The organism is Luteimonas sp. A478 (genome assembly GCF_054052025.1).
The window spans coordinates 740,651-796,431 of record NZ_JBSVRF010000001.1 but is presented as its reverse complement, the minus strand read 5'-3'; the positions used below and the strand labels follow the sequence as shown (position 1 = coordinate 796,431).

Sequence of the window (55,781 nt, the reverse complement as noted above, 5' to 3'; positions counted from 1 at the left end):
AACAAATAAACTGGTCTGGTGAGCTATAAGGCTCTCCATCCATCGAAGTGCGAGATATCGGTAATTAATTCTGTCGGCCTAGCAGGGCATTAATGTCGGCGAGGTGTCTGCTGGCAGTCTCGGGGCTCGCAGGAGTGATTCTCTTGCGGCTGGATGCTTTCTCAGCTTCTCGGCGACGAGCTGCAGCAACTTCAACTCCCAAGTCCGGATGGAACTCTCCATTGATTGAGCGTTGGATCAAAGCGCGAAACCAGGAGAGCCAAGAATTTCGGATGGCGCCCTTGGTTATCGACGCTGATAACTCGTCCAGCAACTTTTGATGGCACGCTGGGGGAGCCGCGCTCAGCATTTGTATAGCGCACAGACGGTCTTCGTTAGACAGCTGCGGCGGGAAATGCATCTCCTCGTCTGGAGAGCCGGCACTCAAGTCTGCGGAAGCTGCTGTTGTCTTTTTTTCCTCTGTGTCTACAACTACTACTATTTCCTCTGACGATGAATCAACGGATGAAGCTTCAGTAGTAGTAGTTCTTTGCTTTTTTATAGTTTTTGTATTTGTATCTGGCTTTCCGGCGGCCGATTTATCCAGATGCGGAGGGTCCAATTGCGGAGGGTCCACATGCGGAGGGTCCACATGCGGAAATCCAGCTTCTGGCTCAGCCTCCCCGTTTGGCTTTGGCACACTTCTGACGATCCATCGCGCACCTGTGAACATCCCCGCCTCGCTGCGGGGTCGCAAAATGCTGAGGTAACCAAGCTCCTTGAGCTTGTTGATTGCGCTTCGGGTCGAAGTTTTCCCATCAGGGCGGCGCCGGCTCAACCATTCCAAGCTAATTCTTTTGCCGTTCGGAAGGTGCAATAGATCACAGAGCAAGCCAAGGGCCTTCCAGTCAAGTTCGCGATCACCAAATACGCTATTCGGAATGATCGTGAAATTTCGATCGCATTTCGCTTTGATAACAGTGAGAGTCCCCGTTGCAGGGTTGGGATTAGACATTTTCCGCCCTCCCATTACGCTCTCGGCGTGTGCGTTGTTCGGCCCTGGTAGGTCTGCCGCGACCCCTTGTCTTTGACCTTGCGGGTGTAGCCGTCGCTTGAGGAGTTGACGGAATAGGTGCAGGGGTTGCGGTAGTTACATGGCTCGCGAGCCACTGCTCGACGTCTTCAGCACGCCATAGAAGGCGCTTAGTGCCGGGCAGCCGACAAATCGGGGGAAGGGATGTGAGATTCCGGCTGGCCGCCGCGCGAATTGTGGAAGCCGACTTACGAAGACGCCCAGCGAGGTCTTCCACTGTAAGCAATACAGTCATGCGAATACTCCGTCCGCGTCGCACCGACAGACGATGTCGGTGCAAACGTCGGATGAGTCCGCGGCAGCCGCTGCATATTGCTCCCTCTGGCCTGGTGGCAAAGAGGGGCTACAGACCGGCCGGGTTGTGCCCACCGTTTCCAGCTCTCCAAGTGGCGTCGCGCTTTTCCGGCCTCATCCTGGACGGGCGCTAGCCTCTGTGGCGATTGCCGGCGAGTACGATCCGGCATCCTTTCTCACCTGCAACTACGTCCGCTTTTCATCGCAGGCTGCTGAACTCGTCGCCGCTTGACCGGGGAACATCTTGGCTAGCCTTCAGCCTGTTGGTCGTACGTGTCTTATCAGCGCTTGCACACAAGATAGCTGTGTTGTTCGAAAAAGTCACACAGAAGGCCGCTTTGTGCGGCCCTTCAGGGGCGTTGAATGGCACGAATATGTCACAACTTGTGTGCCAAACAACGACCCGAAAAGCAACGCAGCGCATCACGTCGTTAGGCGTAACGCGCTGTTTATATTGCATAAAATGGTGGAGCGGAGGAGGATCGAACTCCCGACCTTCGCGTTGCGAACGCGACGCTCTCCCAGCTGAGCTACCGCCCCACGGATACCACATCGACGGCCGGCATTATACGGCCGGGTCGGCGGACGGCAACTGCTCCGCCATCAGCGGTGCCAGCACGGGTTCAAGCTGTTCGCGGCGCCAGCCGGACAGGGCGTCGGGCCAGCGGCCGGTCTCCAGCAGCTGCTCCAGGCGCTTGCGCGATGCCAGCACGCCATCGGGGATGCCCAGGCTTGCGCCGAGGGCCGAGACGGCCTCCTGCATCTGGCGCACGGTCTTGCGGTCCGCCTCCACCGCAGGTGGCTCGGGAGCCTCGGCTTCATCGGCCAGCGGCGTTTCCAGCGCGCTCCAGATCTGCGCGGCCAGCTTGCGCGGCGCCTTGGGGTGGGCGTCGAGGCGGCGTTGCAGCTGGTCCTGGTTCTCCGGCGGCCTGCGGGCGAGTTCGAACGCAAGCTCGTTGTCCAGAACCCAGTTGCGCGGACGGTCGTGGCTGCGGGCGCGGGCCTCGCGCCAACGCAGCAGGCGCAGCAGGCGGATGCGGGAAGGGCCATCCACATGCTGGGCGCCGCGGGCCGAAAGGTGTGGCCAGGGCTCCGGCTCGCTGCCGGCAGCGCTGACCTGGCGCGCGCAGTCGTCTTCGAACCAGTCGCGCCGGCCGAGCGCGTCCAGTCGCGCGGACAGCTGGTCGTACAGCCCGCCGAGGTAACGCACGTCGTCGGCGGCGTATTCCAGCTGGGCGTCACTGAGTGGGCGCTTGAGCCAGTCGGAACGGGTCTGGCCCTTGGCCAGCTCCACGCCCAGCAGGTCGGCCACCAGGCGCTGGTAGCCGATGCCAGCCGCTATCCCGGTCAGCGCTGCCGCCACCTGGGTGTCGAACAGCGGCGTGGGCGCGGCGTTACATGAGTGGCTGAAGGCGACCAGGTCTTCGCCGGCGCTGTGCATGATCTTGACGATGGACTGATCCAGCAGCAGCGGGCGCAGCGCGTCCAGGATGCCCGGGGCGAGGGGGTCAAGCAGCAGGATGTCGTCGTCAATGGCAAGCTGTACCAGCGCCAGTTGCGGCCAGAACGTGCGCTCGCGGATGAATTCGGTATCCAGTCCGACGTGTTGCGGACGGCTGGCCAGACGGTTGCTGAGAACGGTGGGGTCGGTGACCCAGATCGGGTTGGATGCAGACATGGGGCGAGCCTAGCAGGTCAGCCCGGACCTGAACCGGCGCGCGGATGGATTGACGCTCTCCGCAGCGCGCCCTACCGTCGCGGTTTGACCGTTCCGATCCTGGAGGATCCGTTTGCGTATCCAGTCCCTTCTCATTGCCATTCTGATCGCGGTGCTGTGCGCCAGCTGCGGCAGGAAGTCGGACGCCGACGCACCCGTGGCGGAGGAAGCGGCGGAGGCCGTCTCGGGCAGCGTGACCATCAGCGGCGATGACAGCCAGGCAGGCAGCCTGACCTGGAAGCGTCCGCAGGTGACGCTGGACGAGGAGGGCACCGAACAGGCCCGGGAACAGGCGGGCGCGGCGTTGGAAGAGGACCGGCTGTACGACGACGGCGATGCCGCGATCCCGTTGTACCTGGCCCTGCTGGACCGCGACGCGGACAACGAGGATGCCAGGGCCGGTCTGGAGCGGGCCAGGCAGCGGCTGCTCGAGCTGGGGTCGCAGGCGCTGGGCGAGGCAGGCGACGACGCGGTGGCCCTGCGCGATGCGCGGCGCGTGGCAGCGGTGGCGCGGGGGGTGTGGCCGGACGACGGAGAGGTCGAATCCTACCTCCAGCAGGTGGACCTGGCCGAACGGCTTTGGCAGCTCAACAGCGAGGCGGAAGACCGGATTGCCGCCGGCAATTACGGGGAGTCCGGCAGCGGCGGAGCACTGGCCGTGCTGCGCGAGGTGCTGGAACTCAGTCCGGGGCAGCCGCGGGCCATGCAGAACGTGGCCGCGGTGGAGAGTGCCCTGATCCGGGATGCCGAAACGGCAGCAGACGAAGATGATTTCGACACCGCCGGAACGTGGCTGGATCGCGCCGCCACAATCCGGCCGGAAGCCAGCACGGTGCCGGATGCGCGGCAGCGGATCGAGCGCCAGCGTACGGTGCGCATCGCCCAGCTGCGTGACCAGGGCGTGTCCGTGCTGGCTGAGTTCGACGGCATTGCGAAGGCGCGCACGTTGCTGGCGGAGCTGCTGCGCATTGCCGAGCCCGGCGATCCGGCGGCGGCGGAGCTGCGCGAGCGCATTGACCTGGCGGTGCACTACGGCCTGTTCCGGCCGGGCCAGGTATTCACCGACGCCCTGGAAACCGGGGGGCGCGGGCCACGCATGGTGGTGGTGCCCCACGGTGCTTTCACCATGGGAGCTCCGGAAAGCGAGCGCGGGTCCACGGATCATGAGCGGCCGCAGCGCAATATCCGCTTCGACCGCGGTTTCGCGATGGCGGTCACCGAGGTCAGCGTGGGCGAGTTCCGACGCTTCATCAATGCCACCGGATTCCAGCCGCGGGCGGTACGGCGGGGATTTTCCATGGCATGGGACGAGCGCAGCGGCAACTTCGTGCGCAGCAGCGGGGTGGACTGGCGGTCCGGGTTCGCAGGTGGCCGGGCCGGCAGTGACATGCCGGTGATCCATGTGAGCGCGGAGGACGCCCAGGCCTATGCCGACTGGCTGTCGCAGCAGACCGGGCGCCGCTACCGGCTGCCGAGTGAGGCCGAGTTCGAATATGCGCTGCGTGTGGGCACGGGCACTGCGTTCCCCTGGGGCGATGGCGCGCCGCCTGAAGGCAGCGGCAATTTTACCGGTGACCGGGACCGCTCATCGGGTCAGCGCAGCTGGAGCAACGCCTTCAGGGGATACGATGACGGCTACTGGGGGCCCGCGCCCGTGGGCAGCTTCTCCGCCAATCCCTGGGGCCTGCACGATCTTGCCGGCAACGTCAGCGAGTGGGTGGCCGACTGCTGGCACGACAGCTATCGGCGGGCGCCGCGCGACGCCGCCCCCTGGGTCAATCCGGGCTGCCGCATGCAGGTGATCCGGGGTGGTGCTTGGGCCAGCTCGCCGGAGCAGACCCGGTCCGCCTGGCGCGCGCCAGCGGAGCGCGACACCACCAATGCGCGGATCGGCTTCAGGGTAGTGCGGGACCTTTGATTTGCCCGGCGCCCATGGGGCGTCATTGCCAGCGGAGGAGAGCTCATGGGACAGCGACGGGATGCAGGCCAGCGGCCCGCACGGCGGCGGGGCGGCGGGCTGAGGATATGGGTGCTGGTGGCCTTCATCGGCTACGGCGCCTGGTACTGGTTTTCCAACCAGAGCGTGGATCCAGTGACCGGAGAGAGCGTGCTCATCGACCGCTCGCTTTCCGCGGAGGATGAAAAATCCCTGGGTCTGCAGGCGTACGAGCAGATCTTGGCCCAGGAGCAGCCGGTTGATCCTGATGCGCCGATCTCGCGCCAGGTACGCAATATTGCCGAGCGCCTGCTGTCCAAAGTGGATGTCGTGGAAGCTGCGCTTGCCGCCGAGCACGGCCTGGAGCCCTCGCGGTTTTCCGAGTCCTTCGAGTGGGAGGTCAACGTGATCGAGTCCGAGCAGGCCAACGCGTTCTGCCTGCCGGGTGGGAAGATGGCGGTCTACACCGGCCTGGTACCGGTTGCGCAGAATGAAGACGCGTTGGCGGTGGTGATGGGCCATGAGATCGCCCACGCGCTGCTGCGCCATGGGGCGCAGCGGATGGCCCAGCAGCGCCTGAGCCAGATCGGCCAGGCAGCGGGCGCCTTCAGCGGCATGGATCCCCAGCAGCAACAGATGGTGATGGCGGCCATGGGCTACGGCTATCTGCTGCCTTATGCGCGCAAGCATGAAACCGAAGCGGACGAGGTGGGGCTGATGCTGGCGGCTGCGGCCTGTTTCGACCCGCACGAATCGGTACCGTTGTGGGAGCGCATGGGTCAGGCCAGCGGGGGCGAGGCGCCGCCCGAGTTCGCTTCCACCCATCCCAATCCCGGTACGCGCATCCAGAACCTGGAAGCGCTGTTGCCGAAGGCGCTGGAATACCGAGCCCGCTTCTGCGAAGAGGACGCGCTCCCCATGTAGGAGCGCGCCGTGCGCGCGAAGCCGCGTGACGCCAGGCCCACAACGGACGGCTAGAAGCTGATGAACAGTCCGCCGTTGACCGGCAGATTGGCGCCGGTGATGAAGCCGGCTTCATCGGCGGTGAGGAATTCCACCGCCCGCGCGATCTCTTCCGGCTGGCCAAGGCGGCCGGCCGGTACCTTGGAGACGATGTCGTCCCGCACCTGCTGCGGCATCGCCATCACCAGCGCGGTTTCGCAGTACCCCGGAGAAACGGAGTTCACCGTAACGCCCTTGCGTGCGCCTTCCCGGGCCATGGCCATGGTGAACCCGTGCATGCCGGCCTTGGCCGCCGAATAGTTGGCCTGGCCGAACTGTCCGGTCTGGCCATTGACCGAGCTGATATTCACCACCCGCCCGAAGCCGCGCGCGGACATGCCTTCGATCGCGGGCTGGCACATGTTGAATACGCCGCCCAGGTTCACGTCGATCACCTGCTGCCACTGGTGGCGGTCCATCTTGCGCAGGGTCACGTCGCGGGTGATGCCGGCGCCATTGACCAGGATGTCCAGCGAGCCGTGCTCCTGTTCAACGGTAGCCACGAAGGCTGCGCAGGTCTTGTGGTCAGTCACGTCCAGTTCGGCGAAGCTGATGTCGAGGCCTTCCACCCGCAGGTTGAAGGCGGCAATGCGTTCCCCATCGTCCGCCAGGTCCGTTGCAATCACGGTACGGCCCGCCTGGGCCAGGGCCACGCAGATTGCGCTCCCAAGGCCGCCAATGCCGCCGGTCACGACGGCAATTCTCTTGCTCATGCAGCGGATCCTTCAGCGTTCGCGCTTGTCGCCGGGGCGCTCGCGTCCGCCGGAAGGTTTCTGGCCAAGGCTGCCGGTCAGGTTCTTCTGGAATTCCTGCCACATCTCCATGTTGCGCTCGGTGAGCTTGTTCATCATGGCCCACGGCGTCTGGTCAACCAGCCCGTCCATCTGCTTGCGCAGCTGGTGCTGCTGTTCCAGGAACGAGTGCATCGAGCGTTCCAGGTAGGTGCCCATGAATCCCTGCAGCGAGTCGCCGTAGAAACGGATGATCTGGCTGAGCAGTTCGGTGGACAGGATCGGCGTGCCGTCCTGTTCGTGCTCGGAGATGATCTGCAGCAGCACCTGGCGGGTCAGGTCGGCGCCGCTGCGGGCGTCGACCACTTCGAAATCCTCGCCATCCACGATCAGCTGGCGGACATCCTCGATGGTGATGTAACTGGAAATCTCGGTGTCATAGAGACGCCGATTGGGGTACTTCTTGATGACACGGGTGGAGCTCATTGAACAAGCACTCACAGATCCCTGTTGCCTTGCAGCATGGCGCAGCAGGACAGGCCTTGCAAGCTGCACCAAAGGGCAACCGGCGCGCCCGCCGCAGCGCGGAAAGGCGCCTGCGGCCGGCTACCAGCCCATGTACTGGCCGCCATTGGCGGCAAGGTTTGCGCCGGTGATCCAGGATGCTTCTTCGGGCATGAAGAAGGACACCGCGTAGGCAATTTCCTCGGGCGTTCCAAGCCGTCCGGTAGGGATCTGGGCAATGATTTTCTCGCGCACTTCCTCCGGCACGGCCATCACCATGTCGGTGCCGATGTAGCCCGGGCAGACCGTGTTGACGGTAATGCCGTAACGGGCGTTTTCCTGCGCCAGCGAGATCGTGAAGCCGTGCATGCCGGCCTTGGCGGCGGCGTAGTTGGCCTGGCCGTACTGTCCCTTTTGGCCATTGATCGAGCTGATCTGCACGATCCGGCCCCATTTGCGATCGCGCATGCCATTGATCACGGGGCGGGTGACGTTGAACACCGAGCCCAGGTTGGTGTTGATCACCTCCTGCCACTGCTCGGGCACCATCTTGTGGAAGGTGCCGTCGCGGGTGATCCCGGCGTTGTTGATCAGGATGTCCACCGGCCCGAGCCTGTCCTCCACTTCTTTCACCATGGAAGCGGACTGCTCGGGGCAGGTGACATCGCCGGACACGGCGGTGATGTCGTAGCCGCCCTGCTTCATCTGTGCCAGCCAGGCCTGGGTGCGTTCCTCGTTGCGGTAATTGGTCGCCACCTTGTGGCCCGCGTCGGACAGGCGCTTGCAGATCGCGGTGCCGATACCGCCGGTACCCCCGGTTACCAATGCCACGCGCGTTGTCATGATGCTTGTCTCCGATAGGGCTGCTGGCAGGCGCGCGGGATCGCGCGTGCTCTGTCTGATTCTATGCATGGCCGATGACTTGCGTGTTGTGCGCTGCGGCGAAGCGCTCCGGATCGAATGCGAAAAGAGCATGCGGACCACTTGATTTCCACCGCGTGCGCTCATACTTCACGACCATGTGTTGGTGGCCGAAGCTGCCAGCAGTCATTCAATCCCTGGAGCCTTCAGTCCGATGTTCAAGCGCGTCTTCCTGTTTCTTGCCACCAACCTTGCCGTGCTGGCCCTGGTCAGCGTGGTCATGGCGATTTTCGGCATCGATCCGGCGACCAATGCCGGCCTGTTGATGTTCGCCGCGATCTTCGGCTTTGGTGGGTCCTTCATCTCCCTGGCCCTGTCGAAATGGACTGCCAAGCGGTCCACCGGCGCGCAGGTGATCACCCAGCCGCGGGGCGAGATGGAGCAGTGGCTGCTGTCCACGGTGCAGCGGCAGGCCCGCGATGCCGGTATCGGTATGCCCGAGGTTGCCATCTACGACGCGCCGGAGATCAACGCCTTCGCCACCGGCGCGCGGCGCAACAGCGCGCTGGTGGCGGTGTCCACCGGCCTGCTGCGCTCGATGACCCGTGATGAAGCCGAAGCGGTGCTGGCCCACGAGGTCGCCCACGTGGCCAACGGCGACATGGTCACCATGGCGCTGCTGCAGGGGGTGCTCAATACGTTCGTGATTTTCCTGGCGCGCATCGTCGGCCGGGCGATCGACAGCTACCTGAGCGGCAACCGCGACTCGGGTGGCGGCGGGATCGGCTATTTCGCGATTGTGTTCGTGCTGGACATGGTGTTCGGCCTGTTCGCCAGCATGATTGCCATGTGGTTTTCGCGGCGTCGCGAGTTCCGCGCCGATGCTGGTGGCGCGGAGCTGGCCGGTCGGGAAAAGATGATCGCCGCACTGGAGCGGCTGAACCAGACCTACGGCCAGAACACCCTGCCCAAGCAGGTGGCCGCGTTCGGCATCAGCGGCAGTGTCGGCGGCGGTCTGAAGAAGCTGCTGATGAGCCATCCGCCGCTGGAAGAGCGCATTGCCACGCTGCGCAACGCTTCGGTCAAGTCGGGCATGACGATCCGCGTCTGAATCCTGCACCGTGGCCCGGAGCCGGTCCGGGCCACGGCAGTGCCGCTTCGCGGCTCTGGCGCGCTTTGCCTAATCGAATTCGTAGCTCATGCCGGGCCCGGCCTGGGCCAGGAAACTGCCCTGGGCGTAATCGATGCCGGCGGCGAACAGGATCGACATGCTCGCCGCATCCTGGATGTATTCGGCCACGGTGCGGATTCCCAGTTCGCGGGCCTTTCCGGCGATCTCGGACACCCGCTGCTGGCTCTCCTGGTTCTGTGGCAGGTCTTCGCTGAAGCTCCGGTCGAGCTTGAGCAGCTGCGGCTGCAGGTGGCTCAGCAGCTGGAATGAATCCAGCCCCGAGCCGAACTGGGTCAGTGCCAGGCGACAGTCGAACTTGCCAATGGCCGCGGCGAAGTCCTGCGCCGCCTTGAGGTGGGTGAACACCTTGGCCTCAGGCAGTTCCAGCACCAGGTATTCACCCGGCACGCCGTGCCTGGCCAGCTGTTCGCCGATATAGCGCACCAGGCTGTCGTCATGCAGGGCGGCCTGGCTGATTTTGACCAGCAGGGTGGTGGGCTTGTTGGCCTGCATGCGCTCGCCGATGCAGGCAATGGCGCGTCCCACCACGTGGTGGTCGATCTCCCACAGCAGCCCCTGCTCTTCGGCGATCTGCAGGAACTCCAGCGGTTTGACCAGCTCGCCTTCGCCGTCGTCCAGCCGCAGCAGGCTCTCGTAGACGGCCCCGGTATCCCCATGCAGGCTGATCACCGGCTGGTAGTGCAGCACGAAGCCGTTGTTGTCCAGGGCATCGCGAAGCCGCGCCACCCAGGCCTGCACGTGCTCTTCCTCGGCCCGGTCGACCGCGCCGGGATCGAAGATCTCGAAGCGGTTGCCGCCCACGTCAAGGGCGGTGCGGATACCTTCGTCCGCCTTGGCCAGCACCTGGCTGACACTGGCGATCTTTTCGCCAATCTGCACGCCGCCGATGCTGATTGTCACCACGCTTGAATGGGTGCCGATCTGGAACACGTCCGCCGCGAACCCCTCGGCAAGGCGTCGGGCCATCGCCTTGGTGGCGTCGTAATCGGCGTCGGGGATCAGGACGGCCAGGCGATGCTCGGCGTAGCGTGCCGGGATGGCGTCATCGCCCACGCAGGCCTGCAGGCGCTGTGCGAGTGCGGCCAGCATGTCGTCGGCTGCATCCAGGCCGATCTCCTGCAGCAGCCGCTGGTAGTGGTCCGGCTCGATCATCAACAGGCCGTGGCGGCCTCCGCCCTGGGCGGCGTTGGCAACCGCGTCTTCCAGTCGGCGCAGGAACGTGGGGCGGTTGAGCAGTCCGGTCACCTGGTCGCGCTTGCGCAGCTCTTCCAGCTGGCGGGCAAGCTCGGGGTCCACCTCCTCGCGGCGGAAGATCACCTGCAGGCAGGCCTCGCCTTCGTACTGGGCCGGGGTGAATTCCATCGAGGCGGGGAAGCCGTTTCCTTCGATGTCGCGCGCTTCCAGGTCATAGCGATCGGGCGGTGATTCGCCTCGGGCCAGGCGCTTGAGCAGGTCCTTGAACTCCTCCACGTGCTGGGGCGCCACCATGTCCAGCAGCGACATTCCTTCCACGTCTTCGAACGAGTCGTAGCCGAACATTTCCAGGTAGGCCGAATTGGCGCGGATGTGCATGCCTTCATGGATGTAGGCGATCGGATCGCGCGAGGAATCGATCAGCGCGTCGCAGCGGCGTTCGGTCTCCCGCACCCGGCCTTCAAGCAGCCGCAGCATGCGGCGGGCGTTGAGGTCGTTGCGCTCATCGCGCACGGCGTTCAGCAGCAGCTGGTCGTTGTCGCGCAGGACGATGCGGCGCACGCCATGGGCGTGGGCGCTGATGAAGCAATCGCGGTCGATGCTGTCGGCCACGGCCAGCAGGGGCACGTCCTTGCCGCTGGCCTGGACCAGCCGGGCGACGTCTTCCAGGGTGATGGCACTGGAGGCCAGCGCTGCCAGGATCAGGTCGATCCCCTGGCCCGAAAACATGCCTTCCAGCTCTTCCAGCGAAGCGGGGCGCAGCGGACGCACGGCGATGCCGGCGTTGCGCAGCGCGCTCACGATCGCCTCGGCCTCTTCCATGCTGTCGTCGATGACCATCAGCCGAAGCGCGTTGTCTTGATGTGCCGCCATTCAACCTCCCCTAAAGTGCTCACGGGTTATGCCACGCACCCCCGGCCGAGTCCATTCAAGATGCCTCAAAGTGGGCGCTTGGACGCGTCTCCGGCGACCTCGCGCACGAGCTTTGGAACCAGATAGCCCGGCAGGCGGTGGAGCAGGGCGCGGTGCAGGGCCATGGCCGTTGCGTCAGGCACCTCGAAATGCGCCGCGCCGGCTACCCGGTCCAGCTGGTGCAGGTAGTAGGGCAGCACGCCCGCCTCAAAGCCGCGCTCGCACAGATCGGCGAGCGCCTGCTCGCTGTCGTTCACCCCGCGCAGCAGCACGGCCTGGTTGAGCAGGGTGGCGCCGGCATCGCGCAGTCGCGTCATGGCGGCATCCACGTGGGTATCGAATTCGTTGCCGTGATTGGCGTGCACCACCACGGTGGTTGGCCAGGGCAGGGCGGCCAGCCAGCCGATGAGTTCATCATCCACCCGTTCCGGCAGCACGATTGGCAGCCGGCTGTGGATGCGCAGCCGTCGCAGGTGCGGGACCGCGACCAGGGCGTCGGTCAGCTCCGCCAGCTTGGATGTGGCCAGCGACAGCGGGTCGCCGCCGGACAGGATCACCTCATCGATGCCCGGATCCGCCGCGATGGCGGCTGCCGCCTCGCGCCAGCCCCCGGCGGCGGCGGTTTCCTCGGCGTAGGGAAAGTGGCGGCGGAAGCAATAGCGGCAGTGGACCGCGCAGCTGCCGGTGGACACCAGCAGGGCGCGGCCGTTGTACTTGCGGATCAGGCCGCGACCGGCGCGGGCGGCGCCGTCGCCGACGGCGTCGATGTCAAACCCCGGGACCGGGCGCATTTCATCATCCAGGGGCAACACCTGGCGCAGCAGCGGGTCGTTCAGGTCGCCGTGGCGCATCCGGGCCACGAAGCTGCGCGGCACGCGAAGCGGGAATTGCGCCGCGGCGCCAGCGGATACCGCGCCGGCCGCCTGCTCGAGCCCGAGCAGCGCGAGCAGCTCGCGCGGGTCGCGTACTGCTTCGCGCCAGGCCTGTTGCCAGCGCCGGTGCTGCATGGATAGGGGGGCTGCAGGTATCATGAATGGTCAGTTTCCGTCCGGCCCGGAAGGTTGGGCCGGACCCCCCACATTCTAATCCGCCCGCGCGGCGGACACCGCAGGAGCAACCGATGGCCAACCACGGCATGAACGACGTCAAGAATGGGATGAAGATCCTGGTCAACGGCGAACCGGCGGTCATTACCGACACCGACTTCGTCAAGCCCGGCAAGGGCCAGGCCTTCACCCGGGTCAAGTACCGCCAGATCCGCACCGGCCGGGTGCAGGAAGTGACCATGAAGTCGACCGACACGGTGGAAGCGGCCGACGTGCTGGATACCGATATGCAGTACCTGTACAGCGACGGCGAGTACTGGCACTTCATGAATCCGGAATCCTTCGAGCAGGTGCAGGCCGATGCGACCGGCATGGGCGGCGCCGAAAAGTGGCTGAAGGGTGAGGAGGAGTGCGTGGTGACCCTGTGGAACGGCACCCCGATCCAGGTCACCCCGCCCAATTTTGTCGAGCTGCAGATCTCCCAGACCGACCCGGGCGTGCGCGGTGATACCTCGGGCGGCGGCGGCAAGCCGGCCACCCTGGAGACCGGCGCCGTGGTCCGCGTGCCGCTGTTCGTGGGCCAGGATGAAATCATCAAGGTCGATACCCGTTCCGGCGAGTACGTTTCCCGGGTGAAGTGACGTGGCGGACGCTCCTTTGACCGAAACCGCTCCAGAAGCCGTTGACCTGCTGATTGAAGCCGGTTACGTGGTCCCGATCGAGCCGCACGGCGTCGTGCTGGAAGACCATGCCGTTGCCGTGCGCGACGGCGCCATCGTGGCCGTGCTCCCCGCCGCCCAGGCGCGTGCCCGGTTCACGGCCAGGGAAACGGTGTCGCGCCCCCACGGCGCGCTGATTCCGGGGCTGGTCAACGCCCATACCCACAACCCGATGACCCTGCTGCGCGGCATTGCCGACGACCTGCCGCTGATGGTGTGGCTGCAGGAGCACATCTGGCCGGTGGAAGCGGCGGTGATCGGGCCGGAGTTCGTGGCCGACGGCGTGGAGCTGGCGATCGCGGAGATGCTCCGCGGCGGCACCACCTGCGTCAACGAGAACTACTTCTTCCCCGATGTGCAGGCCGCCACCTATCGGCGCCACGGCTTCCGCGCCCGGGTCGGCCTGCCGGTGATCGACTTCCCCACCGCCTGGGCGAAGAGTGACGACGAATACTTCGACAAGGCCGGCGAGGTCCACGACCAGTGGCGCGGCGATGCGCTGATCGACACCGCCTTCGTCCCGCATGCGCCGTACACGGTCAAGGACGCCAGCTTCGAGCGCATCCGCATGCTGGCCGACCAACTGGACGTGCCCGTGCATCTGCACCTGCACGAGACCGCGCAGGAGGTGGAGGAGTCGCAGAAGCAGTACGGCCAGCGGCCGATCGCCCGCCTGGACCGGCTGGGGCTGATCAACGACCGCCTGATCGCCGTGCACATGACCCAGCTGACCCAGGCCGAGATCGAGCTGTGCGCCGAGCGCGGGGTGTCGGTGGTGCACTGTCCGGAATCCAACCTCAAGCTCGCCTCCGGTTTCTGCCCGGTGTGCGCACTCGAGCGTGCCGGCGTGAACCTGGCGATCGGCACCGACGGCTGCGCCAGCAACAACGACCTGGACATGTTCGGGGAGACTCGCACCGCTGCCCAGCTGGCCAAGGCGGTGGCCAATGACGCCGCAGGCTTCGACGCCGCGACGGCCCTGCGCGCGGCGACCCTTGGCGGCGCGAAGGCGATCGGGTTCGATCACCTGGTCGGCTCGATAGAACCCGGCAAGCAGGCCGACCTGGCCTGCGTGGACCTGTCCGCGCTGGAGTCCCAGCCGCTGCACAACGTGCTCTCGCAGCTGGTCTATGCCACCGGCCGCCACCAGGTGAGCGACGTATGGATCGCCGGGCAGGCAAAACTGGCCTCGCGCAAGCTGGTGGGCATGGACGAGGACGCCGTGATTGCAAATGCCAGGCAATGGCGTGGACGCATTGCCGGCCTCCATGGACGTACTCCGTGAGCACTGACAACTTCCGCCAGGCGGAACTCGACAAATTTGCCGCCCTTGCCAGCCGCTGGTGGGACCCGGACGGTCCGCAAAAGCCCCTGCACGCCCTCAACCCCGTGCGCTTGGACTACGTGGCCCGACGCGCCCCGCTGCGCGGTGCGCGGGTGCTGGACGTGGGCTGTGGCGGCGGCCTGCTGAGCGAGGCGATGGCGCGCGATGGCGCAGAGGTGACCGGCATCGACCTGGCCGAAGAGCTTGTCAGGGTTGCCCGGCTGCATGCCCTGGAGTCCGCCGTGCAGGTGGAGTATCAGGTGACCCCGGTGGAAGCACTGGCGGTGGCGCAGCCGGGCAGCTTCGACGTGGTCACCTGCATGGAAATGCTGGAGCACGTGCCGGATCCGGCGGCGATCCTGCAGGCCTGCGCCACGCTGCTGAAGCCGGGCGGCATGCTGTTCGTTTCCACGCTCAACCGCACGCCGCAGGCGTTTGCGCTGGCGATCGTTGGAGCCGAATACGTGGCCCGGCTGCTGCCCAGGGGCACGCACAGGTACGAGGACTTCATCAAGCCTTCGGAGCTGGCTGCGTGGCTGCGTGGCGCCGGCATGCAGCTGGATGACGTCAGCGGCATGATCTACGAGCCGTGGCGGAATTCCGCACGCCTGTCGCGACGTACCGGGGTCAACTACCTGACCGCAGCGCGCAAGCCGGGTGGCGGCAATGACTGAGGCCGTGGCGGGCCGCTTCCCGCCCGCCGTACTGTTTGACCTGGATGGCACGCTGCTCGACAGCGCGCCGGACATGCTGGCCACCGTGAACCGCATGCGCGATACCCGCGGAATGCCGCCGCTCGGCCTGACGGCGCTGCGCCCCACCGTATCCAAGGGCGCGCGGGCGATGTCCGCGGTGGCGTTTCCGGACCTGTCGGCGGAAGAAATCGCCGCACTGGTGCCGGAGTTCCTCGATATCTACCGCCAGGAGCTGGGTCGCCACAGCCATGCCTTCGAAGGCGTGGAAGAGATGCTGGCCGCGCTGGAGCAGGCCGGCACCGTCTGGGGCATCGTGACCAACAAACCTGAATATCTCGCCCGCGAAGTGGTTCCGCAGCTGGGCTGGCAGTCGCGCTGCGCCGTGCTGGTGGGCGGCGATACCCTGGCCGAGCGCAAGCCGCATCCCTTGCCGCTGCTGCATGCGGCCGAGGCGCTGGGGATGCCCGCCGGCCAGTGCGTCTACGTGGGAGACGACGAGCGTGACATCGTGGCCGCCCAGGCCGCGAGGATGCCCTCCGTGGTGGCCCTGTGGGGCTACCGCCTGGACGGTGATGATCCGATCGCCTGGCGCGGCGACGTGATGGTCGACGCGCCGCATGACCTGCTTGACCCGGCCGCCTGGCCGGCGGTGGGTTGACCGTGGCCCAGCAAGACCCGGCAGCGGAAGACTTCACTGCCAAATGGCGACGACGCTGGCCGGAATGGGGCATTGCCGAAGCTTTCGTGCCTGCATCCCAGCGCGAAATAGCGCTGGCCTGGCTGTCGTTGCAGAACGAGCTGGCGGAAGCTGCGTGGGGCGGCGAAGACCCGACCCCGGGTCTCGCCAAGCTGGCCTGGTGGCATGAAGAGCTGGAAGGCTGGGCCAAGGGCGGCCGTCGCCATCCATTGGGCGCATCGCTGCAGCGCCTGCCGGCGCCCTGGACCGGACTGGCGAGGGCCCTGTCGGTTCTTCCATCCACGCGCGGGCAGGACGCGGCCACCGCGCAACCCGTCCTGGCCAACCTGGCAGACGCGCTGGACGTATGCGAGGCGGGCCTGTTCGGAGAGGCTGAAGACAGGGGTGAGCCGGCTGCGGATGCAACTACGTCGGCATTACTGGCCGCGCGCGCCCTCCTTACCGGTTCGCGTGAGGATGCCGGCTGGCTGCTGGAGCGCTGGCCACGGGGCGCGAGTGGATCGCGGCCGGGACGCCTCCATCGCGCCCTGCTGCGTGCCAGGTTGCTGGCGCTGCAGGCAGGCAGGCGCGAGCAGCAGCTGTCCGGCTGGCGGGTCCTGGGGGCGTCCTGGAGCGCAGTACGCGGCAGCTGAGGCCAGTCTCCAGCCCCGAACCAGCCCCAAGTGGCCGGACGCAGCGTTTCAGGGGCGTTGCGCAGCCTCCCGTTACACTATCCAGCCTTGATTCCCGTTGCCGTAAAGGCCCCCCACGCAATGAGCCAATCTCCCGCCCAGACCCTGCCCGACGTCGCCGACGACGCCGCCTTTGCCGCCCGCGCCCTGGACTGGGTCGGTATGGAGAGGATCGCGCTGCCGTTGCGCGTGGCTGATGGTGACGGAGGTGCGCTCCAGGTCCCGGCTTCCGTGGACGTGTTCGTGGACCTGCGCAAGCCCGACACCCGTGGCATCCACATGTCGCGCCTGTACCTGCGGCTGCAGGATGCGTTCGCCAGCGAGACCATGACCGTGGCCGGCCTGCGCAGGATCCTGCAGGACCTGGTCGAGTCCCAGCGCGGGCTGTCGTCTTCCGCGCGCCTGGTGCTGCGTTACGAGCACATGCTCAAGCGTGCCGCGCTGGCCAGCGACAACGCCGGCTGGAAGAACTATCCGGTGGAGCTGGAGGCCACGATCGTCGATGGCCATTTCCGCCTGGCGCTGGCGTTTTCAGTCGAGTACTCCAGCACCTGCCCGGCCTCGGCGGCACTGTCACGCCAGGCCAACTCGGAGCGTTTTGCCGCCGATTTCGCCGCGGCCCGCCCGCTGTCGGCGGCGGTGGTCGAGGAATGGCTGGCTTCGGAGCGCGGCCTGGCCGCCACTCCGCATGCCCAGCGCAGCAGCGCCCAGGTGAAGGTGGAACTGCGGCCCGCGTTTGATGAGATCCCGTTGGCGGCGATGGTGGATGCCATCGAGGCGGCCCTGGGCACGCCGGTGCAGACCGCGGTCAAGCGCGAGGACGAGCAGGCATTCGCCCGGCTCAACGCCGAGAACCTGATGTTCTGTGAAGATGCCGCCCGCCGCGTGGCCGCGGTGCTGGCCGCGGATGAGCGCGTGGAAAAGTTCGACGCCCGCGTGGCCCATTACGAGAGCCTGCACGCCCACGACGCCGTGGCCCGCGTCACCGGCTGATCGGGCCGGCCACCGGCCGGGCTTGCCGCGCGGCGATACTCAGAGAGCCCGTTCCAGCACCAGCTGCGGGTCAATCCGCACGTTGAGCCAGTTCATGCCCCAGTGCAGGTGCGGGCCGGTGGCGCGCCCGGTGGCGCCCACTGCGCCGATCACCTGGCCCTGTTCAACCGTGTCTCCCTCCTGCACGTCCAGCCGGGACAGGTGCAGGAAGTTGGAGCTGATGCCGTGGCCATGGTCGATCAGCACGGTGCCCCCGGTGAGATACAGGTCGGCATCGGCAAAGGTCACCAGGCCCGCGGCGGGGGCCTTGATCAGGGTGCCCTGCGGTGCGGCGATGTCCATGCCCGAATGCGGGGAGCCGGGCTTGCCGTTGTAGACCCGGGCGCGCCCGAAGCGGCCGCTGATGCGTCCTTCGACCGGCCAGATGAAGTGCTGGGCAAAGCCCGTGCGCGCGTCATCGCGGGTACGCGCGGCTCCCACCCGGGCCTGTTCGCGGCGGATACGTTCGGCGATGGCCGGTGGTGGATCCACGGTAGCCGCAGGTACTCCATCGACCCGCTGCAGCGGCCAGTCGCGGGTGCCGACGGCGATGCGGATGGTTTCCACCGCGCCATCCGGACCGGTCACGCGCACCTCGGCCGGGCCGCTGTGGTCACGGCCGATGCCGAATACCACGCTGCCATAGCCGGTCACGCGCAGGTTGCGACCGGCATGCTCGACCCGGCTGTCGGGTGGCACCTTGCCGATCACCATCGCACCCTGCTGGACTTCGGTGGGAAATACGATACGCTGGTCGCCGGCCATGGCGGCGGACGCGACGCAGCCCAGCACGGCTGCAAGCAGCAGATGGAGCAGGGCGCGCATCAGCGGGCGAACTCCAGGCGTCGGCCCTGCGGGTTACCCACCAGCTTGTCTCCGTCCCACGCCAGCTCGCCGTTGACCCAGGTCGAGGCGATGCGGCTGCGGAAAGTGGTGCCTTCGAAGGGAGACCAGCCGCAGCGTGACAACACCTGTTCGCGGGACACGGTGAACGGAGTGTCCTCGACCAGCACCAGGTCGGCCCAGTAGCCTTCGCGCAGGAAGCCGCGCCCCGCCACGTCGAACAGCTGCGCCGGCGCGTGGGCGAACTTCTGCACCACTTTGGCGGTATCGAAGTGGCCCTCGTGCACGCATTCCAGCGCGGCGTTGAGTGCGAACTGCACCAGTGGCAGCCCGCTTGGCGCGCGCACGTAGGGCGCCTGCTTTTCCTGCAGCGTATGTGGTGCATGGTCGGTGGCCAGCACGTCGATCACGTCTTCGGCGAGGGCGCGCAGCAGGGCGTCGCGGTCCGACGCTTCCTTGATCGCCGGATTGCACTTGATCTGGTGGCCCAGGCGGTCGTAGTCCTCGCGGGAAAAGCGCAGGAAGTGGATGCAGGTTTCGGCGGTGATGCGCTTGCGCACCTTGCCGTCGGCATCCACAAGCGGGCCGGCCTCGAACAGGGCCAGCTCGTCGGCGGTCGAGATGTGCAGCACATGCAGGCGGGTGTCGTGGCGCCGCGCGAGTTCCAGCGCCAGGCGCGTGGATTTGATGCAGGCTTCGCGCGAGCGGATGTCGGGGTGGCAGCGGGCGGGGATATCGTCGCCGTACTTCTCCCGGTAGCGGGCCAGTTCGGCATCGATCATCGGGGTGTCTTCGCAGTGGGTGATGATCGGAACCGGGGTGTCGCGGAAGATGCCGTCGAGGATCTCGGGATTGTCCACCAGCATGTTGCCGGTGGAGGCCCCCATGAACACCTTCACCCCGGGAGCGGTCCTGGGGTCCAGCCCGCGCACCGCCTCCAGGTTGTCGTTGCTGGCGCCGAAGTAGAACCCGAAATTGGCATGCGCGCGGCCTGCGGAGCGGGCGTATTTGTCCTCCAGCGCCTCCCGGTCGAGCGTGGGCGGGCTGGTATTGGGCATGTCCATGAAGCTGGTCAGGCCGCCGGCCACCGCCGCGGCCGACTCGGTGGCGATGTCGGCCTTGTACTCCATGCCCGGCTCGCGGAAGTGCACCTGGTCGTCAATCATCCCCGGCAGCAGGCGGCGGCCGGCGGCGTCCACCACGCGCTCGTTGCCGCGCGCGGCCAGGCCGGTTCCGATTTGGGCGATGCGTCCGTCCTGGATGCGCAGGTCGCCGTCGAACTCGCGGCCTTCATTCACGAGGCGGGCGTTGACAATCAGGGTGTCGGTCATTGCTTGGGTTCCGTACTATGTGGGGGTGGCTCTGGCACAGGGTCATGACCGCCGGGATGCAGCGGGTGGCAGCGGCCCAGCCGGCGCAGGGCCATCCAGCCGCCCCTGAAGGCGCCGTAGCGCCCGATCGCCGTCATCGCGTATTCCGAACAGCTGGGCACAAACCGGCAGCGGGGTCCGAGAAGAGGGCTGATCAGCCGTTTGTACAGGCGCAGCAGGGCGATGAGGAAACGGTCGATCACGGTCCGGAAACTGCTGTAAATCCGGCGGCTGAACTTGCCGCTGGGGCCGTGGCAGGGTATAACAGCGCGCCTTCCCACACCAAGGGAATCCGCAGTCGGGGATATCGCAGTGGCTACCAAGAAAACCGTCAAGAAGTCCGTCAGCAAGGGATCTGCCGCCAAGGCGCCTGTGAAGAAGGCGGCCTCGACGGTGGCGAAAAAGGCCGCTGCGAAGAAGACCGCGGCCACCAGCAAGGTGGCTGTAAAGACTCCAGTCAAGAAGGCGGCGGCCAAGAAGGCCGCGGTCAAGAAAGCCGCAGTGAAGAAGTCGGCAACAAAGAAGGTGGCAGTGAAGAAAGCTCCAGTGAAGACCGCGGCGAAGAAAGCCGCCGCGACCAAGGCTCCTGCAAAGCAGGCCCCAGCGAAGAAGGCGGCCGTCAAGAAGGCGGCTGCAAAGAAGGCTGTCGCAAAAAAGGCAGTCGCAAAAAAGGCAGTCGTGAAGAAGGCGGCGGCCAAGAAGGCCACCCGGCCGACTCCCGTCCGTTCGCGCGGCAAGGTGGCCGTCGCAGTGACCGCGCGCCAGTCGGCTCCCGCGGTCAAGACCAAGTACAAGGTGGTGGAACACTCCGTGGACAAGGCCACCGGCCGCCCGATCATCCCCAAGGGCTACAAGCCGGGCGTGGACGAGGAGTACATGAGTCCTCTGCAGCTCGAGTATTTCCGCTACAAGCTGCTTTCCCGCCGGGAAGAGCTGGTGGATGAGTCCAGGCAGACCATCCAGAACCTGCGCGGTGAAGTGCGCGACGTGGGCGATGAGGCCGAGCGCGCGAGCCGGGAAACCGAGAACGCGCTGGAGCTTCGCACCCGCGACCGCTACCGCAAGCTGATCAGCAAGATCGAGAGCATCATCCGCCGGGTCGACGAGGGTGATTACGGCTACTGCGTGGAGACGGGCGAAGAGATCGGCCTGGAGCGGCTTGAAGCCCGCCCCGAAGCCGAGCGCACGATCGACGCGCAGGAACGCTGGGAACACCTGCGCAAGCAGATGGGCGACTGAGCCCGGGTTCCAGCACGGCTGAACAGAAAACCCCGCTCCGGCGGGGTTTTTTCATGGGCCGAGCGGGCCCCTGGTCTTTCAGCGCCGCCCTAGCGCAGGTCGCGAAGGTCCAGCCGGCGCAGCTTCGGCGCTTTCAGTGCGGTGGTCACGACCACGCCCATGGTCACGCAGCCTCCCAGGACCACGGCCGGCACCAGCCCCAGCAGGCGGCCCATCGAGCCGGCGTAGAAGGCGCCCAGCTCGTTGGAAGAGCCCACGAACAGCCCGTTGATGGAAGAGACCCGGCCGCGCATCTCGTCCGGCGTGGCCAGCTGCATGATGGTCGAGCGCAGCACCACCGAGACCCCGTCACACATGCCGGACAGCAGCAGGAAGAAGGCCGACAGCCAGAACAGCCTGGACAGGCCGAAGCCGATGATGCACAGGCCGAAGCAGGCCACGGCGATCAGCAGTATCCGTCCGGCGTTGCGCTGGATCGGGCGTCGCGCCAGCCAGATGCCGACCGCCACCGCGCCCAGCGCCGGAGACGCGCGCAGGATCCCCAGGCCTTCCGGCCCGTAGTGCAGGATCTCGCGGATGAAGGCCGGGGCCAGGGAAATCGCTCCGCCAAACAGCACCGCGAACATGTCCAGCGCCAGGGCCGCCAGCAGGATCTGGTGCCCGAACACAAACCGGGCGCCATCGGCGATGCTGGCAAACACCGGCCCGCGCTGCAGCTGTGGTGCGGGCTCGGTCACTTCCATCCGCGCCAAGGCCAGGATCGCCGCGGCGGCGAAACCGGCGGCGAGTCCGTAGGCGACCCCCATGCCGGCCCAGCCCACCAGCACGCCGCCCAGCGCCGGCCCCACCACCAGGGCGGACTGGAACACGATGCTGCCCAGGCTGGCGCCGCGGACGAACTGCTCGCGCACCAGTACCCGCGCAAACAGTGCGTTGTAGACCGGACCAAGAAAGGAGCGCACCGCGCCGGTCAGGATCACCGCCGCGTAGATCTTCCACACGCCCTGGCCGAACCAGCCCAGGGTGATCGCCACCAGCAGCAGCGGGGTGACCGCCAGGCCGGCGCAGGCCACCATGCCCAGCCTGCGCCGGGGCAGGTGGTCGACCAGATAGCCGGCAAACGGCGCCACGCAGAAATAAGGCAGCACCTCGGCCAATCCGATCAGGCCCAGCATCCACGGATTGCGGGTCAGCTCGTACACGTGCCAACCCACCGTGACCGCGACCATCTGATAGGACAGGATGGTGCAGATCCGATAGCCCATCAGGGCCCGGAAGTTGGGATTTCGCAGTGGCGGAGTTGGCGTGGCGGCGGTGGCGGCGGCCGCGTTCACCCTGTAGAGGCGCGCTCGGCCTGTTCGCGGATATATGCCAGCAGCGCGGCCAACCCGTTGTTGCGGGTGGGAGACAGGTGCTTGGCCAGGCCGATGTCGCCGATGTAATCCGGCCCGGTGGCAATGATCTCGGCGGCGCTGCGGCCGGAATAGACCCGCAGGGCCAGGTAGATCAGGCCGGAGACGATGGCCGAATCGCTGACAGCGGCGAAATCAAGGCGGGTGGCGTCGCCGGAGGGCACGATCCACACCATCGACTGGCAGCCGTGCAGGCGGTGCTCATCTGTCTTCCATTCTTCGGGGAAGGGCGGCAGTTTGCGACCCAGGTCGATCAGGTACTGGTAGCGTTCTGACCAGTCGCCGAAGAAGGCGAATTCGTCACGGATCGCGGCCTGGGCGGCACCGGGGGTGGGTTCGAGCGGAAAAGGGGTGTTGGACACAGCAGCAGGCGGCCGGATGGCCGCGGTTCGGATCAGCCCGCTATTGTCGCAGAAACCGGCTCATCATCCCCTACGGGGGCCGGCCAGGACGATCCAAGCCGCCCAGGCCGCGGCTCAGGCGCGCTTGCGCACCCAGCGCACGCCCTGGGGTGTGTCTTCAAGCACGATGCCTTCGCCGGCGAGCTGGTCGCGGATGGCATCGGCGCGGGCGAAGTCGCGGCTGTCCTTGGCCGCGGTGCGCTCGTCCACCAGGGTCTGGATGCGGGCGTCGTCATCGGCCGCCGCGCCGCGGGCAAACCAGACCTGCGGATCCTGCTGCAGCAGCCCCAGGGCCAGGCCGGCGCCGAGCAGGCGCGCCTTGGCCGTGGCGCGGGCCTCGTCATCGCCGGCCTTGCGTGCTTCGCCGGCCAGGCGGGCCAGCTCGGCCAGTGCCTGCGGGGTGTTCAGGTCTTCGCTGAGCGCGGCTTCAATCGATTCCGGAATGGCGGGCTCCGCCGACACGTCGGCCAGGTCGCGCAAAGTGGCGTAAAGCCGATCCAGCGTACGCAGGGACTGTTCCACCAGCCCGTCGGACCAATCCAGCGGCTGCCGGTAGTGGGCCGAAAGCAGCGCGTAGCGCAGCGCCTCGGGCGGGTGCTCGGCCAGCAGGTCGCGCACCTTGGCGATATTGCCGACGGATTTGGACATCTTGGCGCCGGACAGGTTGAGCATGCCGTTGTGCAGCCAGAAGCGGGCAAAGGTGCGGCCGCCGTGGGCGCACTCGCTCTGGGCGATTTCGTTCTCGTGATGCGGGAACTGCAGATCGACGCCGCCGGCATGGATGTCGATGGTTTCGCCCAAATGCGCGGCAGCCATGGCCGAGCACTCGATATGCCAGCCCGGACGACCAAGGCTCCATGGTGAATCCCAGCCGGGCAGGTCGGCGGTGGAAGGCTTCCACAGCACGAAGTCGCCGGGGCTGCGCTTGTACGGCGCCACGTCCACCCGGGCACCGGCCAGCATCTGCTCGGTATCCCGGCGCGAGAGCTTGCCGTAGTCCGGGTAGCTGTCCACCGCAAACAGCACGTGGCCCTCGGCGGCGTAGGCGTGTCCGGCTTCGATCAGGCGCTGGATCATGGCGATGATCTCGCCGATGTGGGCGGTGGCTTCCGGTTCGATATCGGGCGGCGCCACGCCAAGCGCGGCCATGTCTTCGCGGTAGGCGGCGGCGAAACGATCGGTGATGTCGGAGATCGGCACGCCTGCCTGGCTGGCGGCGGCGTTGATCTTGTCGTCCACGTCGGTGATGTTGCGGGCGTAGCGCAGCGCGCCGTAGCGGCGGCGCAGCAGGGCGGCCAGCACGCCGAACACCACCGGTCCACGGGCGTTGCCGATGTGCACGTAGTCGTACACGGTGGGGCCGCACACGTACATGGTCGGGCAGGCGGGATCGAGCGGCTGGAAAGGCTCGATGCGGCGGGTCAGGCTGTTGTAAAGGCGCAGGGTCATCTGTTCAGTACGGTCAGGGAGACCGGATTCTATCGGGCGGGGCAGGTTCACGACAGCGCCGGTTCAGGAGGTGAACGCGCGCAGCGCCTAAACTTCTCCTTGGGCAAGCTTGCCCTCAATCCCCGCAAAGGTCCGATGCTCCGATCTTTCCCGACCCTGCCGATCCTCCTCTGTGCCGCGTTGAGCGTGGCACCCGCCGTGGTGGCGCAGGAGCGGGGGCAGCAGGCGGACCAGGGGATGGCCGGGTTGCCGGCGCCTCCCGTGCCGGGCGCGCAGGAGAACGTGCGGATCGAGTTCGCCCGGGTCCTGGCTGCCGAGCCCGTCCACCAGATCCTGCGCGCCACCAGCATGGTGGAGCGCTGCGAGGCTGCCAGCCCGGTGGCCGAGGATGGCGAGCGTCGTGGCCTGCAGCGGGTGGTGGGCGCAGTGCGCGATGTGCTGTCCTCCGACGACAAGGTGGAGGAAGTGGACGCCTCGGCGGGCGGGGAGTGCCGCATGGTGCCGGTGGAACGCGAATTCCGGCGGCCGATCGGTTTTGACGTTGATTACGTGCACCGCGGCGTGAAGTACCGCTCACGCATGCCTTACGACCCCGGCAACCGGGTCCGGGTGCGGGTATCGGTCACCCCGGTGGTGAGCGGCGAATAGCCTGGAACAGCTTGCCGCGGCCCCCGCCGCATGCGACGATGCGCCCCGATGATGAATTTCCGTGCCGACGCCCTGATCCTGACCTCCGCCCGCATGGCGGCTGGCATGACCTCGCGTGCGCGCCGACCGGAGCCTTGCCAACGCGCTGGGTAGCCGGTACCCGTTTTACTTTGAGTTTCACGCGAAAACCCGGCCCCGGCGCCGGGTTTTCTGCTTTCAGGCCTGCTGTTTTCCTTGTCCGTTCCAAAGCTTCCAGGGGTTTATCGCGCCATGACCGTTTCCCGCCATTTCCTCAATACCCAGGACTGGTCGCGTCCCGACCTGGATGCGCTGCTGGCCGATGCCGCCCGCTTCAAGCGTGAGCGCATGGGAGATGCCCTGAAGGGGCGCTCGATCGCGCTGGTGTTCTTCAACCCGTCCATGCGCACCCGCACCAGCTTCGAGCTGGGCGCGTTCCAGCTGGGCGGACACGCGATCGTGCTGCAGCCGGGCAAGGACGCGTGGCCGATCGAGTTCGACCTGGGCACGGTGATGGACGGCGACAGCGAGGAGCACATCGCCGAGGTGGCGCAGGTGCTGGGTCGCTACGTGGACATGATCGGGGTGCGCGCGTTCCCCAAGTTCGTCGACTGGAGCGAAGACCGGCAGGACAAGGTGCTCAAGGCGTTTGCCCGCTACTCGCCGGTGCCGGTGATCAACATGGAAACCATCACCCACCCCTGCCAGGAACTGGCCCACGCGCTGGCGCTGCAGGAGCACTTCGGCACCACGGACCTGCGCGGCAGGAAGTACGTGCTGACCTGGACCTACCACCCCAAGCCGCTCAATACCGCCGTGGCCAACTCGGCCCTGACCATCGCCACCCGCATGGGCATGGACGTGACCCTGCTGTGCCCGACGCCCGAATACGTGCTGGATGAGCGCTACATGGGCTGGGCGGAGGCCAACGTGGCGGAAAGCGGCGGCTCGCTCGCCGTCAGCCACGACATCGAGGCCGCCTATGCGGGCGCCGACGTGGTGTATGCCAAGAGCTGGGGCGCGCTGCCGTACTTCGGCGATTGGGCGCCGGAACAGCCGATCCGCGACCGCTTCAAGCACTTCATCGTGGACGAAGCCAAGATGGCGCTAACCGACAATGCCGTCTTCAGCCACTGCCTGCCGCTGCGTCGCAACGTGAAGGCCACCGACGCGGTGATGGATTCGCCCGCCTGCATCGCCATCAACGAGGCCGAAAACCGCCTGCACGTGCAGAAGGCGATCATGGCCGAGCTGATGCGCGGACGCACCTGACACCCCCGGTTCCCGAACCCCCACTGGCGGCCCCACGCCGCGCATGAGAACAACGACATGACCGCTTCCGAATCCAAAGACATCGTCCTCGCCTTTTCCGGTGGCCTGGACACGAGCTTCTGCGTGCCCTACCTGCAGGAGCAGGGTTGGACCGTGCACACCGTGTTCGCCGACACCGGCGGGGTGGACGCCGCCGAGCGCAAGGCCATCGAGGAGCGCGCCGCGGAGCTGGGCGTGGCCTCGCACCTGACCGTGGATGATGGGCCGGCGATCTGGAGCGATTTCGTCAAGCCGTTCGTGTGGGCGGGCGAGGGCTACCAGGGCCAGTACCCGCTGCTGGTCTCGGACCGCTACCTGATCGTGGACGCGGCCCTGGCCCGGGCGAAGGAGCTGGGTACCAACGTGATCGCCCACGGCTGCACCGGCATGGGCAACGACCAGGTGCGCTTCGACCTGGCGGTCATGGCGCAGGGTGACTGGCGCATCGTGGCGCCGATCCGCGAGATCCAGAAGGAACACACCCAGACCCGCGCCTACGAACAGGCCTACCTGGCCGAGCGCGGCTTCGGCGTGCAGGCCAAGCAGAGGGCCTACACCATCAACGAGAACCTGCTGGGCGTGACGATGTCCGGCGGGGAGATCGACGAATGGGACGTGCCGGGCAAGGGCGCGCGCGGCTGGTGCGCGCCGCGCAGCGCGTGGCCGGAGGAGCCGCTGACCGTACTGGTCGAGTTCGAAGGCGGCGAGGCGGTGGCGCTGGACGGCAAGCGCCTGCCGGGCGAGGAGATCCTCGCCGGCCTGAATCGGCTGTTCGCCTCCTACGGCGTGGGCCGCGGCATGTACACCGGTGACACGGTGATCGGGCTGAAGGGCCGGATCGTGTACGAAGCGCCGGGCCTGGTGGCCCTGCTCACTGCCCACCGGGCGCTTGAAGAGGCGGTGCTGAGCAAGCAGCAGAACCGCTTCAAGCCGGATGTGGCGCGCAAGTGGGTGGAGCTGGTGTACGAGGGCTTCTTCCATGATCCGCTGAAGACCGACCTGGAAGCCTTCCTGGCTTCCTCGCAGGAGAAGGTCGATGGAGAAGTGGTGCTGCAGACCACCGGCGGCCGCGTGGACGCGGTGGCGGTACGCTCGCCGAACCTGCTGATCGCCGCCGGCGCCACCTACGCGCAGTCGGCCGATTGGGGCGTGGAGGAGGCCGAGGGCTTCATCAAGCTGTTCGGCATGAGCAGCACGCTGTGGGCCAGGGTGAACCGGTGAGCGGCCTGCTCGACAGCACGCTGGCGCACCTGGAGGCGCTGGTGTCGTTTGATACCCGCAATCCGCCGCGGGCGATCGATACCGGCGGCATCTTCGATTACATCCGCGCGCAGCTGCCGGACTTTCGCATCGAGGTGACCGACCATGGCGCCGGCGCGGTGTCGCTGCTGGCCGTGCGCGGGCAGCCGAAGCGGCTGTTCAACGTGCACCTGGACACGGTGCCGGACTCGCCGCACTGGAGCGCCGACCCGCTCACCCTGCGGGTGGAACAGGGCAGGGCGATTGGCCTCGGCGCCTGCGACATCAAGGGCGCCGCAGCCGGGTTGATCGCCGCGGCAGGTCAGAGCGATGGCGAAGCGGCGTTCCTGTTTTCCAGCGACGAGGAGGCCAACGATGCGCGCTGCATTCCGGCGTTCCTCGCCCGCGGGCTGCCGTTTGATGAAGTGGTGGTGGCCGAGCCGACCAACTGCGAGGCGGTGCTGGCCCATCGCGGTATCTCCTCGGTGCTGGCCCGCTTTCGTGGCGAGGCCGGGCATGCCTCCGGCGCCGCTGCGCTGGACGCCAGCGCCCTGCACCGGGCCATGCGCTGGGGCACCCGGGCGCTGGACTTCGCCGCCGGCCAGGCGCACCAGCGCTTTGGTGGCCTGACCGGGCTGCGCTTCAACATCGGCCGGGTCGAGGGCGGGATCAAGGCCAACGTGATCGCGCCGCAGGCCGAGTTGCGCTTCGGCTTCCGGCCGCTGCCGTCGCACGATATCGATGGCCTGCACGATGGATTCCGCGGCTTTGCCGGCGCCGGTGAGCTGGAGCACTACGAGGAAACCTTCCGCGGCCCGCCGCTGCCGGCCGGCGGCATCGCCGAGGCCGAGGAGCACAGGCTGCAGGCGCGCGATCTGGCCGATGCGCTGGGCCTGCCAATCGGCAACGCGGTGGATTTCTGGACCGAAGCCTCGCTGTTCTCCCACGCTGGCATGACCGCGCTGGTGTTTGGCCCTGGTGACATCGCCCAGGCCCACACCGCCGACGAATGGGTGGCGCTGGACCAGCTGGAGACCTACGCCACCACCATCACCGACATCCTCAACGGCCAAGGCCGTTCCGCCTGACCGACCGTGCACGCCATGCAGCCTCATCTCCAGACCCGCCAGACCATCATCCGCCTGCTGTCCTCCATGGCCAGCGCGCGCGAGATCGACCAGTACCTGAAGCGCTTTTCGCAGCTGGATGCCAAGCGCTTCGCCGTGGTGAAGGTGGGTGGCGCGGTGCTTCGCGACGATCTGGAAGCACTGACCTCCTCGCTGACCTTCCTGCAGCAGGTAGGCCTGACCCCGATCGTGATCCACGGCGCCGGCCCGCAGCTGGATGCCGAGCTGTCCGCGGCAGGCATCGAAAAGCAGACCGTGGACGGATTGCGGGTCACCACGCCGGAGGCGCTGGCGATCGTGCGCCAGGTGTTCCAGGCCTCCAACCTGAGCCTGGTGGAAGCCCTGCAGCAGGCAGGCGCGCGGGCGACATCGATCACCGGCGGCGTGCTGGAAGCCGACTACCTGGACCGTGAGCGCCTCGGCCTTGTGGGCGAGGTGAGGCAGGTCAACCTGGCGCCGATCGAGGCCAGCCTGCGGGCCGGTTCCATTCCGGTTATCGCCAGCCTGGGTGAAACTTCCACTGGGCAGATCCTCAACGTCAATGCCGACGTATCGGCCAACGAGCTGGTGCGGGTGCTGCGCCCGTACAAGATCATCTTCCTCACCGGCACCGGCGGGCTGCTTGATGAGGCCGGCAAGGTGATCGACTCGATCAACCTGTCCACCGAGTACGAGCACCTGATGGCACAGGAGTGGATCAACGGCGGCATGCGGCTGAAGTTGCAGCAGATCAAGGACCTGCTGGATGGGCTGCCGCTGTCGTCATCGGTCTCCATCACCCGGCCGGCCGAACTGGCCCGCGAACTGTTCACCCACCGCGGCTCCGGCACCCTGGTGCGGCGCGGCGAGCGGGTACTGCAGGCGGGCAGCTGGGATGAATTGGACCTGCCGCGGCTGCGCGACCTGATCGAATCCAGTTTCGGCCGTGAGCTGGTGCCGGACTACTTTGAAAACACCCCCCTGTTGCGCGCCTACGTGAGCGAGAACTACCGCACCGCGGTCATCCTGACGGACGTCGACGGCGTACCGTACCTGGACAAGTTCGCAGTGCTGGATGAAGCCCAGGGCGAAGGCCTGGGACGGGCGGTATGGCAGGTGATGCGCGAACAGACGCCGCAGCTGTTCTGGCGTTCGCGCCTGGGTAACGGCGTCAACCAGTTCTATCACGCTGAATCCGATGGCTGCATCCGCCATCAGCCGTGGCGGACCTTCTGGTACGGGCTGGATGATTTCGACGTGATCCGCGCGTGCGTAAAGCACAGCATGCAGCGGCCGGCGACCCTGATGGAGGCAAAGACATGAGCAGGAAGAGCATCGGCATCATCGGCGCGCGCGGGCATACCGGCGCGGAGCTGATCCGGCTGGTGGCGGCGCATCCGTCGCTGGAACTGGCGTTCGTGTCTTCGCGCGAGCTGGACGGGCAGCCGGTGGCCGACCATGTGCCGGGGTACCAGGGCGAGCTTCGCTACGGGAACTGGTCGCCTGAGGCGGCGGCGGGCGAGGGCGTCGACGCTCTGGTGCTGGCGCTGCCCAACGACAAGGGCGCGCCGTTTGTCGAAGCGATCGAAGCGGGCTCGCCGGACAGCCTGATCGTTGACCTGTCAGCCGACCATCGATTCGACCCTTCTTGGGCCTACGGCCTGCCGGAACTGGGCCGCGACAGGCTCCGCGGCGCCCGCCGCATCGCCAATCCCGGTTGCTATGCCACGGCGATGCAGCTGGCGATCGCGCCGCTGCTGGACCAGTTGGCGGGACCGCCGCAGTGCTTCGGCGTGTCGGGCTATTCCGGTGCCGGCACCACGCCATCGGATCGCAACAATCCCGAGCTGCTGCGCGACAACCTGATGCCTTACGCGCTGGCCAATCACATCCATGAGCGCGAGGTCACGGCGCATCTTGGCGTGCCAGTGGAGTTCATGCCGCACGTAGCGCCGCATTTTCGCGGCATCACCATGACCGTGAACCTGTGGCTGGGCGAGCCGTGGGAGGCAGAGGCCGTGGAGCGCACCTATCGCCGCCGCTACGCCAACGAGCCCCTGATCGAAGTGCTGGAAGATGCCCCCTGGGTCAGCCGCATCGCCGGCCGCCACGGCGTGCAGATCGGCGGCTTTACCGTGGCGCCGGGCGGGCGCCGGGTGGTGGTGGTGGCCACGCTCGACAACCTGCTCAAGGGCGCCGCCACCCAGGCCATGCAGAACCTCAATCTCGCCCTCGGCTTCGAAGAATTCAAAAGCATCCCCCTGTAGGAGCGCGCCAAGCGCGCGAAGCCGCGTGAATTACGGTGTGGCTTTATTGGTCGTCTACAGTGTCGTGTCCTGAAGCCCCGCCAGCGGTCCGGCGGCCCCCTCCCGGTCAGGACCCGCTGTGAATACGTCCATGTACGCTTGCCGGCGCCGTCCATGGCGCCGACAGTCCTGACCGGGAGGGGCCCACCGGACCCTTGCGTTCGCGGTGTTCGGGGAGAGGATTCACGCGGCTTCGCGCGCTTGGCGCGCTCCTACAAAAAAAAAGATCAATGACAGGAGAATCAGATGTCCGACCTGCTGTGGCAAAAGCCCGGTGTCACCGTCGATGCACGGATCCAGGCCTTCCTGGCCGGCGATGACGTGCTGCTGGACCGCGAGTTCTTCCTCCATGACATCCGCGCCAGCCGTGCCCACGCGCAGGGGCTGGAGCGGATCGGAATCCTGTCGGCCGACGAGCTGGCCAATCTTGAGCGGGAACTGGAGGCGCTGGCGGAGGACTTTTCCAGCGGCGACTTCGTGCTCGACGAACGCTACGAAGATGGACACTCGGCGATCGAGGCGCGGCTGGTGGAGCGGCTGGGTGACACCGGCAAGAAGATCCACACCGGCCGCAGCCGCAACGACCAGGTGCTGGTGGCCACGCGCCTGTGGCTGAAGGAAAAGCTGGCCCGCACGGCGGAACTGTGCCGCGACGTTGCCCGCATTGCGCTTGAGCGCGCTGAAGCGGAGGCCGCGCTGCCGCTGCCGGGCTATACCCACCTGCAGCGCGCCGTGGTGTCTTCGGCCGGCATGTGGTGGGCCGGCTGGGCGGAAGCCTTCATCGACAACGCCCGTCGCGCCGCCGACACCTTGTCGCTGGTGGACTGCAACCCGCTGGGCACCGCCGCTGGCTACGGCGTGAACCTGCCGCTGGACCGCGACCACACCACGGCCGCGCTGGGCTTTTCCCGCATGCAGGTCAGCCCCCTCTACGCTCAGCTGTCGCGTGGCAAGTTCGAGCTGGCCGCGCTGGAAGCGCTGGGCTCGGCCACGCTGGACCTGCGCCGCCTGGCCTGGGACCTGTCGCTGTTCACCAGCGCCGAGTTCGGCTTTGTCAGCCTGCCGGCGCAGTACACCACCGGCAGCTCGATCATGCCCAACAAGCGCAATCCTGACGTGATCGAGCTGATGCGCGCCGTGCACGCCAGCGTGGCAGCGGCGCGCACCGAGATCGAGCAGCTGCTGTCGCTGCCTTCGGGCTACCACCGCGATCTGCAGGCCAGCAAGGGCGCGATCTTCCACGGCTTCGGCCGCGGACTGGCCGGGCTGGAGCTACTGCCCGCGCTGCTGGAGAACCTGGATTGGCAGCCGGAAAGGATGCGAGCGGCCATCGATGCCGGGATGTACGCGACCGACGTGGCCGTGGAGCAGGCGGCTGCAGGCGTGCCGTTCCGTGATGCCTACCGGGCGGCGGCCGAATCGGTGGACAGTGCAGGTGACGGACGCAGCCCGGAGTCCAGCCTGCAGGCCCGCGTATCGCCTGGGGCCGCCGCAGCGCTGCGGCTTGATGAGCTTCGTGGTCGCCTGCAGGCCCTGGAAAAATAGTCCGGTGCCGGGGGTTGGCAGCAGGAGTTCCTGCCACGGTGGATTCACCTCTTGCCTGCCCGGCAATTGCTACCTATAATTACCGGCTCGCCGTCGGGGTGTAGCTCAGCCTGGTAGAGCGCTACGTTCGGGACGTAGAGGTCGCAGGTTCGAATCCTGTCTCCCCGACCAAAATATTGGCGAATCAAGAAACCGGCCCAGCGCCGGTTTTTTGTTGTCTGCATATCGGCGGAAGGACCGGGCCAACGGCCCAAACGGCTAAACTGTGTCTCTTTTCCGCCGCACCATCCGGAGACCGAATTGATCAAGCCGCGTACCCCGCCCGGGGTCATGGAGCTGCTGCCGCGCGAGCAGATCGCGTTCCAGCGCATGCTCGACACCATCCGCCGCAGTTTCGAGGGTTTCGGCTTCCTGCCGATCGAGACCCCGGTATTCGAACTGTCCGACGTGCTGCTGACCAAGTCCGGCGGCGAGACCGAGCGCCAGGTGTATTTCGTCCAGTCCACCGGCGCGCTGGAGAAGGGTGACGAAGGGCGGCCGGACATGGCGATGCGCTTCGACCTCACCGTGCCGCTGGCCCGCTACGTGGCCGAACACGAGCACGACTTGGCATTCCCCTTCCGCCGCTACCAGATGCAGCGCGTGTACCGTGGCGAACGCGCCCAGCGCGGGCGCTTCCGCGAGTTCTACCAGTGCGATATCGACGTGATCGGCAAGGACGCGCTGTCGCCGCGCTATGACGCCGAGATTCCGGCGGTGATCCACTCCGTGTTCAAGGCGCTGGGGCTGGGCGGGTTCACCATCCGGATGAACCATCGCAAGCTGCTGCGCGGCTGGTTCGAGGGCCTGGACATCGAGGGTGACCAGCAGCTGGCGGTGCTGCGCGAGCTGGACAAGCTCGACAAGCGCGGCGCCGATGCCGTGCGCGACACCCTGCTGGGCGAAGGCTTCAACCTGGGTGCCGATGCGGTCGCCAAGCTGATGTCGTTCTCGCAGGTCCGCTCCAGCGGCCACGATGACGCGCTGGCCAGGCTGGATGCGCTGGGCCCCGGTACGCCGCTGTTCGAAGAGGGCAGGGCGGAGCTGCGTGATGCGCTGGAGCGCCTGCGTTCGATGGGCGTGCCGGAGTCCGACTACGCGATCAACCTGTCGATCGCGCGTGGCCTGGATTACTACACCGGCATGGTCTACGAGACGACGTTGGATGATTACCCGCAGATCGGCTCGATCTGCTCCGGCGGGCGCTACGACGACCTGGCCAGCCACTACACGAAATCGAAGCTGCCCGGCGTTGGCATCTCGATCGGGCTGACCCGCCTGTTCTGGCAGCTGCGCGATGCCGGCCTGGTCGACATGGCCGACAGCACCGTGGATGTGCTGGTCACCCTGATGGACGACGCGGGCCTGGATCACGCGCTGGCCCTCTCCCAGCGCCTGCGCGCCGCCGGGTTGAACGTGGAAACCCAGATGGAGCCGCGCAAACTGGGCCGCCAGTTCCAGTATGCGGACCGGGCCGGCATCCGCTTCGTGGTGGTCCGCGGCGAGGACGAGGCTGTCCGCGGCGTGGTGGCGGTGAAAGACCTGCGCCGCGGCGAACAGTTCGAAGTGGCGGAAGACGAAGTGGCCAGCGCGCTGCGGGTGGAGCGCGAACAGCTGCGCATCCCGGGCGCACTGGGTAGCAACGGGGAAGGTGCATGAAACATATCTGTCTGGATGGCGCTTCGCTGACCCGCGGCCAGCTGGTGATGATCGCCAACGGTGCGTCGGTCGAGCTTGATCCCGGCGCGCTGGAGAAGGTTGCCCGCGCCGCCGACTTCCTCGCCGAGCAGGTGCGCCGTGAGGAACCCATCTATGGCGTTTCCACCGGGTTCGGCAGCAATGCCGACAAGCTGCTCGGCGCGCACCCACTGCGCGACAAGCTGCCCGGTGCGAAGCCGTCCGGGCGCTCGCTGCACGCGGAGCTGCAGCAGAACCTGATCCTCACCCACGCGGTGTGCATCGGCGAGCCGATGTCGCCGGAAGTGGTGCGGGCGATGCTTTGCATCCGCATCAACACCCTGCTCAAGGGGCATTCCGGCATCCGCGTGCAAACGCTGCAGGCGCTGACCGCAATGCTCAACGCCGGTATTGTGCCGGTGGTGCCGGAACTGGGTTCGGTCGGCGCGTCGGGCGATCTGGCGCCGCTCTCGCACCTGGCGATCGTGCTGCTGGGCGGCGGCGAAGCCTTCTACCAGGGCGAGCGCATGGTGGGGTCCGAGGCCCTGCGCCGTGCGGGGCTGGAACCGGTCACCTTGTCCTACAAGGAAGGCCTGGCGCTGAACAACGGCACCGCGCAGATGCTGGCCATGGGCGTACTGGCCCTGGACCGGCTGGAACGGCTGGCCGATACCGCCGACCTGGCCGCAGCCATGACCCTGGACGCCTTCGCCGGGCGCCTGGGTGCCTTTGCCGAACAGGTGCACGCGCTGCGCCCGCATCCGGGGCAGGTGGAAGTGGCAGCGCGCCTGCGGGCGCTGCTGCAGGGCTCCACACTGGCGGACATTTCCTATCACCTGGTGCCCCGATTCCGGCAGTGGCTCCCCGACAGCTGGGAAGGCGGGCAGGCCCAGGCCCTGAGCTTTGACATCGGCTGGGACTGGGTGCCGGCCAGCCAGCGCCACGGACGGGAAAAGTTCTACCAGCGCTTCAAGCCCTTCCGCGGCGGCAAGAAGCACCAGCCGCAGGACAGCTATTCGCTGCGCTGCATCCCACAAGTGCACGGTGCGGTGCGTGATGCGCTGGCGCAGGCGTGCCGGGTGCTGGATGTGGAGCTCAACGCGGTCACTGACAATCCGCTGGTGTTCCCGGACCAGCTGGCCGAGCACGTGGAAGAGCAGGTCATCTCCGCCGGCCATTTCCACGGCATGCCGCTGGCGCTGGCGCTCAGCTACGTGAAGGCGGCAATCCCGGTGCTGGCCTCGATCTCCGAGCGCCGCCTCAACAAGCTGGTTGACCCGGCCACCAACGACGGCCTGCCGGCCTTCCTGATCGGCAACGAGGACGGTACCGAGTCCGGGCACATGATCGTGCAGTACACGGCGGCGGCGATCGTCAACGATCTGGCCACCCGGGCCCATCCGGCCAGCGTGTACTCCATACCCACCAGCGCCAATGCCGAAGACCACGTGTCCATGGGCGCCAACGAGGCCCGCCACGTGCTGGCGATGGCCGATGACCTGGGCAAGGTGCTGGCGCTGGAGCTCTACACCGCCGCCCAGGCGCTCGACCTGCGCCGGGACATGATCAACGCCGCACGCGAACTGGCGCGCAACACCGACGCCGCCGGGTTCGCTGCCAAGGTGCAGGGCGCTCCGGCCCCGGATCACCCGGACGGCGAACGGTTCCTGGAAGAAGTGGACGCGCTGCGCGTCGAGCTCGCCGCTTCCGAGCCCTATCATCCGGGCGTTGCGGTTTCTGCAGCCCACGACGCCCTGCGCGAACGTATTGCCTTCCTGGAGCGCGACCGTGCAATGGATGGTGAAGTGGCCGAGGCCGTGCGGCTGGTGGCCAGTGGCAGCCTGCTGGAAGCCGCGCGCCGGGCCGAGGCCGGCGAGGGCTGACAGCCCGGCCGGGCTGGCCGGAGCTGCCATGCGGCTGGCGCGCGGACCTTACCGGTCCGCCGCCAGCCCCGCACTGCGCAGGGCCGCCAGCACCGCTTCGCGGTTGCCTTCTTCCAGCGGCCATCCCGAGGTGACGCTGGCTGCCAGCTGACCGTCCCGGAAGACGTGGAACTGCGGCACGGTGTCGAGGTCGAGCATCGGCCAGCGTTCGTGCGACGCCGCGATCACGAGCGGAGCACCTGAATGTGCGTCATTCCAGCGTTGCAGCGCCCGGATGTTGTCCAGCTGGCTGGGCGAGGCCAGCCACAGTGCATGGTCCCGGAAGACGGGGCCGAGCTCGGGATCCTGTGCAATCGCACGGGCGGCGGCATGGCTGTAGCGGCAGCCCGGGCCGGCCACCACCACGATCCGCACGGATTCCAGTTCCACGGCTTCGTGCATCAGCCCATCCCCGTCCGCCGACAGCCGGAGAATGCTGGGGACGTCATTGGCAACCGGAACCGGTTCGTGGAACGGCGGCAGCGGCTCCAGGCCGACCGCGGCGTGGCGGACGGCGAAGTGCCGGGCTTCTTCCAGCTGTCCGGCTCGTACCAGTACCTCATGCATCGATGTCAGTTCTTCCGTCGTGGCGACACCGTGTTTTTCCAGTTCAGCCAGTACTTGCGTCGCCGCGGTAACGTGGGTGGCGCGATAGCCGTTCCATGACGCCAGCAACGCGGCCCGGTACATCAGCCTGACGTCATGGATGGAGGCCCCGGAGATATCCTCCGGGAAATGTTCGGCGGGAAAGAGGGCGTCATAGAGCGCGGCAATGGTCGTGCCGGACCCGTCACCGGGAGCGCCCAGCTCTGCGTAATACAGGGCGTTGAAACGCAGCTCCGTATCGCTCGCGCCGCCGCTGCGCGCCGCCTGGCGGGCGTCGTTCCGCAGCCATGCTGCCTCCTTCGGGCTGATGCCGGCGGGTGCGCCTGCAGCTGGCAGGCCGAGCAGCGCGAAAACCTGCCCGATCTCTTCGCGGGTCAGCTCACTGGACAGGTCGCCGATGGGCAGCCGGGTGACGCCACGTTCGTTGAAATCAAGTGAATCCAGAAAGCGCCCCCGCGCGCCCGGTGTCATATGCCGGAGCGGGGAAGGGCAGCGCTGCAGCCAGGCATCCAGTGCCGCGCGCGAGCTGACTGGCCCGCCATCCGGAGGAACGCTACAGCCGTCCCCGGGCGCGGCTGAGCTGTGCGGAACGGCAAGGAAAAAACACAGCAGCAGGGTCAAGAGTCGGACATCCATTTCGTTCTCCGGCGTGCGGGCAGCCCCGCAGCTGTCAGTCCAAGGGTACCCCGGGATCCAAATGCCATCGGCGCGGCATTTGACAATGTAATAACGTGCTATTACATTAGCGCGGTGAAACAACGTGCCGCCCCGCGTCAAAAGAAGGAAGCCGATGCCCCGTTCCGGGCGTTGGCCGAAGCGCTGGCCGCCCTGGACAGCCCGGAAGAGGTCGCCGCGTTCCTGCGCGACCTGTGCACGCCCGCCGAGCTGGAGGCCATGGCCGATCGCTGGCGCGTGGTGCCCCTGCTGCTGGAAGGCGTCCCGTACCGGGAGATCCACGAGCGTACCGGCGTCAGCGTGACCACCGTTGGCCGGGTCGCCCGCACCATCGAGTACGGCGAAGACGGCTATGCCGCGGCCGTGAGCAAGCAATACCCCCATCTCGCTCCTTCCCACTGAGCCTGCCCGCCATGAGTCCACCTGTCACTGGCGCGGCGCGTGACCGCCTGCGCATTGCCATCCAGAAGTCCGGCCGCCTCGGCGAGCCTTCGCGCGCTCTGTTGAAATCCTGCGGCCTGGACTGGCGCGAAAGCCGCGACCGCCTGTTCTGCTACGGCGAATCGCTGCCGATCGATCTGCTGCTGGTCCGCGACGACGATATTCCCGGCCTGCTGGCCGACGGCGTGTGTGACCTCGGTATCGTCGGTCGCAACGTGTTGGCCGAACAGACTGCGGAGCGGGCCTTGGCAGGCACCCCGCAGGTGGCGCAGGAGATCCGTGCGCTTGGCTTCGGCGGCTGCCGCCTGGACCTGGCCGTACCCGACACGTGGGACTGGCAGGGGCCGGAACAGCTGCGCGGCAAGCGCATCGCCACCAGCTACCCGCAGTTGGTCCGCCAGTGGCTGGAGGGACAGGGCATCGACGCCGAGGCGGTCTTCCTCTCAGGCTCGGTGGAGATCGCGCCCCGGCTCGGACAGGCGGACCTGATCTGCGACCTGGTCTCCAGCGGCGCCACGCTGGCTGCCAACCAGCTCAAGCCGGTGCTTACCCTGCTGCAGAGCGAATCGGTGCTGGCCGCCCCGGTGCAGGCGTTTGCCGATGTGCGTGCCGACCTGCTGCAGCTGTTGCTGCGACGCATGGATGGCGTGCTGCGGCTCAAGGACAGCCGCCTGCTGATGTTCCAGGCGGACCGGGCGCGGGTGGACGATGTACTCAAGCTGCTGCCCGATGCGGACCGCCCCACGGTGATGCAGCTGGATGGCGAGGACACCCTGGCGCTGCAGACGCTGTGCCGCGGCGAGATGACCTGGCAGCGGCTGGAGGAACTGCGCAGGGCCGGCGCACGCAGCCTGATGGTGCTGCCGGTTGAAAGGAGCCTGGCATGAGCCAGCTGTCCATCCAGCGGTTGCGCTGGTCGTCGCTGGACGCGGATGCACGTCGTGACGCGCTGGCACGGCCGGTACAAGCCATTGCGGCTGAAGTGCGCGACACCGTCTCCGCTCTAGTCGACGAAGTCCGCACCGGCGGTGACGCTGCGCTGCGTGCCATCACCTCGCGACTGGACGGCGTTGCGCTGGACAGGCTAGAGGTGAGCGAAGCAGAATTTGCCACCGCCAAGGCCGCGCTGCCCCGGACACTGCGGGACGCCATGGCCGAGGCGACCGGCCGGATTGAGGCATTTCACCGCGCGGGCATGACCCAGCCCTACGCGGTGGAGACTGCCCCGGGCGTGGTGTGCGAGCGCGTGGTGCGACCGATCCGCCGGGTGGGTCTGTATGTGCCGGCCGGCAGCGCGCCGCTGCCCTCAACTGCCCTGATGCTCGGCGTGCCGTCGCGCCTGGCGGGGTGTGCCGGGGCGGTACTGTGTACGCCGCCCCGGGCCGATGGCAGCGCTGATCCGGCCGTGCTGGTGGCAGCGCGGATGACCGGTGTGGCGCGGGTATTCAAGCTGGGTGGCGCGCAGGCGATCGCGGCCATGGGGCTCGGCACCGGCAGCGTGCCTGCCTGCGACAAGCTGTTCGGGCCCGGCAATGCGTGGGTGACCGAAGCCAAGCAGCAGCTTGCGCAGTCGGGCAACGTGGCCATCGACATGCCCGCCGGACCATCCGAGGTGCTGGTGATCGCCGATGCCGGGGCCAATGCCGCCTGGGTTGCCGCCGACCTGCTGTCGCAGGCCGAGCACGGTCCGGACTCGCAGGTGCTGCTGCTGTCCGACAGCGAAGCGCTGATCGATGCGGTGGAGCGGGAGCTTGCCGGGCAGCTTGAATTTCTGCCGCGTGCCGGGATCGCGGCGCAGGCGCTCTCCCGGTCGCGCCTGATCATCGTCGACGGGCTGGAAGAAGCCTTCCGGATCAGCAATGCCTATGCGCCCGAACACCTGATCCTGGCGCTGCGCGAGCCGCGAGCCTGGCTGGAGCGGGTGCAGGCAGCAGGTTCCGTCTTCCTGGGTGATCACACTCCCGAAGCCCTGGGCGACTACTGCAGCGGCACCAACCACGTGCTGCCCACCAACGGCGCCGCGCGCGCGTGGAGCGGGGTGTCGGTGGCCAGCTTCCAGACAGTCATCAGCGTCCAGGCGGCAACGCCGGAAGGTATAGCGGCGATCGGCCCCTGTGCTATCACCCTGGCGCAGGCCGAGGGGCTTGAAGCCCATGCCAATGCGGTGCGGCTGCGGCTGGGAGAGGCGGCATGAGCAGCGTGCTGGAGCTGGTGCGCGAAGACCTGCGCGGCTTCGCCGGATACGGTTCGGCGCGCAGCCAGCGCCTGCAGGGAGAGGTCTGGCTCAATGCCAACGAATCCGCCTGGGCGAGCTCCGGCGACCCATCCGGTACCTGCCGGCGCTATCCCGAGCCTCAGCCGCCGGAGCTGACGGTCGCGCTGGCGCGTGTATACGGCTGCTCGCCGGAACAGCTGCTGGTTGGCCGCGGCAGTGACGAAGCCATTGACCTGCTGGTGCGTGCCCTGTGTGCGCCCGGACGCGACGCGGTGGCGGTGACGCCGCCGGTGTTCGGCATGTATGCGGTCAGCGCCCGGCTGCAGGGCGCACCGCTGCTGGAAGTGCCGCTGGTGGACGGCGAGGATGGCTTCGCTCCCGACTTTGATGCGCTGGCCGAAGGATCCATCGCGGCTGGCGCCAAGCTGGTGTTCCTGTGCTCGCCGGGCAACCCCACCGGCAATCCGGTGTCCCTGCAGGCAATTGCATCACTTGCGCGCCGGCTGGAGGGCCGAGCCCTGCTGGTGATTGACGAAGCGTACGGCGAGTTTTCCTCCCGGCCTTCGGCGATCAGCCTGATGGCAAGCCACCCCAATCTCGCGGTGCTGCGTACCTTGTCCAAGGCACATGCCCTGGCCGGGGCGCGGGTTGGAGCGGTCATTGCCGCGCCCGAGCTGATCGCCGTACTGCGCCGCTGCCAGGCGCCTTATCCGGTGCCGGCGCCCTGCGTGGACATTGCGCTGGCCGCTTTGTCGCCGGAAGCACTGGAATACACGACGAAGCATGTCGAACTGGTGCGCAGCGAACGCGAGCGCCTGCGCCAGGCATTGGCGGCGCTCCCGGGCGTGCGCCGGGTCTATCGGTCGGAAGGCAACTTCCTGCTGGTCCGCCTTGCCGATGCCGACCGTGCGTTTCGGGCGCTCCTGGAAGCCGGGGTCGTAGTGCGCGACCAGCGCGCCGCCTGCCAGCTGGACGATGCGTTGCGGATCACCGTAGGTACCCCCGATCAGAACGAGCGCGTTCTGGAAATCCTTTCGTCGTGTTGCACCGGGCCCACCCCATGAGTACCCCGATCCTTTTTATCGACCGCGACGGCACCCTGATCGAGGAGCCCGAGGACTTCCAGATCGACGCGTATCACAAGCTGCGCTTTGTACCGGGGGTGATCCCGGCGCTGCTGAAGCTGCGCGACGCCGGATACGAGTTCGTGATGGTCAGCAACCAGGACGGGCTGGGCAGCGAAAGCTATCCGCAGGCCGATTTCGATGGACCGCACGCGCTGATGATGCAGGTGTTGGAGAGCCAGGGCATCACGTTCCGCGAAGTGCTGATCGATACCAGCTGGCCGGAGGACAACCTGCCCACGCGCAAGCCAGGGATCGGTCTGGCGCTGCACTACCTGCGCGAGCGGAGCTTTGACCCGCAGCGGTCGGCCATGGTTGGCGACCGCGATACCGACAACGCCTTCGCCGCCAACATGGGCATCCGCGGCTTCCTGCTGCGCACGGAGCAGTTCGGCGGCGAGTGGGACTGGGCCGGCATTGCCCACGAGCTGGCGGATGCGCCGCGCCGGGCCGAAGTGCGGCGGGATACCCGCGAGACGCAGGTGCGCATCCGTGTTGACCTGGACCTGGTGGCCGAGCCGAAGGTCAGCACCGGCCTGCCGTTCTACGACCACATGCTGGAGCAGATCGGCAAGCACGGCGGGTTCGCGCTGGAGGTCGAAACCACCGGCGACCTGCACATCGACGAGCACCACACCGTCGAGGACACCGCACTGGCGCTGGGCCAGGCGCTGCGCGAAGCCTTGGGCGACAAGCGCGGTATCGGCCGGTATGGATTCACCCTGCCAATGGACGAGGCGCTGGCCAGCGTGGCGCTGGATTTCAGCGGCCGGCCGTGGCTGGTGTTCGAGGGCGAATTCCGCCGCGAGAAGGTGGGCGACCTGCCCACCGAGCTGGTGCCGCATTTCTTCCGCTCATTGAGCGACGCCGCGGGGCTCAACCTGCACCTGTCGGTACGCGGCGACAACGATCACCACAAGATCGAAGCCGCCTTCAAGGCCCTGGCGCGCGCACTGCGCCAGGCGATCCGGCGCGAGGGCAAGGAGCTCCCCAGCACCAAAGGCGCGCTGTAGTGCGCGTGGCCGGGGCAGCTCCATCCGGAACGCTCCCCACGCGCCTGTGGCAGAACTTCATCGAGGCGGGAACATGAGCACAGGATTCATCCTTTATCCGGCAATAGACGTGCGCGACGGACGCGTGGTGCGGCTGGCCCAGGGCGACTATGCCCGCGAGACCCGTTACGGCGACGATCCGCTGGGCGTGGCGCGGGGCTATGCCGACGAGGGCGCGCAGTGGCTGCATCTGGTGGATCTGGATGCGGCACGCAGCGGCGGCTACACGCTGCTGCCGCTGCTGCAGACACTTGCCGTGGAGGGACGGTTGAAGGTGCAGACCGGCGGCGGCGTGCGCAGTCGCGACGACGTCGTCCAGCTGCTGGAGGCGGGTGCTTCAAGGGTTGTGATCGGATCGCTGGCGGTGCGCGAGCCCGAGCTGGTGCTCGGCTGGATCGAAGAGTTCGGCGCACAGCGCATCACCGTCGCGCTGGACGCACGTCTCGACGACGAAGGTGTCTGGCGCCTGCCCGTACACGGGTGGACCGAGACCGGCGCGCAGACCCTGGACGAGCTTGCCGATCGCTACCGGCAGGCCGGTCTGCGTCACCTGCTGAGCACCGACATCGTCCGCGACGGCATGCTCACCGGCGCCAGCCTGGCGCTTTACGCCCACCTGCGGGCCATTGCACCCGGACTGGAAGTGCAGGCTTCGGGCGGCGTGTCAGCGGTGGAAGACGTGATCGCAGCGCGGGATGCGGGCTGCGCAGGCATCGTGCTGGGGCGGGCGCTGCTGGACGGACGCTTCCGGCTGTCGCAGGCGCTGGAGGCAGCGGGATGCTGAGCCGCCGGATCATTCCCTGCCTGGACGTGCGCGATGGCCGGGTGATCAAGGGCGTGCGCTTCCGCGACCACGTCGACATGGGCGACATCGCCGAACTGGCGCTGCGCTACCGCGACCAGGGCGCGGACGAGCTGGTGTTCTACGACATCGGCGCCAGCCCGGAGGGGCGCTCCGTGGATTACCGCTGGATCGAACGGGTCTCCGCGCTGTTGGACATCCCGTTCTGCGTGGCCGGCGGCATCCGCGACGTGGCCACGGCCCGGGCGGTGCTCAATGCGGGTGCCGACAAGGTCTCCATCAACACGCCCGCGCTGGAGCGTCCGGCGCTGATTGGTGAGCTGGCCGAAGCCTTCGGGGTTCAGTGCGTGGTGGTGGGAATCGATTCGATCCGCGAACCGGATGGCGAGTGGCGCGTTCGCAGCCATACCGGTGACCCCGACCGGACCCGGTCGCTGGGGCTGCGCACGCTCGACTGGGTAGTCGAGGCGCAGCGCCTGGGCGCGGGCGAGATCGTACTCAACTGCATGGACAGCGACGGCGTGCGCCGCGGTTACGATATCGCCCAGCTTTCCGCCGTGCGTGAAGTCTGCAGCGTGCCGCTGGTCGCATCCGGCGGTGCCGGTGCGCTGGAACACTTCATCGAGGCATTCGAGCAGGCCGATGTTGACGGCGCGCTGGCTGCCAGCGTATTTCACAGCGGCACGATCAGTATTCCCGAACTCAAGGCCGCCCTGCGCACGCGGGGGATCGAGGTACGCAGTGAATGATTGTTTGACCCCACAAGCTCCCGACGGCGGCACCCTGGACTGGGACAAGAGCGATGGCCTGCTGCCGGTCATCGTCCAGGATGCCGAAAGCCTGCGCGTGCTGATGCTGGGTTACATGGACCGCACCGCGCTGGCCGCCACGCTGGAACTGCGGCTGGTGACCTTCTTCAGCCGCAGCAAGCGCCGGCTGTGGACCAAGGGCGAGAGTTCAGGACACGTGCTCGAGCTGGTGTCCGTGCAGGCCGATTGCGACGGCGATGCGCTGCTGGTGCTGGCCCGTCCGCACGGGCCCACCTGCCACCTGCAGCGGCCCAGCTGCTTTGCCGGAGCTCCCGGCGCTGGCGTGTTGGCAACGCTGGACGCGCTGGTCGCCGAACGCGAGGCGGAACGGCCGGAAGGCAGCTACACCACGCGCCTGTTCGAAGGCGGTCTGCGGCGGATCGCCCAGAAGGTGGGCGAAGAGGGTGTGGAGACTGCGCTGGCAGCGGTGGCCGAGGACGATGCAGCGCTCGTCGGCGAAGCTGCCGATCTGGTCTACCACCTGCTGGTGCTGCTGCGCGCCCGCGGGCTGGGGCTGGCCGATCTGGAGCGCAGGCTGGAGGCCCGCTCACAGGGCGAAAGCTGAGCTGCCGCGCCGCGCGGAGCGCGCTGCTCAGGCCATCGAGGCGGAACTGTGCACGCGGTCGCGGCCCTGCGCCTTGGCCACGTACATGGCCTTGTCGGCGACTTCCAGAGCCTGGGCAACATCGTCCGGGTCTTCCGCGCCAAGCGTGTGCACGCCGATGCTTGCCGTCACCCGGATGGGCTCCGGGCCGGCAGGGCAGGGCCCAGCGTTGAGCGCCTGGCAGATTGCTTCGGCCACGGCCACAGCCCTTGAGCGGTCATGGTGCGGCAGGGCCACCACGAACTCCTCGCCGCCAAAGCGCGCCAGCAGCGCATCGTCTCCCGCCGCGCTGCTGATCCGGCCGGCCACCCAGCGCAGGCACTCGTCACCAACCAGATGGCCGTAGCGATCATTGATGGCCTTGAAGTGATCCATGTCCACCATCAGCAGCGATACCGGGCGACCGCTGTCGCGGGCTTCGCGCACCATGCGGTCGAACGACTCGTGGAACCATGTGCGGTTGTACAGGCCGGTCAGGCCGTCGCGGCGGCTGGATTCGCGCAGCCTGTCGTGCACTTCCTCCAGCTGCATCAGCGCATTGCGTACTTCCCGGGTACGTTGGGCCACCTTGCGCTCCAGCATCACGTTGGCCTCGCCGGCGATGCGCTCGTTCTCGTTGCGCAGTCCGGCATAGCGATAGCCGAGCGCGATCGAGAGCAGCAGCATTTCCAGGGCCGAGCCGATCTGCACACCGTACTCGGTGAAGAAGTTCTTCGGCAGCAGGCCGAAGGCAAGCAGGGTGAACACCGCCGTGCCAAGCAGGAACATGCCCCACGCCAGCAGCAGCAGGCGAGCAGGCTGGTAGCCGAGCCGGACCACGTGGATGGTGGCGGTCACGATCCAGACAATCCCCACCAGTACCGCCAACGCCGCCACCGGCGTTGCGATCCGGTACGGAAGCCAGAGCGAGGCGATGCCGAAAAACAGGAAGAAGCCGATCACTGTCAGGCTGACGGCGTTGCCCACCGGCCAGCGCTGGGGCAGCTCGAGGAACGTGCGGGTGAACTGGTTCATGCCAATCAGCGCCAGGCAGATCGACAGTGGTACGGATTTGTCCGCCAGCCAGGGCCAGTTGGGCCACAGGTATTCAAATCCCAATCCGTTTAGTGTGAACAGCACCAGGCCGAAGGCGGTGATGTGGAACAGGTACCAGAAATAGCTCGCGTCGCGCAGCGAGATCCACAGCACCAGGTTGTAGAAGAACAGCGCCAGCAGGATGCCGTAGTAGAGGCCCATGGCCAGCTGCGCATCGCGGGAAAGTTCGGTGAAGGCCGCGGGCGTGTACAGCTCCAGCGGCACCTGCATGGAGCTCTCGCTCTGCACCCGCACCAGCAGTTCCACCGGCTGGTCCACGGGCAGCTCCAGCTGGAAGTTGGGGTGCCGGTAGCGCACGCTGCGCACATCGAAGGGCAGGTGGTCCCCGCCTGACTGGTGCAGGATCCGGCCATCGGCATAGCGCACGTAGATGTCCAGGCGGTCGCTGAGCGGATATTCCTGCACCAGAAGCCAGCGCTGTTCCGACGGGTTGCGGTTCACCAGGCCGACGTGGAACCAGAAGGCGCCGCGCTGGAAGCCGAACGCCGCGTTGTCACCCGGGACCGCTTCGAACCGTCCGGCCTGCAGATGAGCAAAAGCGTCTTCCATGCGATCGGCCGATGGCTCGTCGTGTCGGTAGGTCAGATGCGGGGTGAGACTGAGCTGATCAACATCCGCGGGCAGCTCGACGGGTGCGGCGGCCGCGGGCATGCCCGACCACAGACACGCCAGCAGCAAGGCCGCCCAGACGTATGCCCCGATCGCGGATGTGACGGACCTGCCAGCCATGGCTTTTCCCGGGGCCCCGGCCCCAGCGTGGAGACTAGACCAGCGCGGCGCGGTTTGCATCGGGGAGCGGCATAATCGGGCTCCCCTCCGTTTCATGGAATCCGTATGCGTTCTGCCTGGTTGTGCCTGCTGTTGCTGCTCGCTTTGCCCGCCCACGCCGGGGAGGCCGGCTGCCTGCAGGGCACCGTACGGGTGTCCGGAGGCGGCGGCCTGGCCGGGGTTGTTGTATCCGACGGACGGCAGGTGGTCGCCAGCGGGCCGGAAGGGCAGTGGACCCTGGCCTCGGCACCAGCCGGCGCCGTGTTCGTGATCAAGCCACCCGGATACGTGGTGCCGGCGCGAGCGGATGGACTGCCGGACTTCTGGCGCAGCGGAGTTGAGCCCCAGGGCTGCGACTTCGAACTGCTGCCGGCTGATCCGGAAGGCGCTGGAGACGACAGCCTGGAAGTGCTGGTATTCAGCGATCCGCAGACCGCCAACCTGCGCGAGGTGGGCTATTACCGCGATTCAATCGTGGCCCCACTGCGTGGCAGGCACGGTGCCCGCCTGGGAGTGACCCTGGGCGACGTGACCAACGATGTGCCCTCGCTCTATCCGGCGCTGAACGAAGTCACCGCGAGCCTGGGCGTGCCTTGGCTGCACGTGCCGGGCAACCACGACCTGGATTTCGAAGTCGGGCACGACCGGGATTCGCTACGCTCGTTCCGCGGGGTATACGGGCCCGACACGTTTGCCTGGGAAGAGGACGAGGCCGTTTTCGTCGGCCTGGACAACGTGATCTACCAGCCGGGGGAACGCCCGGCCTACATCGGCGGATTGCGTCCGGACCAGTTTGAATTCCTTGAGTCCTGGCTGCCTGCGCTCTCCACCGACCGGCTGCTGGTCCTGCTGGTGCACATGCCCCTGTTCGACACTGCGCCTGGCCGGGAAACCTTCCGCCACGCGGACCGCGAGCGGCTGTTCGCGCTGCTGCAGCGCTTTCCCAGGGTGCTTGTGCTTAGCGGGCACCGGCATACGCTGCAGCACGTGTTCCACGGCCCGGAGTCCGGCTGGCACGGCGCCGAGCCGCTGCACGAGTTCAACGTGGGTGCCGCCAGCGGCGCTTTCTGGTCCGGCGTGGCAGGCAGCGACGGCGTGCCGGACTCGACCATGGCCGACGGCACCCCCAGCGGGTATGCACGGCTGGTGATCGATCGCGAGGGCGGCTACCGCCTGTCCTGGCACCGTGGCGGGCACCATGGTGACGGCGATCCCGGCTTCACCGATGCAATGGCCCTGCATGCACCGCGCGCACTGCGCCGCGGTGCCTATCCGGCGTGGGGCGTGTACGCCAACGTGTACATGGGGCTGGAGGACACCCGGGTGGAGTTCCGGGTGGGCGAGGGCGAATGGCAGCCGATGCGCCGGGTGTCGGCGCCCGACCCGCGGCTGGTGGTGGAAAACGTTCGCGATGATCTGGCCACCGAGCTGCGGGGCTTCGACCGCTCACCCGAGGCGCAGCCATCCACACATCTGTGGCGAGGTGCGTTGCCCACAGATCTGGACGCTGGCGAACACCGCATCGAGGTGCGTGCGTTCGGCCGCTGGCATGGCGAACAGCGGGCGTGGACGGATTACCGGCTGATAGAGAAAGCGCCGCCGAACGAGTAGCGACAGAACGGCTCGTCGGTTGCGACGCCGGACCTAGGGAACGGGGTGCGGATAGGGAACTGGCGGGCCCGGCTGGAACGATTTGCGCCACGCGTCCAGCACCGGTTCGATCTGCGTACCCACGTGGATCTGCGGTAGCGAAGGCGTGTACTCGCCCTCCACCTCGCGCGCAGCGACCCGCTTGCGCGCGTCCCGGAACGCGGCAATGAAGTCATCGTGCTGGTTGAGCGCGTCCACCAGCCAGGCCTGGCCGAAGTAGGTCACCTGGGAGGCCGCGCCACAGCCAAAAGAGGTGCGGTCCTTGCGGGCCGCGGTGATGGTGACGCCGGTAGGGCTGCGCAGCGCCGGCAGGAAACCTCCGGAATAGCAGGCCGAAACCACCACCACCCGGTTGCGGATGCCGGAATCTCCCAGGGCACCGGCCAGCTGGTCCGCGGTGATTTCTTCTTCCAGCATCGGCGGCAGGTCCACCACCAGCTCGTGCTCCTCGCTGCCATGGGTGGTGATGAACAGCAGCAGCAGATCCTCGTCCGGATCCATTGCCGTGCCCACGCCGGCCAGGGCCTGGCTGAGGTTCTCGAGCGTGGCTAGTGGCCTGGGAGCATCCTCGTCCAGGCTGTCGGGATGGTTGACCAGGCCGATGACCCGGCCGTCGGCCTGGAAGCGCGCGTTCATCAGCTGCTCCAGATACAACACCTCGTTGCGGAACACGTCTTCGTTGCCGTCGCCGGCAAATCCGACCACGTACAGGTCGGGCTTTCCAGGCTGTTGTGCCGGCATGGCTTCCAGCGCCGCTGCGATCAGGCGCCGGTCGCGCTCGGGCAGCGTTTCATCTTCCGGGATCGCCGACAGGACCGGGGCCGCGGCAAACAGTCCTGCCAGGACCAGTGCCAGCGCGGTGCGCCAGCCATGCCGCGCTTTACGGAACGATCCCATCGAAGGACTCCACCCGGGTGTGGTTGCCGGCGGCGGGGCCGGTGCGCGGCTGCGGGTAGTCCTGGCGGCGGTCGACCAGGGTGGTCGCCATGCCGGCGGCGCGGGCTGCGTCCAGCTCTTCCACCACATCGGACAGGAACAGCACGTCTTCGGCAGGCACGTCCAGGCGCCGGCTGATACGCGCATAGCTTTCGGCCTCGCGCTTGCCGCCGACCTCGGTGTCGAACCAGGCGGAAAACAGCGGGCTCAGGTCGCCGGCGTCAGTGTGGGAGAACAGCAGCACCTGGGCGGGGACGGAACCGGACGAATAGACCGCCAGGGTACGACCTTCACCGTGCCACTGCCGCAGCCGTTCCACCGCGTCGGGATAGACCGGTGCGGCGAAGTCACCGTTGCGGTAGCCGTCGGCCCACAGCATGCCCTGCAGGGCCTTGAGCGCGGTGTGCTTGAGGTCCTGGTCGATCCAGCCCTGCAGCGTCTCCGCGATCATGCCGTCCTGGCAGACGCCGCCAAGTTCGGTGGCCACTTCGTCCAGCCAGCGCCGGACCTCCGGATCCTGGCCACGCACGCGCACGAAGCGCGGCATTTCCCGGCGCGCATAGGGAAACAGCACCTCTTTGACGAAGGCGATGCTGCTGGTGGTGCCTTCGATATCGGTCAGGATGATGCGGGACATCGGGTCTCCTTGGCGTGCTCAGGCCTCGCCGTAGCGCGGGAAGCGCTGGGCGATGTCGGTACCGGTGAAATATCCGACCCAGCCGTCGGGCTGCTGGAAAAACCGGATGGCCACGAAATTGGGGCGCGGGCCCATGTCGAACCAGTGGGTGGTGCCGTCCGGCACCGCGATCAGGTCATCCTTGACGCACTCGATCTCGTACACCTTGCCGTCCACGTGCAGGGTGAACAGACCGGAACCGGCCACGAAGAAGCGCACTTCGTCCTCGCGGTGGTAGTGCTCGTCCAGGAACTTGCGGCGGATCTCATCGCGCTCCGGATTGTCGGGGGCGATGCTGATCACATCCACACTGGTGAAGCCGCGCTCGGCCACCAGCCGGTCCACGTCCTGGCGATAGGCGGCCAGCACTTCTTCCTGGCTTGCCCCAGGCTCCACCGGGTGCGCGGCCTGCCAGCGCTCGAAGGTCACGCCGATCGCGGCCAGCTCGCTGGCGATCCGGTCGCCATCCTCGGTGACCAGCAGGGGCGTGTCAGGTGAATCGTTGGCGAAGACGCGCAGTCGGCTCATCGTTTTCGTGGGAAATCCGCAGGGATCCCCAGAATATCAGCCTGCAGGTGCGTCCGGATGGAACACCGTGTGGCCACCGGTCAGCCTGTGCAGCTCCAGCTCGCAGCCGAGCAGAAACTCGAACGCCTCCAGGTGGCGGCGTGCCTCGGCCACATCGTGGCCCCAGGCATACAGCCCGTGCCCGTCGATCAGATAGCCCCACATCGGCCCCTGGTCCAGCAGCGCTTCAACCTGGGCGGCGAGGGCGGGCATGTCCTGGCTGTTGGGCAGAACGGGCACAGTGATTACCGTTTCATGGGTGCTGTTGCCGGCGAAGGCCTTCAGCAGCTCATAGCCCGCAAGCCTGACGCCACCTGCAGCGGCAAACAGCCGCGAGGCCACCGTCTGGTTGCGCGAGTGGGTGTGCAGCACGCAGCCCACGTCGGCAAAGCGCCGGTACAGCTGGGTGTGCAGCAGGGTTTCCGCCGAAGGCCGGTGGTCACTGCCAACCGCGCGGCCGTACATATCGACCACCATCAGGTCCGATTCGCCCAGCTTGCCCTTGTCGCGGCCGGAGATGGTGATGGCCGCGTGGCCGCCATCGATCCGGCGGGAGAAGTTGCTGCTGGTGGCCGGGGTCCAGCCGCGGGCCGCCAATTCGCGCACATTGGCTGCGAGCTCAGCGCACGCCTCGTGGAACCGGTGCTGGTCGTAGGGCAGGGTGGTCATGTTGGGGATGGCTGCTGCTGGCTGCGAAATGGCGGGGCACTATACCCGTCAGTCCCTGACCGCGGCCGGGGCTGGTTCGGGGTGCAAGATGGCGTCCCGATTGGCCACCGGGTCTGTACCCGGCATCTCTTCCGGGGACAGGCGCAGAATCTTGAAGCCGGTGTAAGCCATCACCAGGGCGACTACCGGCCCGACCAGGTTGAAGAACGCGTAGGGCAGGTAATCCAGCGTCGCCACGCCCAGGGTGGCGGCCATGTAGGCGCCGCAAGTGTTCCAAGGCACCAGTGGCGAGGTGATGGTCGCGCCGTCCTCGAGCGCCCGGGACAGGTTCACCGGGGCCAGGCCACGGCGGCGGAATTCGGGCTGGTACAGGCGACCCGGCAGCACCAGTGCCATGTACTGGTCGGCGGCGACCACGTTGGTGCCGAACGCAGTGGCGATGGTGGCGGCGATCAGCGAGCCGGCCGACTTCACCCGTGCCAGCACGCTGCGGATCATGCGCTCCAGTAGCCCGGTCTTTTCCATCACCGCGCCGAAGCCCAGGGCGCACATGATCAGCCATACCGTATTGAGCATGCTGATCATGCCGCCGCGGCTGAGAAGCTCATCCACGTCTGCATTGCCGGTGTTGGCCTGGTAACCCTCGAACAGGGCCTGCCAGGCGCCCGCCAGCAGGGCCATCGGGCGCGGAATGTCCGAACGGTCTGCGAGGGCCAGCACCAGCTCCGGCTGGAACACCACCGCGAACACGCCGCCGAGGATCGCGCTGAGCAGGATCGCCGGATAGGCCGGGAACCGGAGCACTGCCAGCGCGAACAGCACCACCATCGGGATCAGCAGGTACCAGCCCAGGTTGTAGTGCTCGCCCAGCAGTTCGGGCAAATTGCCAAACTCTGTATTGCCCGACCCGCCGGTCTCGCTCAGGCCCACTATCGTGAACAGCACCAGCGCGATCGCCATGCTGGGGAAGGTGGTCCAGGTCAGGTGACGGATATGGGCGAACAGCTCGGCGCCGGCGGCGGCCGGAGCAATGATGGTGGTGTCCGAGATCGGCGACATCTTGTCACCGAAATAGGCGCCGGAAATGATCGCGCCAGCAGTGATGGGCAGCGACATGTCCATGCCCTGGGCCACGCCGATCAGGGCCACGCCCAGGGTGCCCGCCACGGTCCAGGAGCTGCCGATGGACAGCGCCACGATGGCGCACACCACGCAGGCGGCCGGATAGAAATAAGCCGGGTGCATCAGCTGCATCCCGTAGACAATCAGCATCGGCACGGTGCCGCTGAGGATCCAGGTGCCGATCAGCGCACCCACCGAGAGCAGGATGAAGATCGGCACCACGGCCAGGGCCACGCCGTGGACCAGACTGTCCTGGATCGTGTGCCACGGCAGCCTGTTGCGCAGCCCCACCAGGGCGGCCACGCCGCTGGCCAGTATCAGCCCGATCTGGTTGGCGCCGAACGAGGCGTCATCGGCGTACAGGTACACCGCGCAGATCAGCGTGGCGACCAGGAACAGCAGCGGGGTGAAGGCCTGCAGCAGGCTGGGCTCGCGAGGCTGCTCGCGGGATGGTTCGGGCGTCATTGCTTCACTTCCGTTAGACATCATGACGACGCGCAGGATGACAGCGCAACGGCCGCCGTACCTTGCCAAAGCAGGCCAATGTTCACAAGCGCCGGAAGGCACGGTAGCCGGATGGACCGGCGGATGACCGATAATTGGCGACCCCCGGTTCCTGATTGGCGCAATGCAGCATGACTGACCTGGAAACAGCCCGCGATGACTTTGTCGCGGCGCTCACCGAGTACCGTCGGCAGTGGCCCGAAGAGGCCGCCTGCGTGGACCAGTTCGCCGCGCTGGCCGCCGATCCGGGCGATCCCTACGTGCGTGAGCGGCTGGAAGGACACTTCACCGCGTCGTCGTGGCTGGTCAGCGCCGATGGCGACCGCACCCTGCTCACCCACCACCGCAAGCTGGGGCTGTGGGTGCAACCGGGTGGGCATGCGGATGGCGACCGCAATCTGGCGCGGGTGGCGCTGCGCGAGGCGGAGGAAGAGTCAGGCCTGACCGGCCTCGCGCTCGGAGCGGGGATCTGGTCGGGGATCTTCGACCTGGACCGGCACTGGATCCCGGAGCACAAGGGCGTGCCGGCGCACTGGCACTACGACGTGCGCTACGTGGTGCAGGCCGGTGGAGATGAAAGCTACGTGGTCAGCGAGGAATCGCACGCGCTGGCGTGGCGCGGAATCGAGGCGGTTGCCGCCGACCCCGCCATGGATGTGTCCCTGCGCCGGATGGCGCGCAAGTGGCTTGCACGCCATCCGTCCGGCCTGTCCGGCAACTGACCGGTCAGGTGGTCGCGGTATTGGTCTCGTCGCGCTTTTCGCGCGGCGGCAGGGCGTCGTCACCGTGCACCAGGAACCAGATGTTCTCGGCGATGTTGGTCACGTGGTCGCCGATCCGCTCGATGTTCTTGGCCATGAACAGCAGGTGGGTGCAGGGGGTGATCGAGCGCGCGTCTTCCATCATGTAGGTCAGCAGTTCGCGGAACAGCCCCGTGTACATCTGGTCCAGCTCGGCGTCGTTCTCGCGGATCTGCTGCGCGGCTTCGGCGTCACCCGCCTGGTAGGCCACCAGCACTTCGCGCAGCTGGCGGGCGGCGATCCGCGACAGGCCCTTGAGCCCGCGGGTGATCGGCAGCGCCGGTGACTGGTTCAGGGCCAGCGAGCGCTTGGCCACGTTGGCCGCGTAGTCGCCGATGCGTTCGATGTCGGATGAGACTTTCAGCGCGGCGAGGATCTCGCGCAGGTCGCGGGCCATGGGGCCGCGCAGGGCGAGCTTCATCACGTCTTCGCTGATTTCCTTTTCCAGCGCGTCGATGGCGTCGTCGTTGTCGATCACGCGGCGGGCCGCCGAATCGTCGCGGCGCTCCACTACGTCCAGGGCGGCTTCCAGCTGCGCCGCCGCCATGTTGCCCATGCGCATAATTTCGCCGGTCAGGCGCTCGCGCTCTTCGTCGTAGCTGTGGACGATGTGTTCGTGGTGTTGGTTGGGCATGTCAGCCGAATCTCCCGGTGATGTAGTCCTCGGTCTGCTGCTTCGAGGGGTTGGAGAAGATGGTATGGGTCTCATCGTGTTCGATCAGGTCGCCCAGGTACATGAAGGCGGTGAAGTCCGACACACGGGCCGCCTGCTGCATGTTGTGGGTCACGATCACGATGGTGTATTCGTGCTTGAGCTCCGCAATGAGCTGCTCGATGCGGCTGGTCGAGATCGGATCCAGGGCCGAGGTGGGCTCGTCCAGCAACAGCACGTCGGGACGCAGGGCCACCGCGCGGGCGATGCACAGCCGCTGCTGCTGGCCACCGGACAGGCCCAGCGCGCTCTGGCCCAGCTTGTCCTTCACCTCGTCCCACAGCGCCGCCTGGCCCAGGGCGTGCTCCACGCGCTCTTCCATCTTCTTCTTCGAGAGCTTCTCGTGGTGGCGGATGGCGTAGGCGATGTTCTCGTAGATCGTCATCGGGAACGGCACCGGCTTCTGGAACACCATGCCCACCTTGCTGCGCAGGCGGTTGAGCGGGTACTTGGGTCCCAGCACGTTTTCCCCGTCCAGCAGCACTTCGCCGCTGGCCTCCTGTTTGGGGTACAGCGAGTAGATGCGGTTGTAGACGCGCAGCAGGGTGGACTTGCCGCAGCCCGAGGGGCCGATCAGCGCGGTCACCCGCTTTTCCGGGATGTCGAGGTTGATCCCCTTCAGCGCGTGGAAGCGGTCGTAATGAAAATCCAGACCACGGGTGGAGATCTTTACCGGTGCCTGCGGCTGGGCTTCGCGATGGCTGGTGGCCAGCGAAATCCGCTGCGTGGCACCGGTGATCGGGGTATCGGTCATGGCCGGTTCCGTTGCAAGGTCAGTCATGGGAGATCCTCTTGCGCACCAGCAGGGCGCGGGCGCCGATGCTTATCAGCAGCACGAAGGTGGTCAGCACCAGCGCGCCAGCCCAGGCCAGCTGCTGCCAGGATTCATAGGGGCTGCCGGCGTACTGGTACATCACCACCGGCACGCTGGCCATCGGGCGCATGATGTCGGAGTTCCAGTACTGGTTGCCGAACGCGGTGAACAGCAGCGGGGCGGTCTCGCCGGAAATCCTGGCAAGAGCAAGCAGGATGCCGGTGACGATGCCGGCCGAGGCGCTGCGGTAGAGCACCTGCACGATCACTTTCCACTGCGGCACCCCCAGCGAGAGCGCCGCCTCGCGCATCTGCACCGGCACCAGGCGCAGCATTTCATCGGTGGTGCGTATCACCACCGGCAGTACGATGAAGGCCAGGGCGATCGCGCCGGCGAGCGCCGAGAACCGGCCGCCGGTCTGCATCACGATCAGGGTGTAAACGAACAGGCCGAGCACGATCGACGGTGCCGAAAGCAGGATGTCGTTGACGAACCGCACCACGGTACCGGTCTTGCGCGCGGCGCCGTACTCCGACAGCCACGTGCCCGCGGCTACGCCCAGCGGGGTGCCGATGGCGATCGCCAGCGCACACATCACCGCGCTGCCGAAGAACGCGTTGAGCAGACCACCGCCTTCCTGCATCGGCGGCGGGGTCATCTGGGTGAACAGATCAAGGTTGATGCCACCGGCGGCCTTGCTCACCAGCGTCCACAGGATCCAGCCCAGGAAGAACAGGCCGAACGCGGCCGCCAGGCAGGAGATCACGATTGCGGCGACGTTGCCGATCCGGCGCCTGCGATACAGGCGGTTGGCGACGGCGGCCCCGGCGCCGGCATTGATGACAGTCGGGGTCGACATCAGTTGCCTTCCTTGCGCGACAGGCGCATCAGCATCAGACGGGCGATTGCCAGCACCACGAAGGTCACCAGGAACAGCACGAAGCCGAGCAGCAGCAGTGCCGAGCGGTAGGTTTCAGTGGCCTCGCCGAAGTCATTGGCGATCAGCGCGGCGATGG

General features: G+C 67.1%; 53 protein-coding genes and 2 tRNA genes (1 of these 55 cut by a window edge). 30 read left to right on the top strand and 25 right to left on the bottom strand.

Features of this window, described 5'->3' with window-relative positions:
- Window positions 1-64: 64 nt before the first annotated feature.
- The 3 genes from ACW7G3_RS03705 to rnd form a co-directional block, all read right to left on the bottom strand.
- Window positions 65-994: a hypothetical protein gene (locus tag ACW7G3_RS03705; RefSeq protein ID WP_456981114.1), complete on the bottom strand. Its 930-nt coding sequence runs from the start codon at window positions 992-994 to the stop codon at window positions 65-67.
- Window positions 995-1,830: 836 nt separating this feature from the next.
- Window positions 1,831-1,906: transfer RNA gene (locus tag ACW7G3_RS03700), tRNA-Ala, on the bottom strand.
- A gap of 25 nt (window positions 1,907-1,931) precedes the next feature.
- Window positions 1,932-3,044 carry a ribonuclease D gene (gene rnd / locus ACW7G3_RS03695; protein ID WP_456981112.1) on the bottom strand — a complete coding sequence of 371 codons (1,113 nt, stop codon included), beginning with the start codon at window positions 3,042-3,044 and terminating at the stop codon, window positions 1,932-1,934.
- Window positions 3,045-3,150: 106 nt separating this feature from the next.
- On the opposite strand from rnd, the gene ACW7G3_RS03690 reads away from it, so the two are divergent.
- Both ACW7G3_RS03690 and ACW7G3_RS03685 read left to right on the top strand, forming a co-directional pair.
- Window positions 3,151-5,001 (top strand): SUMF1/EgtB/PvdO family nonheme iron enzyme, encoded by a 1,851-nt coding sequence (locus ACW7G3_RS03690; RefSeq protein ID WP_456981161.1) that lies wholly within the window; start codon window positions 3,151-3,153, stop codon window positions 4,999-5,001.
- A gap of 45 nt (window positions 5,002-5,046) precedes the next feature.
- Window positions 5,047-5,943: a M48 family metallopeptidase gene (locus ACW7G3_RS03685; RefSeq protein ID WP_456981110.1), complete on the top strand. Its 897-nt coding sequence runs from the start codon at window positions 5,047-5,049 to the stop codon at window positions 5,941-5,943.
- 50 nt (window positions 5,944-5,993) lie between these two features.
- On the opposite strand, the gene phbB (ACW7G3_RS03680) is transcribed toward ACW7G3_RS03685, so the two are convergent.
- The 3 genes from phbB (ACW7G3_RS03680) to phbB (ACW7G3_RS03670) form a co-directional block, all read right to left on the bottom strand.
- Entirely contained in the window at window positions 5,994-6,734 is a 741-nt protein-coding gene (gene phbB / locus ACW7G3_RS03680) for an acetoacetyl-CoA reductase (RefSeq protein WP_456981109.1), read from the bottom strand.
- A 12-nt stretch (window positions 6,735-6,746) separates the two neighbouring features.
- Window positions 6,747-7,238, bottom strand: coding sequence for a polyhydroxyalkanoate synthesis repressor PhaR (phaR, locus tag ACW7G3_RS03675; RefSeq protein WP_456972548.1), 492 nt, complete (start codon window positions 7,236-7,238; stop codon window positions 6,747-6,749).
- 120 nt (window positions 7,239-7,358) lie between these two features.
- Window positions 7,359-8,099: an acetoacetyl-CoA reductase gene (phbB, locus tag ACW7G3_RS03670; RefSeq protein ID WP_456972546.1), complete on the bottom strand. Its 741-nt coding sequence runs from the start codon at window positions 8,097-8,099 to the stop codon at window positions 7,359-7,361.
- Window positions 8,100-8,331: 232 nt separating this feature from the next.
- Between phbB (ACW7G3_RS03670) and htpX the strand changes: the two genes are divergently transcribed.
- Window positions 8,332-9,228 (top strand): protease HtpX, encoded by an 897-nt coding sequence (gene htpX, locus ACW7G3_RS03665; protein ID WP_456972544.1) that lies wholly within the window; start codon window positions 8,332-8,334, stop codon window positions 9,226-9,228.
- 69 nt (window positions 9,229-9,297) lie between these two features.
- Here htpX and ACW7G3_RS03660 read toward each other — a convergent pair whose 3' ends face one another.
- Window positions 9,298-11,376 carry an EAL domain-containing protein gene (locus ACW7G3_RS03660; protein WP_456981107.1) on the bottom strand — a complete coding sequence of 693 codons (2,079 nt, stop codon included), beginning with the start codon at window positions 11,374-11,376 and terminating at the stop codon, window positions 9,298-9,300.
- Window positions 11,377-11,441: 65 nt separating this feature from the next.
- Window positions 11,442-12,446: an EF-P beta-lysylation protein EpmB gene (epmB, locus tag ACW7G3_RS03655; protein WP_456981105.1), complete on the bottom strand. Its 1,005-nt coding sequence runs from the start codon at window positions 12,444-12,446 to the stop codon at window positions 11,442-11,444.
- Between the two features lie 89 nt (window positions 12,447-12,535).
- On the opposite strand from epmB, the gene efp reads away from it, so the two are divergent.
- The 6 genes from efp (at window position 12,536) to folE2 (ending at window position 17,560) form a co-directional block, all read left to right on the top strand.
- Window positions 12,536-13,102 (top strand): elongation factor P, encoded by a 567-nt coding sequence (gene efp / locus ACW7G3_RS03650; RefSeq protein ID WP_456981103.1) that lies wholly within the window; start codon window positions 12,536-12,538, stop codon window positions 13,100-13,102.
- A 16-nt stretch (window positions 13,103-13,118) separates the two neighbouring features.
- Window positions 13,119-14,465, top strand: a complete 1,347-nt coding sequence (locus tag ACW7G3_RS03645; protein ID WP_456981102.1) for a TRZ/ATZ family hydrolase — start codon at window positions 13,119-13,121, stop codon at window positions 14,463-14,465.
- Window positions 14,423-15,178 carry a bifunctional 2-polyprenyl-6-hydroxyphenol methylase/3-demethylubiquinol 3-O-methyltransferase UbiG gene (ubiG, locus tag ACW7G3_RS03640; protein WP_456981100.1) on the top strand — a complete coding sequence of 252 codons (756 nt, stop codon included), beginning with the start codon at window positions 14,423-14,425 and terminating at the stop codon, window positions 15,176-15,178. The genes ACW7G3_RS03645 and ubiG overlap by 43 nt, the downstream gene beginning before the upstream one ends.
- Window positions 15,171-15,857: a phosphoglycolate phosphatase gene (locus ACW7G3_RS03635; protein WP_456972531.1), complete on the top strand. Its 687-nt coding sequence runs from the start codon at window positions 15,171-15,173 to the stop codon at window positions 15,855-15,857. Before ubiG ends, ACW7G3_RS03635 begins: the two co-directional genes overlap by 8 nt.
- 2 nt (window positions 15,858-15,859) lie before the next feature.
- Complete coding sequence (locus ACW7G3_RS03630) at window positions 15,860-16,528, top strand: phytoene/squalene synthase family protein (RefSeq protein ID WP_456972529.1); 669 nt, start codon at window positions 15,860-15,862, stop codon at window positions 16,526-16,528.
- A gap of 120 nt (window positions 16,529-16,648) precedes the next feature.
- Complete coding sequence (gene folE2, locus ACW7G3_RS03625; protein WP_456972527.1) at window positions 16,649-17,560, top strand: GTP cyclohydrolase FolE2; 912 nt, start codon at window positions 16,649-16,651, stop codon at window positions 17,558-17,560.
- Between the two features lie 39 nt (window positions 17,561-17,599).
- On the opposite strand, the gene ACW7G3_RS03620 is transcribed toward folE2, so the two are convergent.
- From ACW7G3_RS03620 to yidD, 3 genes are read right to left on the bottom strand one after another with little or no spacing between them, the layout of a single operon-like run.
- A complete protein-coding gene (locus tag ACW7G3_RS03620) occupies window positions 17,600-18,424 on the bottom strand; it encodes a M23 family metallopeptidase (protein ID WP_456981098.1) in 825 nt (274 codons plus the stop codon).
- Window positions 18,424-19,773, bottom strand: coding sequence for a dihydroorotase (locus ACW7G3_RS03615; protein ID WP_456981096.1), 1,350 nt, complete (start codon window positions 19,771-19,773; stop codon window positions 18,424-18,426). Before ACW7G3_RS03615 ends, ACW7G3_RS03620 begins: the two co-directional genes overlap by 1 nt.
- On the bottom strand, window positions 19,770-20,015 hold the full coding sequence (yidD, locus tag ACW7G3_RS03610; RefSeq protein ID WP_456972523.1) for a membrane protein insertion efficiency factor YidD: 246 nt from the start codon (window positions 20,013-20,015) through the stop codon (window positions 19,770-19,772). The genes ACW7G3_RS03615 and yidD overlap by 4 nt, the downstream gene beginning before the upstream one ends.
- Window positions 20,016-20,073: 58 nt before the next feature.
- On the opposite strand from yidD, the gene dksA reads away from it, so the two are divergent.
- Window positions 20,074-21,051, top strand: a complete 978-nt coding sequence (dksA, locus tag ACW7G3_RS03605) for an RNA polymerase-binding protein DksA (RefSeq protein ID WP_456981160.1) — start codon at window positions 20,074-20,076, stop codon at window positions 21,049-21,051.
- A gap of 89 nt (window positions 21,052-21,140) precedes the next feature.
- Here dksA and ACW7G3_RS03600 read toward each other — a convergent pair whose 3' ends face one another.
- The 3 genes from ACW7G3_RS03600 to cysS form a co-directional block, all read right to left on the bottom strand.
- Window positions 21,141-22,316 carry an MFS transporter gene (locus tag ACW7G3_RS03600; protein ID WP_456981159.1) on the bottom strand — a complete coding sequence of 392 codons (1,176 nt, stop codon included), beginning with the start codon at window positions 22,314-22,316 and terminating at the stop codon, window positions 21,141-21,143.
- Between the two features lie 65 nt (window positions 22,317-22,381).
- Window positions 22,382-22,825, bottom strand: a complete 444-nt coding sequence (locus tag ACW7G3_RS03595) for a SufE family protein (RefSeq protein WP_456972519.1) — start codon at window positions 22,823-22,825, stop codon at window positions 22,382-22,384.
- A gap of 114 nt (window positions 22,826-22,939) precedes the next feature.
- Window positions 22,940-24,313, bottom strand: coding sequence for a cysteine--tRNA ligase (gene cysS / locus ACW7G3_RS03590; protein ID WP_456981094.1), 1,374 nt, complete (start codon window positions 24,311-24,313; stop codon window positions 22,940-22,942).
- Between the two features lie 135 nt (window positions 24,314-24,448).
- On the opposite strand from cysS, the gene ACW7G3_RS03585 reads away from it, so the two are divergent.
- From ACW7G3_RS03585 to ACW7G3_RS03540, 10 genes are all read left to right on the top strand, one after another.
- Complete coding sequence (locus tag ACW7G3_RS03585; protein WP_456981092.1) at window positions 24,449-24,961, top strand: hypothetical protein; 513 nt, start codon at window positions 24,449-24,451, stop codon at window positions 24,959-24,961.
- Between the two features lie 270 nt (window positions 24,962-25,231).
- Window positions 25,232-26,251, top strand: coding sequence for an N-acetylornithine carbamoyltransferase (locus tag ACW7G3_RS03580; protein WP_456981090.1), 1,020 nt, complete (start codon window positions 25,232-25,234; stop codon window positions 26,249-26,251).
- 57 nt (window positions 26,252-26,308) lie between these two features.
- Complete coding sequence (locus ACW7G3_RS03575; RefSeq protein ID WP_456981089.1) at window positions 26,309-27,511, top strand: argininosuccinate synthase; 1,203 nt, start codon at window positions 26,309-26,311, stop codon at window positions 27,509-27,511.
- Window positions 27,508-28,617: an acetylornithine deacetylase gene (locus ACW7G3_RS03570; RefSeq protein ID WP_456981158.1), complete on the top strand. Its 1,110-nt coding sequence runs from the start codon at window positions 27,508-27,510 to the stop codon at window positions 28,615-28,617. The genes ACW7G3_RS03575 and ACW7G3_RS03570 overlap by 4 nt, the downstream gene beginning before the upstream one ends.
- Before the next feature lie 15 nt (window positions 28,618-28,632).
- Entirely contained in the window at window positions 28,633-29,958 is a 1,326-nt protein-coding gene (locus ACW7G3_RS03565; RefSeq protein WP_456981087.1) for an acetylglutamate kinase, read from the top strand.
- Entirely contained in the window at window positions 29,955-30,902 is a 948-nt protein-coding gene (argC, locus tag ACW7G3_RS03560; protein WP_456981085.1) for an N-acetyl-gamma-glutamyl-phosphate reductase, read from the top strand. The genes ACW7G3_RS03565 and argC overlap by 4 nt, the downstream gene beginning before the upstream one ends.
- Before the next feature lie 285 nt (window positions 30,903-31,187).
- Window positions 31,188-32,486 carry an argininosuccinate lyase gene (gene argH / locus ACW7G3_RS03555; RefSeq protein WP_456981083.1) on the top strand — a complete coding sequence of 433 codons (1,299 nt, stop codon included), beginning with the start codon at window positions 31,188-31,190 and terminating at the stop codon, window positions 32,484-32,486.
- Window positions 32,487-32,580: 94 nt separating this feature from the next.
- Window positions 32,581-32,657: transfer RNA gene (locus tag ACW7G3_RS03550), tRNA-Pro, on the top strand.
- Window positions 32,658-32,786: 129 nt separating this feature from the next.
- Window positions 32,787-34,184, top strand: a complete 1,398-nt coding sequence (hisS, locus tag ACW7G3_RS03545) for a histidine--tRNA ligase (RefSeq protein WP_456981081.1) — start codon at window positions 32,787-32,789, stop codon at window positions 34,182-34,184.
- A complete protein-coding gene (locus ACW7G3_RS03540; protein WP_456981079.1) occupies window positions 34,181-36,085 on the top strand; it encodes an HAL/PAL/TAL family ammonia-lyase in 1,905 nt (634 codons plus the stop codon). Before hisS ends, ACW7G3_RS03540 begins: the two co-directional genes overlap by 4 nt.
- 48 nt (window positions 36,086-36,133) lie before the next feature.
- On the opposite strand, the gene ACW7G3_RS03535 is transcribed toward ACW7G3_RS03540, so the two are convergent.
- Window positions 36,134-37,201 (bottom strand): hypothetical protein, encoded by a 1,068-nt coding sequence (locus ACW7G3_RS03535; protein ID WP_456981078.1) that lies wholly within the window; start codon window positions 37,199-37,201, stop codon window positions 36,134-36,136.
- A 279-nt stretch (window positions 37,202-37,480) separates the two neighbouring features.
- Between ACW7G3_RS03535 and ACW7G3_RS03530 the strand changes: the two genes are divergently transcribed.
- From ACW7G3_RS03530 to hisIE, 8 genes are all read left to right on the top strand, one after another.
- Entirely contained in the window at window positions 37,481-37,807 is a 327-nt protein-coding gene (locus tag ACW7G3_RS03530; protein ID WP_456972497.1) for a YerC/YecD family TrpR-related protein, read from the top strand.
- Window positions 37,808-37,818: 11 nt separating this feature from the next.
- Entirely contained in the window at window positions 37,819-38,733 is a 915-nt protein-coding gene (gene hisG, locus ACW7G3_RS03525) for an ATP phosphoribosyltransferase (protein WP_456981077.1), read from the top strand.
- A gap of 11 nt (window positions 38,734-38,744) precedes the next feature.
- Window positions 38,745-40,040 carry a histidinol dehydrogenase gene (gene hisD, locus ACW7G3_RS03520; RefSeq protein ID WP_456981157.1) on the top strand — a complete coding sequence of 432 codons (1,296 nt, stop codon included), beginning with the start codon at window positions 38,745-38,747 and terminating at the stop codon, window positions 40,038-40,040.
- Entirely contained in the window at window positions 40,037-41,125 is a 1,089-nt protein-coding gene (gene hisC / locus ACW7G3_RS03515; protein WP_456981076.1) for a histidinol-phosphate transaminase, read from the top strand. The genes hisD and hisC overlap by 4 nt, the downstream gene beginning before the upstream one ends.
- The gene (gene hisB, locus ACW7G3_RS03510) at window positions 41,122-42,198 is read left to right on the top strand and encodes a bifunctional histidinol-phosphatase/imidazoleglycerol-phosphate dehydratase HisB (protein ID WP_456981074.1); all 1,077 of its coding nucleotides are present in this window, start codon (window positions 41,122-41,124) and stop codon (window positions 42,196-42,198) included. The genes hisC and hisB overlap by 4 nt, the downstream gene beginning before the upstream one ends.
- A 73-nt stretch (window positions 42,199-42,271) precedes the next feature.
- A complete protein-coding gene (gene hisA / locus ACW7G3_RS03505; RefSeq protein WP_456981073.1) occupies window positions 42,272-43,021 on the top strand; it encodes a 1-(5-phosphoribosyl)-5-[(5-phosphoribosylamino)methylideneamino]imidazole-4-carboxamide isomerase in 750 nt (249 codons plus the stop codon).
- Complete coding sequence (gene hisF / locus ACW7G3_RS03500) at window positions 43,015-43,788, top strand: imidazole glycerol phosphate synthase subunit HisF (protein ID WP_456981072.1); 774 nt, start codon at window positions 43,015-43,017, stop codon at window positions 43,786-43,788. The genes hisA and hisF overlap by 7 nt, the downstream gene beginning before the upstream one ends.
- A gap of 4 nt (window positions 43,789-43,792) precedes the next feature.
- Window positions 43,793-44,413 (top strand): bifunctional phosphoribosyl-AMP cyclohydrolase/phosphoribosyl-ATP diphosphatase HisIE, encoded by a 621-nt coding sequence (gene hisIE, locus ACW7G3_RS03495; RefSeq protein WP_456981071.1) that lies wholly within the window; start codon window positions 43,793-43,795, stop codon window positions 44,411-44,413.
- A gap of 27 nt (window positions 44,414-44,440) precedes the next feature.
- On the opposite strand, the gene ACW7G3_RS03490 is transcribed toward hisIE, so the two are convergent.
- Window positions 44,441-46,276, bottom strand: a complete 1,836-nt coding sequence (locus tag ACW7G3_RS03490; RefSeq protein WP_456981070.1) for a sensor domain-containing diguanylate cyclase — start codon at window positions 46,274-46,276, stop codon at window positions 44,441-44,443.
- Between the two features lie 99 nt (window positions 46,277-46,375).
- Between ACW7G3_RS03490 and ACW7G3_RS03485 the strand changes: the two genes are divergently transcribed.
- Window positions 46,376-47,926, top strand: a complete 1,551-nt coding sequence (locus ACW7G3_RS03485) for a calcineurin-like phosphoesterase C-terminal domain-containing protein (RefSeq protein WP_456981156.1) — start codon at window positions 46,376-46,378, stop codon at window positions 47,924-47,926.
- A 33-nt stretch (window positions 47,927-47,959) separates the two neighbouring features.
- Here ACW7G3_RS03485 and ACW7G3_RS03480 read toward each other — a convergent pair whose 3' ends face one another.
- From ACW7G3_RS03480 to nhaC, 5 genes are read right to left on the bottom strand one after another with little or no spacing between them, the layout of a single operon-like run.
- Complete coding sequence (locus ACW7G3_RS03480) at window positions 47,960-48,862, bottom strand: C13 family peptidase (RefSeq protein ID WP_456981069.1); 903 nt, start codon at window positions 48,860-48,862, stop codon at window positions 47,960-47,962.
- Window positions 48,846-49,538, bottom strand: coding sequence for an acireductone synthase (gene mtnC / locus ACW7G3_RS03475; protein WP_456981068.1), 693 nt, complete (start codon window positions 49,536-49,538; stop codon window positions 48,846-48,848). Before mtnC ends, ACW7G3_RS03480 begins: the two co-directional genes overlap by 17 nt.
- 18 nt (window positions 49,539-49,556) lie before the next feature.
- A complete protein-coding gene (locus ACW7G3_RS03470) occupies window positions 49,557-50,105 on the bottom strand; it encodes a 1,2-dihydroxy-3-keto-5-methylthiopentene dioxygenase (RefSeq protein ID WP_456981067.1) in 549 nt (182 codons plus the stop codon).
- A 36-nt stretch (window positions 50,106-50,141) separates the two neighbouring features.
- Window positions 50,142-50,813: a methylthioribulose 1-phosphate dehydratase gene (locus tag ACW7G3_RS03465; protein WP_456981066.1), complete on the bottom strand. Its 672-nt coding sequence runs from the start codon at window positions 50,811-50,813 to the stop codon at window positions 50,142-50,144.
- Between the two features lie 48 nt (window positions 50,814-50,861).
- A complete protein-coding gene (gene nhaC, locus ACW7G3_RS03460) occupies window positions 50,862-52,400 on the bottom strand; it encodes a Na+/H+ antiporter NhaC (RefSeq protein WP_456981064.1) in 1,539 nt (512 codons plus the stop codon).
- A 170-nt stretch (window positions 52,401-52,570) separates the two neighbouring features.
- Here nhaC and ACW7G3_RS03455 point away from each other — a divergent pair, with 170 nt between their 5' ends.
- Window positions 52,571-53,161: an NUDIX hydrolase gene (locus tag ACW7G3_RS03455; RefSeq protein ID WP_456972468.1), complete on the top strand. Its 591-nt coding sequence runs from the start codon at window positions 52,571-52,573 to the stop codon at window positions 53,159-53,161.
- Window positions 53,162-53,165: 4 nt separating this feature from the next.
- Here ACW7G3_RS03455 and phoU read toward each other — a convergent pair whose 3' ends face one another.
- The 4 genes in view from phoU to pstC are tightly spaced (at most 1 nt apart) and all read right to left on the bottom strand, a layout consistent with a single transcriptional unit that may run on beyond the window.
- The gene (gene phoU / locus ACW7G3_RS03450) at window positions 53,166-53,873 is read right to left on the bottom strand and encodes a phosphate signaling complex protein PhoU (protein WP_456981062.1); all 708 of its coding nucleotides are present in this window, start codon (window positions 53,871-53,873) and stop codon (window positions 53,166-53,168) included.
- A 1-nt stretch (window position 53,874) separates the two neighbouring features.
- On the bottom strand, window positions 53,875-54,732 hold the full coding sequence (gene pstB / locus ACW7G3_RS03445) for a phosphate ABC transporter ATP-binding protein PstB (RefSeq protein WP_456972464.1): 858 nt from the start codon (window positions 54,730-54,732) through the stop codon (window positions 53,875-53,877).
- Window positions 54,725-55,624 (bottom strand): phosphate ABC transporter permease PstA, encoded by a 900-nt coding sequence (gene pstA, locus ACW7G3_RS03440; RefSeq protein ID WP_456981060.1) that lies wholly within the window; start codon window positions 55,622-55,624, stop codon window positions 54,725-54,727. The genes pstB and pstA overlap by 8 nt, the downstream gene beginning before the upstream one ends.
- Window positions 55,624-55,781, bottom strand: partial view of a phosphate ABC transporter permease subunit PstC gene (pstC, locus tag ACW7G3_RS03435; protein ID WP_456972460.1) — the end only. The gene runs 811 nt beyond the window's last position; only the last 158 of its 969 coding nucleotides appear in the window; its start codon lies off the right edge, out of view — the gene reads right to left on this strand; it ends in the stop codon at window positions 55,624-55,626. Before pstC ends, pstA begins: the two co-directional genes overlap by 1 nt.

What these genes read in the sequence shown, in the direction of transcription:
- ACW7G3_RS03705 (WP_456981114.1), bottom strand. Translation starts at nt 994, where the DNA reads ATGTCTAATCCCAACCCTGCAACGGGGACTCTCACTGTTATCAAAGCG.
- rnd (WP_456981112.1), bottom strand. Translation starts at nt 3,044, where the DNA reads ATGTCTGCATCCAACCCGATCTGGGTCACCGACCCCACCGTTCTCAGC.
- ACW7G3_RS03685 (WP_456981110.1), top strand. Translation starts at nt 5,047, where the DNA reads ATGGGACAGCGACGGGATGCAGGCCAGCGGCCCGCACGGCGGCGGGGC.
- phbB (WP_456981109.1), bottom strand. Translation starts at nt 6,734, where the DNA reads ATGAGCAAGAGAATTGCCGTCGTGACCGGCGGCATTGGCGGCCTTGGG.
- phaR (WP_456972548.1), bottom strand. Translation starts at nt 7,238, where the DNA reads ATGAGCTCCACCCGTGTCATCAAGAAGTACCCCAATCGGCGTCTCTAT.
- phbB (WP_456972546.1), bottom strand. Translation starts at nt 8,099, where the DNA reads ATGACAACGCGCGTGGCATTGGTAACCGGGGGTACCGGCGGTATCGGC.
- htpX (WP_456972544.1), top strand. Translation starts at nt 8,332, where the DNA reads ATGTTCAAGCGCGTCTTCCTGTTTCTTGCCACCAACCTTGCCGTGCTG.
- ACW7G3_RS03660 (WP_456981107.1), bottom strand. Translation starts at nt 11,376, where the DNA reads ATGGCGGCACATCAAGACAACGCGCTTCGGCTGATGGTCATCGACGAC.
- epmB (WP_456981105.1), bottom strand. Translation starts at nt 12,446, where the DNA reads ATGATACCTGCAGCCCCCCTATCCATGCAGCACCGGCGCTGGCAACAG.
- efp (WP_456981103.1), top strand. Translation starts at nt 12,536, where the DNA reads ATGGCCAACCACGGCATGAACGACGTCAAGAATGGGATGAAGATCCTG.
- ubiG (WP_456981100.1), top strand. Translation starts at nt 14,423, where the DNA reads ATGGCGTGGACGCATTGCCGGCCTCCATGGACGTACTCCGTGAGCACT.
- ACW7G3_RS03635 (WP_456972531.1), top strand. Translation starts at nt 15,171, where the DNA reads ATGACTGAGGCCGTGGCGGGCCGCTTCCCGCCCGCCGTACTGTTTGAC.
- folE2 (WP_456972527.1), top strand. Translation starts at nt 16,649, where the DNA reads ATGAGCCAATCTCCCGCCCAGACCCTGCCCGACGTCGCCGACGACGCC.
- ACW7G3_RS03620 (WP_456981098.1), bottom strand. Translation starts at nt 18,424, where the DNA reads ATGCGCGCCCTGCTCCATCTGCTGCTTGCAGCCGTGCTGGGCTGCGTC.
- ACW7G3_RS03615 (WP_456981096.1), bottom strand. Translation starts at nt 19,773, where the DNA reads ATGACCGACACCCTGATTGTCAACGCCCGCCTCGTGAATGAAGGCCGC.
- ACW7G3_RS03600 (WP_456981159.1), bottom strand. Translation starts at nt 22,316, where the DNA reads ATGGGCTATCGGATCTGCACCATCCTGTCCTATCAGATGGTCGCGGTC.
- cysS (WP_456981094.1), bottom strand. Translation starts at nt 24,313, where the DNA reads ATGACCCTGCGCCTTTACAACAGCCTGACCCGCCGCATCGAGCCTTTC.
- ACW7G3_RS03585 (WP_456981092.1), top strand. Translation starts at nt 24,449, where the DNA reads ATGCTCCGATCTTTCCCGACCCTGCCGATCCTCCTCTGTGCCGCGTTG.
- ACW7G3_RS03580 (WP_456981090.1), top strand. Translation starts at nt 25,232, where the DNA reads ATGACCGTTTCCCGCCATTTCCTCAATACCCAGGACTGGTCGCGTCCC.
- ACW7G3_RS03575 (WP_456981089.1), top strand. Translation starts at nt 26,309, where the DNA reads ATGACCGCTTCCGAATCCAAAGACATCGTCCTCGCCTTTTCCGGTGGC.
- ACW7G3_RS03565 (WP_456981087.1), top strand. Translation starts at nt 28,633, where the DNA reads ATGCAGCCTCATCTCCAGACCCGCCAGACCATCATCCGCCTGCTGTCC.
- argC (WP_456981085.1), top strand. Translation starts at nt 29,955, where the DNA reads ATGAGCAGGAAGAGCATCGGCATCATCGGCGCGCGCGGGCATACCGGC.
- argH (WP_456981083.1), top strand. Translation starts at nt 31,188, where the DNA reads ATGTCCGACCTGCTGTGGCAAAAGCCCGGTGTCACCGTCGATGCACGG.
- ACW7G3_RS03540 (WP_456981079.1), top strand. Translation starts at nt 34,181, where the DNA reads ATGAAACATATCTGTCTGGATGGCGCTTCGCTGACCCGCGGCCAGCTG.
- ACW7G3_RS03535 (WP_456981078.1), bottom strand. Translation starts at nt 37,201, where the DNA reads ATGACACCGGGCGCGCGGGGGCGCTTTCTGGATTCACTTGATTTCAAC.
- hisG (WP_456981077.1), top strand. Translation starts at nt 37,819, where the DNA reads ATGAGTCCACCTGTCACTGGCGCGGCGCGTGACCGCCTGCGCATTGCC.
- hisC (WP_456981076.1), top strand. Translation starts at nt 40,037, where the DNA reads ATGAGCAGCGTGCTGGAGCTGGTGCGCGAAGACCTGCGCGGCTTCGCC.
- hisB (WP_456981074.1), top strand. Translation starts at nt 41,122, where the DNA reads ATGAGTACCCCGATCCTTTTTATCGACCGCGACGGCACCCTGATCGAG.
- hisA (WP_456981073.1), top strand. Translation starts at nt 42,272, where the DNA reads ATGAGCACAGGATTCATCCTTTATCCGGCAATAGACGTGCGCGACGGA.
- hisF (WP_456981072.1), top strand. Translation starts at nt 43,015, where the DNA reads ATGCTGAGCCGCCGGATCATTCCCTGCCTGGACGTGCGCGATGGCCGG.
- ACW7G3_RS03490 (WP_456981070.1), bottom strand. Translation starts at nt 46,276, where the DNA reads ATGGCTGGCAGGTCCGTCACATCCGCGATCGGGGCATACGTCTGGGCG.
- ACW7G3_RS03480 (WP_456981069.1), bottom strand. Translation starts at nt 48,862, where the DNA reads ATGGGATCGTTCCGTAAAGCGCGGCATGGCTGGCGCACCGCGCTGGCA.
- mtnC (WP_456981068.1), bottom strand. Translation starts at nt 49,538, where the DNA reads ATGTCCCGCATCATCCTGACCGATATCGAAGGCACCACCAGCAGCATC.
- ACW7G3_RS03470 (WP_456981067.1), bottom strand. Translation starts at nt 50,105, where the DNA reads ATGAGCCGACTGCGCGTCTTCGCCAACGATTCACCTGACACGCCCCTG.
- ACW7G3_RS03465 (WP_456981066.1), bottom strand. Translation starts at nt 50,813, where the DNA reads ATGACCACCCTGCCCTACGACCAGCACCGGTTCCACGAGGCGTGCGCT.
- nhaC (WP_456981064.1), bottom strand. Translation starts at nt 52,400, where the DNA reads ATGACGCCCGAACCATCCCGCGAGCAGCCTCGCGAGCCCAGCCTGCTG.
- ACW7G3_RS03455 (WP_456972468.1), top strand. Translation starts at nt 52,571, where the DNA reads ATGACTGACCTGGAAACAGCCCGCGATGACTTTGTCGCGGCGCTCACC.
- phoU (WP_456981062.1), bottom strand. Translation starts at nt 53,873, where the DNA reads ATGCCCAACCAACACCACGAACACATCGTCCACAGCTACGACGAAGAG.
- pstB (WP_456972464.1), bottom strand. Translation starts at nt 54,732, where the DNA reads ATGACTGACCTTGCAACGGAACCGGCCATGACCGATACCCCGATCACC.
- pstA (WP_456981060.1), bottom strand. Translation starts at nt 55,624, where the DNA reads ATGTCGACCCCGACTGTCATCAATGCCGGCGCCGGGGCCGCCGTCGCC.